Source organism: Marinobacter manganoxydans MnI7-9 (genome assembly GCF_000235625.1).
In the GTDB taxonomy this organism is placed as follows: domain Bacteria; phylum Pseudomonadota; class Gammaproteobacteria; order Pseudomonadales; family Oleiphilaceae; genus Marinobacter; species Marinobacter manganoxydans.
Window position 1 is genome coordinate 114,627 of the sequence record NZ_AGTR01000085.1, and the last position, 56,139, is coordinate 170,765.

General features: G+C 58.7%; 54 protein-coding genes, 1 tRNA gene and 1 riboswitch (2 of these 56 running past the window's edge). Of the genes, 33 read left to right on the plus strand and 22 right to left on the minus strand.

Annotated elements, in window-relative coordinates:
- On the minus strand, positions 1-31 hold the 5' portion of the coding sequence (ybaK, locus tag KYE_RS19120) for a Cys-tRNA(Pro) deacylase (protein WP_008176781.1). It extends 452 nt beyond the left edge of the window; only the first 31 of its 483 coding nucleotides appear in the window; its start codon is at positions 29-31; its stop codon lies beyond the left edge, outside the window.
- Positions 32-253: 222 nt separating this feature from the next.
- On the opposite strand from ybaK, the gene KYE_RS19125 reads away from it, so the two are divergent.
- Together KYE_RS19125 and KYE_RS19130 are read left to right on the plus strand one after the other, a co-directional pair.
- A complete protein-coding gene (locus KYE_RS19125) occupies positions 254-1,441 on the plus strand; it encodes a GGDEF domain-containing protein (protein WP_008176783.1) in 1,188 nt (395 codons plus the stop codon).
- A 124-nt stretch (positions 1,442-1,565) separates the two neighbouring features.
- Complete coding sequence (locus tag KYE_RS19130) at positions 1,566-2,852, plus strand: EstA family serine hydrolase (RefSeq protein ID WP_008176784.1); 1,287 nt, start codon at positions 1,566-1,568, stop codon at positions 2,850-2,852.
- Between the two features lie 10 nt (positions 2,853-2,862).
- Here KYE_RS19130 and KYE_RS19135 read toward each other — a convergent pair whose 3' ends face one another.
- Positions 2,863-3,207, minus strand: a complete 345-nt coding sequence (locus tag KYE_RS19135; protein WP_008176786.1) for a hypothetical protein — start codon at positions 3,205-3,207, stop codon at positions 2,863-2,865.
- A gap of 196 nt (positions 3,208-3,403) precedes the next feature.
- Here KYE_RS19135 and KYE_RS19140 point away from each other — a divergent pair, with 196 nt between their 5' ends.
- On the plus strand, positions 3,404-3,655 hold the full coding sequence (locus KYE_RS19140) for a hypothetical protein (RefSeq protein WP_008176788.1): 252 nt from the start codon (positions 3,404-3,406) through the stop codon (positions 3,653-3,655).
- Here the strand turns inward: KYE_RS19140 and KYE_RS19145 are convergent.
- Positions 3,652-4,722 (minus strand): hypothetical protein, encoded by a 1,071-nt coding sequence (locus KYE_RS19145; protein ID WP_008176790.1) that lies wholly within the window; start codon positions 4,720-4,722, stop codon positions 3,652-3,654. The two genes, KYE_RS19140 and KYE_RS19145, sit on opposite strands and share 4 nt — an antisense overlap.
- Positions 4,723-4,924: 202 nt before the next feature.
- Between KYE_RS19145 and KYE_RS19150 the strand changes: the two genes are divergently transcribed.
- From KYE_RS19150 to KYE_RS19160, 3 genes are read left to right on the plus strand one after another with little or no spacing between them, the layout of a single operon-like run.
- On the plus strand, positions 4,925-8,383 hold the full coding sequence (locus tag KYE_RS19150; protein ID WP_254775496.1) for a response regulator: 3,459 nt from the start codon (positions 4,925-4,927) through the stop codon (positions 8,381-8,383).
- A 32-nt stretch (positions 8,384-8,415) separates the two neighbouring features.
- The gene (locus tag KYE_RS19155) at positions 8,416-8,973 is read left to right on the plus strand and encodes a hypothetical protein (RefSeq protein WP_008176794.1); all 558 of its coding nucleotides are present in this window, start codon (positions 8,416-8,418) and stop codon (positions 8,971-8,973) included.
- Between the two features lie 14 nt (positions 8,974-8,987).
- A complete protein-coding gene (locus tag KYE_RS19160; RefSeq protein ID WP_008176796.1) occupies positions 8,988-9,401 on the plus strand; it encodes a response regulator in 414 nt (137 codons plus the stop codon).
- Between the two features lie 25 nt (positions 9,402-9,426).
- On the opposite strand, the gene KYE_RS19165 is transcribed toward KYE_RS19160, so the two are convergent.
- Entirely contained in the window at positions 9,427-9,699 is a 273-nt protein-coding gene (locus KYE_RS19165) for a hypothetical protein (protein ID WP_008176798.1), read from the minus strand.
- 546 nt (positions 9,700-10,245) lie between these two features.
- Between KYE_RS19165 and KYE_RS19170 the strand changes: the two genes are divergently transcribed.
- Positions 10,246-10,485 (plus strand): hypothetical protein, encoded by a 240-nt coding sequence (locus tag KYE_RS19170; protein WP_008176800.1) that lies wholly within the window; start codon positions 10,246-10,248, stop codon positions 10,483-10,485.
- A gap of 15 nt (positions 10,486-10,500) precedes the next feature.
- Here KYE_RS19170 and KYE_RS19175 read toward each other — a convergent pair whose 3' ends face one another.
- Positions 10,501-11,034 (minus strand): hypothetical protein, encoded by a 534-nt coding sequence (locus KYE_RS19175; RefSeq protein WP_039882176.1) that lies wholly within the window; start codon positions 11,032-11,034, stop codon positions 10,501-10,503.
- Positions 11,035-11,219: 185 nt separating this feature from the next.
- On the opposite strand from KYE_RS19175, the gene queC reads away from it, so the two are divergent.
- Both queC and queE read left to right on the plus strand, forming a co-directional pair.
- Positions 11,220-11,885, plus strand: a complete 666-nt coding sequence (gene queC, locus KYE_RS19180; protein ID WP_008176806.1) for a 7-cyano-7-deazaguanine synthase QueC — start codon at positions 11,220-11,222, stop codon at positions 11,883-11,885.
- Positions 11,885-12,541: a 7-carboxy-7-deazaguanine synthase gene (gene queE / locus KYE_RS19185; protein ID WP_008176809.1), complete on the plus strand. Its 657-nt coding sequence runs from the start codon at positions 11,885-11,887 to the stop codon at positions 12,539-12,541. The genes queC and queE overlap by 1 nt, the downstream gene beginning before the upstream one ends.
- Here queE and KYE_RS19190 read toward each other — a convergent pair whose 3' ends face one another.
- From KYE_RS19190 to KYE_RS19205, 4 genes are all read right to left on the minus strand, one after another.
- Complete coding sequence (locus KYE_RS19190; RefSeq protein ID WP_008176811.1) at positions 12,542-13,609, minus strand: AraC family transcriptional regulator; 1,068 nt, start codon at positions 13,607-13,609, stop codon at positions 12,542-12,544.
- Positions 13,610-13,765: 156 nt separating this feature from the next.
- The gene (locus KYE_RS19195) at positions 13,766-14,653 is read right to left on the minus strand and encodes an alpha/beta fold hydrolase (protein ID WP_008176813.1); all 888 of its coding nucleotides are present in this window, start codon (positions 14,651-14,653) and stop codon (positions 13,766-13,768) included.
- A gap of 128 nt (positions 14,654-14,781) precedes the next feature.
- Positions 14,782-16,401 (minus strand): ExeM/NucH family extracellular endonuclease, encoded by a 1,620-nt coding sequence (locus KYE_RS19200; protein ID WP_008176815.1) that lies wholly within the window; start codon positions 16,399-16,401, stop codon positions 14,782-14,784.
- A 150-nt stretch (positions 16,402-16,551) separates the two neighbouring features.
- A complete protein-coding gene (locus tag KYE_RS19205; protein WP_175497395.1) occupies positions 16,552-17,454 on the minus strand; it encodes a helix-turn-helix transcriptional regulator in 903 nt (300 codons plus the stop codon).
- Positions 17,455-17,725: 271 nt separating this feature from the next.
- On the opposite strand from KYE_RS19205, the gene KYE_RS19210 reads away from it, so the two are divergent.
- The 7 genes from KYE_RS19210 (at position 17,726) to KYE_RS19240 (ending at position 25,340) form a co-directional block, all read left to right on the plus strand.
- Positions 17,726-19,009 (plus strand): MFS transporter, encoded by a 1,284-nt coding sequence (locus tag KYE_RS19210; protein ID WP_008176819.1) that lies wholly within the window; start codon positions 17,726-17,728, stop codon positions 19,007-19,009.
- A 162-nt stretch (positions 19,010-19,171) separates the two neighbouring features.
- Positions 19,172-19,597 (plus strand): MarR family transcriptional regulator, encoded by a 426-nt coding sequence (locus KYE_RS19215; RefSeq protein ID WP_008176821.1) that lies wholly within the window; start codon positions 19,172-19,174, stop codon positions 19,595-19,597.
- 3 nt (positions 19,598-19,600) lie between these two features.
- Positions 19,601-20,992 (plus strand): DHA2 family efflux MFS transporter permease subunit, encoded by a 1,392-nt coding sequence (locus tag KYE_RS19220; protein ID WP_008176822.1) that lies wholly within the window; start codon positions 19,601-19,603, stop codon positions 20,990-20,992.
- A 46-nt stretch (positions 20,993-21,038) separates the two neighbouring features.
- Positions 21,039-21,225, plus strand: a riboswitch (yybP-ykoY riboswitch).
- 5 nt (positions 21,226-21,230) lie between these two features.
- Positions 21,231-21,800: a TMEM165/GDT1 family protein gene (locus KYE_RS19225; protein WP_008176825.1), complete on the plus strand. Its 570-nt coding sequence runs from the start codon at positions 21,231-21,233 to the stop codon at positions 21,798-21,800.
- A 52-nt stretch (positions 21,801-21,852) separates the two neighbouring features.
- Positions 21,853-22,899, plus strand: coding sequence for a L,D-transpeptidase family protein (locus KYE_RS19230; RefSeq protein ID WP_008176827.1), 1,047 nt, complete (start codon positions 21,853-21,855; stop codon positions 22,897-22,899).
- Between the two features lie 112 nt (positions 22,900-23,011).
- A complete protein-coding gene (locus tag KYE_RS19235) occupies positions 23,012-24,499 on the plus strand; it encodes an NfeD family protein (protein WP_008176830.1) in 1,488 nt (495 codons plus the stop codon).
- Between the two features lie 37 nt (positions 24,500-24,536).
- Positions 24,537-25,340: a slipin family protein gene (locus KYE_RS19240; protein WP_008176832.1), complete on the plus strand. Its 804-nt coding sequence runs from the start codon at positions 24,537-24,539 to the stop codon at positions 25,338-25,340.
- Positions 25,341-25,382: 42 nt separating this feature from the next.
- On the opposite strand, the gene KYE_RS19245 is transcribed toward KYE_RS19240, so the two are convergent.
- The 3 genes from KYE_RS19245 to KYE_RS19255 all read right to left on the minus strand — a co-directional run bounded on the left by KYE_RS19245 (position 25,383) and on the right by KYE_RS19255 (position 28,267).
- On the minus strand, positions 25,383-25,664 hold the full coding sequence (locus KYE_RS19245; RefSeq protein WP_008176834.1) for an Lpp/OprI family alanine-zipper lipoprotein: 282 nt from the start codon (positions 25,662-25,664) through the stop codon (positions 25,383-25,385).
- A 207-nt stretch (positions 25,665-25,871) separates the two neighbouring features.
- Complete coding sequence (locus KYE_RS19250) at positions 25,872-26,435, minus strand: L,D-transpeptidase family protein (protein ID WP_008176836.1); 564 nt, start codon at positions 26,433-26,435, stop codon at positions 25,872-25,874.
- Positions 26,436-26,542: 107 nt separating this feature from the next.
- A complete protein-coding gene (locus tag KYE_RS19255) occupies positions 26,543-28,267 on the minus strand; it encodes a potassium/proton antiporter (RefSeq protein ID WP_008176837.1) in 1,725 nt (574 codons plus the stop codon).
- A gap of 70 nt (positions 28,268-28,337) precedes the next feature.
- Between KYE_RS19255 and KYE_RS19260 the strand changes: the two genes are divergently transcribed.
- Positions 28,338-28,411 (plus strand) — tRNA-Gly (locus KYE_RS19260).
- 24 nt (positions 28,412-28,435) lie between these two features.
- Here the strand turns inward: KYE_RS19260 and KYE_RS19265 are convergent.
- Positions 28,436-29,746 (minus strand): NAD(P)/FAD-dependent oxidoreductase, encoded by a 1,311-nt coding sequence (locus tag KYE_RS19265; RefSeq protein ID WP_008176838.1) that lies wholly within the window; start codon positions 29,744-29,746, stop codon positions 28,436-28,438.
- Between the two features lie 246 nt (positions 29,747-29,992).
- Entirely contained in the window at positions 29,993-30,598 is a 606-nt protein-coding gene (locus KYE_RS19270; RefSeq protein ID WP_008176841.1) for a TetR/AcrR family transcriptional regulator, read from the minus strand.
- A gap of 117 nt (positions 30,599-30,715) precedes the next feature.
- Between KYE_RS19270 and KYE_RS19275 the strand changes: the two genes are divergently transcribed.
- Positions 30,716-31,270 (plus strand): carboxymuconolactone decarboxylase family protein, encoded by a 555-nt coding sequence (locus KYE_RS19275; RefSeq protein ID WP_008176843.1) that lies wholly within the window; start codon positions 30,716-30,718, stop codon positions 31,268-31,270.
- A gap of 25 nt (positions 31,271-31,295) precedes the next feature.
- On the opposite strand, the gene KYE_RS19280 is transcribed toward KYE_RS19275, so the two are convergent.
- Positions 31,296-33,404, minus strand: coding sequence for a NosR/NirI family protein (locus KYE_RS19280; protein WP_008176846.1), 2,109 nt, complete (start codon positions 33,402-33,404; stop codon positions 31,296-31,298).
- Between the two features lie 109 nt (positions 33,405-33,513).
- Here KYE_RS19280 and yghU point away from each other — a divergent pair, with 109 nt between their 5' ends.
- Positions 33,514-34,386, plus strand: coding sequence for a glutathione-dependent disulfide-bond oxidoreductase (gene yghU / locus KYE_RS19285; RefSeq protein WP_008176848.1), 873 nt, complete (start codon positions 33,514-33,516; stop codon positions 34,384-34,386).
- Complete coding sequence (locus KYE_RS19290) at positions 34,383-34,943, plus strand: TIGR00730 family Rossman fold protein (RefSeq protein WP_008176850.1); 561 nt, start codon at positions 34,383-34,385, stop codon at positions 34,941-34,943. The genes yghU and KYE_RS19290 overlap by 4 nt, the downstream gene beginning before the upstream one ends.
- 6 nt (positions 34,944-34,949) lie before the next feature.
- Here the strand turns inward: KYE_RS19290 and KYE_RS19295 are convergent, their stop codons facing one another.
- Positions 34,950-35,693 carry a spermidine synthase gene (locus KYE_RS19295; protein ID WP_008176853.1) on the minus strand — a complete coding sequence of 248 codons (744 nt, stop codon included), beginning with the start codon at positions 35,691-35,693 and terminating at the stop codon, positions 34,950-34,952.
- Positions 35,694-35,699: 6 nt separating this feature from the next.
- The gene (locus KYE_RS19300; RefSeq protein ID WP_008176856.1) at positions 35,700-36,032 is read right to left on the minus strand and encodes an ankyrin repeat domain-containing protein; all 333 of its coding nucleotides are present in this window, start codon (positions 36,030-36,032) and stop codon (positions 35,700-35,702) included.
- Positions 36,033-36,146: 114 nt separating this feature from the next.
- Here KYE_RS19300 and KYE_RS19305 point away from each other — a divergent pair, with 114 nt between their 5' ends.
- The 3 genes from KYE_RS19305 (at position 36,147) to KYE_RS19315 (ending at position 39,659) form a co-directional block, all read left to right on the plus strand.
- The gene (locus tag KYE_RS19305) at positions 36,147-36,770 is read left to right on the plus strand and encodes a YbhB/YbcL family Raf kinase inhibitor-like protein (RefSeq protein ID WP_008176858.1); all 624 of its coding nucleotides are present in this window, start codon (positions 36,147-36,149) and stop codon (positions 36,768-36,770) included.
- A gap of 177 nt (positions 36,771-36,947) precedes the next feature.
- Entirely contained in the window at positions 36,948-37,799 is an 852-nt protein-coding gene (locus tag KYE_RS19310) for a UDP-2,3-diacylglucosamine diphosphatase (RefSeq protein WP_008176860.1), read from the plus strand.
- 147 nt (positions 37,800-37,946) lie between these two features.
- Entirely contained in the window at positions 37,947-39,659 is a 1,713-nt protein-coding gene (locus KYE_RS19315) for an ABC transporter permease (RefSeq protein ID WP_008176862.1), read from the plus strand.
- Between the two features lie 7 nt (positions 39,660-39,666).
- Here KYE_RS19315 and KYE_RS19320 read toward each other — a convergent pair whose 3' ends face one another.
- Complete coding sequence (locus KYE_RS19320; RefSeq protein WP_008176865.1) at positions 39,667-40,782, minus strand: ABC transporter ATP-binding protein; 1,116 nt, start codon at positions 40,780-40,782, stop codon at positions 39,667-39,669.
- 193 nt (positions 40,783-40,975) lie between these two features.
- On the opposite strand from KYE_RS19320, the gene KYE_RS19325 reads away from it, so the two are divergent.
- Together KYE_RS19325 and KYE_RS19330 are read left to right on the plus strand one after the other, a co-directional pair.
- A complete protein-coding gene (locus KYE_RS19325; protein ID WP_008176867.1) occupies positions 40,976-41,998 on the plus strand; it encodes a Fe(3+) ABC transporter substrate-binding protein in 1,023 nt (340 codons plus the stop codon).
- Positions 41,999-42,141: 143 nt separating this feature from the next.
- The gene (locus tag KYE_RS19330; RefSeq protein WP_008176869.1) at positions 42,142-42,834 is read left to right on the plus strand and encodes a TVP38/TMEM64 family protein; all 693 of its coding nucleotides are present in this window, start codon (positions 42,142-42,144) and stop codon (positions 42,832-42,834) included.
- A 16-nt stretch (positions 42,835-42,850) separates the two neighbouring features.
- Here the strand turns inward: KYE_RS19330 and KYE_RS19335 are convergent, their stop codons facing one another.
- From KYE_RS19335 to KYE_RS19350, 4 genes are read right to left on the minus strand one after another with little or no spacing between them, the layout of a single operon-like run.
- Positions 42,851-44,023 (minus strand): ADP-ribosylglycohydrolase family protein, encoded by a 1,173-nt coding sequence (locus KYE_RS19335; protein WP_008176872.1) that lies wholly within the window; start codon positions 44,021-44,023, stop codon positions 42,851-42,853.
- Positions 44,024-44,065: 42 nt separating this feature from the next.
- Positions 44,066-44,377: an EthD family reductase gene (locus KYE_RS19340; RefSeq protein WP_008176874.1), complete on the minus strand. Its 312-nt coding sequence runs from the start codon at positions 44,375-44,377 to the stop codon at positions 44,066-44,068.
- Entirely contained in the window at positions 44,374-44,640 is a 267-nt protein-coding gene (locus KYE_RS19345; protein WP_008176876.1) for a zf-HC2 domain-containing protein, read from the minus strand. Before KYE_RS19345 ends, KYE_RS19340 begins: the two co-directional genes overlap by 4 nt.
- Positions 44,634-45,251, minus strand: a complete 618-nt coding sequence (locus tag KYE_RS19350) for an RNA polymerase sigma factor (RefSeq protein ID WP_008176878.1) — start codon at positions 45,249-45,251, stop codon at positions 44,634-44,636. The genes KYE_RS19345 and KYE_RS19350 overlap by 7 nt, the downstream gene beginning before the upstream one ends.
- Before the next feature lie 254 nt (positions 45,252-45,505).
- Between KYE_RS19350 and KYE_RS19355 the strand changes: the two genes are divergently transcribed.
- From KYE_RS19355 to KYE_RS19390, 8 genes are all read left to right on the plus strand, one after another.
- Positions 45,506-47,695, plus strand: coding sequence for an FAD-dependent oxidoreductase (locus KYE_RS19355; protein WP_008176880.1), 2,190 nt, complete (start codon positions 45,506-45,508; stop codon positions 47,693-47,695).
- Complete coding sequence (locus KYE_RS19360) at positions 47,682-48,653, plus strand: radical SAM protein (protein ID WP_008176882.1); 972 nt, start codon at positions 47,682-47,684, stop codon at positions 48,651-48,653. Before KYE_RS19355 ends, KYE_RS19360 begins: the two co-directional genes overlap by 14 nt.
- 387 nt (positions 48,654-49,040) lie before the next feature.
- Complete coding sequence (locus tag KYE_RS19365) at positions 49,041-50,444, plus strand: sodium:solute symporter family transporter (RefSeq protein WP_008176884.1); 1,404 nt, start codon at positions 49,041-49,043, stop codon at positions 50,442-50,444.
- A gap of 4 nt (positions 50,445-50,448) precedes the next feature.
- Positions 50,449-51,399: a hypothetical protein gene (locus KYE_RS19370; protein ID WP_008176885.1), complete on the plus strand. Its 951-nt coding sequence runs from the start codon at positions 50,449-50,451 to the stop codon at positions 51,397-51,399.
- Positions 51,400-51,547: 148 nt separating this feature from the next.
- Positions 51,548-52,063: a diaminobutyrate acetyltransferase gene (ectA, locus tag KYE_RS19375; RefSeq protein WP_008176886.1), complete on the plus strand. Its 516-nt coding sequence runs from the start codon at positions 51,548-51,550 to the stop codon at positions 52,061-52,063.
- Positions 52,064-52,270: 207 nt separating this feature from the next.
- Entirely contained in the window at positions 52,271-53,539 is a 1,269-nt protein-coding gene (gene ectB / locus KYE_RS19380; RefSeq protein ID WP_008176887.1) for a diaminobutyrate--2-oxoglutarate transaminase, read from the plus strand.
- 50 nt (positions 53,540-53,589) lie between these two features.
- Entirely contained in the window at positions 53,590-55,032 is a 1,443-nt protein-coding gene (locus KYE_RS19385; protein WP_039882177.1) for an aspartate kinase, read from the plus strand.
- A gap of 138 nt (positions 55,033-55,170) precedes the next feature.
- A protein-coding gene (locus tag KYE_RS19390) for an RNA polymerase sigma factor RpoD/SigA (protein WP_008176892.1) crosses the window boundary here: on the plus strand, positions 55,171-56,139 show its 5' portion. 30 nt of this gene lie beyond the right edge of the window; only the first 969 of its 999 coding nucleotides appear in the window; it begins with the start codon at positions 55,171-55,173; its stop codon lies beyond the right edge, outside the window.

Here is a 56,139-nt window from a genome sequence, read left to right on the forward strand (position 1 = left end):
CTTTGCGCGCAGCGTTGATGCCAGGCGTCATGCTGGGCTCCTGAAAGACGGCAGAAACCGGGAATTAAAGCAGCTAAGCGGCATCACAACAACTGTCTGGCGTGGAGGCAAAACCCGATTCCCGGGTGGATTTTACCGGGCATGACATTTGACGCTCGACTTAAAGCGCCGTTATGACTATTTTTCGTACATTATAATTATTCAAACATCGATGGCGGTGTTCATGGAGCCTTCGTCGTCGAAATCTCAGGGAATGAAAAGCTTGAACGAAAACCGCACACCCCTGCGGCGCGCTGGCTGGGTTGCCGTGGTCTATCTGATCGCCGGCTTTGCCTGGATTGCGTTTTCCGACACTCTCGCGGAAGCATGGTTTCCCGATCCGAAAACCCTCTCCGTCATCCAGACCTGGAAAGGCTCTTTCTTTGTGCTGATAACCGGGGTGATTCTCTTTTCCGTGTTGCTCCGCCAACTCACCAAGGATCGGGCCCTGCTCAACCTCCAGCACCGACAACGGCAAGCACTCCGTGAGCGCGAGCGGCAGCTCCAGATCCTGATGGACAATCTCCCGGGCATGGCCTATCGCTGCCTGTATGATCCCGACTGGACGATGAAATTTGTCTCCCAGGGGTGTACCAAGTTGACTGGTTATGAACCGGACGAGTTGGTCAATAACCGCGTCACCAGCTATGCGGCGCTGGTCAGCGACGCTTCTAATCAGCAACTGTTCGAGCAAGTCAGAGTGGCCCTGGAAAAAGAAGAATCGTTTTCCCTGGAATACGAGGTCACCCGAAAAGACGGCAGTCGTATCTGGGTCTGGGAGCGGGGACGAGGCGTTCAGGAGGACGATGGCTCGCTCCACCTTGAAGGCATCATTCTGGACATTTCTGACCGCAAAGTGCTGGAGACAGAGCTTGAGCAAATGGCCACTCGGGATCCCCTGACCGGTCTTCTGAACAGGCGGGAAATGTCCCGGGTGCTGGATGAGGAGCTTCAGAGAGCCCGACGTTACCAGCGACCCATGGCGGTGCTCTGGGTGGATTTCGACCATTTCAAGGATGTGAATGACACCTACGGCTATGCTGCAGGTGACTCGGTTCTCAGAGCTATCAGCCGCCTGTTGCTGGGCAGCGTCCGCAGCGTCGATTCCATCGGTCGGTTTGGCGGAGAGGAGTTCGTGATTGTTTTGCCTGAAATGGATCTGGAGGAGGCCCAGGAAACGGCCGAGCGTTTGCGGCGCAAAGTGGCGGAAGAGCCGCAGCCGTTGGGGAATGGCGAGGCGGTGCCCCTGACCATCAGCGTGGGCGTTGCGGTCTACCCGGATCACGGGCAGACTGCTTCGACACTCTGCGCCGCCGCCGACAAAGCCATGTATCTGGCAAAGGACAGGGGCCGCAACTGTGTCGCCATGGCGCACCTGCACGACCAGGTCCATAATCAGTAGTGAGACTCGTATCCCGGCAGGTGGAGGAGGTGACGTCCGCTTTGCCGCGGCCCGGCCAATGTGGCCCGGGCCGGTTCTGTTGAACATAGAAAAACAACAATCGTACTGAAAAAGGTTTGAGCCGATGAACCGACTTGCCCGCCGTGCCCTCCATAGCAGTCAGATTCCCGAGGATCTCGAATCCGTCACCTTTCGGGATGATGCCGGTGAAAATCCGGCAGCTGCCGGTGTCAGTCAGGAAACGGTTGATGCCCTGTGGCGCAGCGTCCAGAGCCTTTACCGGACCGGCGTGCACCCGGGTATCCAGATTTCCATCCGCCACAAGGGTGAGCAGGTTCTGCACCGGGCGATTGGCCATGCCAGTGGCAATGGCCCCCATGACCCGCGCGACGCCGCCAAGGTTCCGATGACGACTGATACCCCAATCTGCTACTTCTCCGCCTCCAAGGCGGTGACGGCATTGCTTATGCACATGCTGGCGGAACAGGGCCTGGTCAACCTGATGGATCCCGTCTCCTACTACTGCCCGGAGTTCGGGGTTAACGGGAAAAGGACCATCACCGTTCACCAGATTCTTTCTCACCGCGGGGGCATTCCTGCCATTCCACGGGAAACGCCGATTGATGTGCTGTGGGATAACGATGAAATCTGGCGTCTGCTCTGTGCTGCACGACCGGTGGAAGTGGACGGCGCCAAGGTGGCCTATCACGCCATCACCGGCGGTTTTGTCCTGCAGCGGGTATTGGAACGCGTCACGGGCGACACCATTGAAAAATACCTCGACAAGCATTTGCGTCGGCCCATGGGTATGAAATGGTTTACCTATGGCATTGCCCCGGAGCATCTCGATGAGCTGGCCTGCAATTACGCCACCGGACCAACGCCCCGTTTCCCCGTTTCCTGGATTGTTAACCGCGCGCTGGGTGGCGATATCCGGACCGTCGAGCGGGTTACCAATGACCCGAGGTTCCAGGAAGCGGTGATTCCTGCGGGCAATCTGTGCGGCACCGCCGAGGAAATGGGCCGCTTCTTCCAGATGATGCTGAATGGCGGGCTCTGGAACGGCCGTCGTATCTGCAGCGAAATCACAATCCGCCGGGCCATTCAACAGTTCGGTTCGCTACAGATAGACCGCACCATGATGATACCCATGCGCTTCAGTGCCGGCATGATGCTGGGTGGCAATCCGGTGGGCCTCTGGGGTCAGAACAGCCGGTTTGCTTTCGGTCACGTCGGTCTGATCAACAAGCTGTGTTGGGCGGATGCGGCCCGTGATATTTCGGTCAGTCTGCTGAACACCGGCATCCCGATCGTCGGTCATCACCTGCCGGCACTGGCAAAGTTCGTCTATACCGTGGGCAATCGTTTTCCGCTCATACCCGAGCACCGGCGACCGCTGATCGCCGCCTGAGGCAAAGGGTTCAGAGCGTCCTGAGCTGGGCTTCGAGTATGCCCAGCACGGAGGACAGAATGTCCCTGAAATCCGTCAGGGTCTGGGTGCGCTGGATGACGTCTTCCCGGTTTTCATCAAGTCGCTCAAGCTTGGGCACAACCCGGCGTATGCCTTCTGTAATTACCTCATAGGGGTAGTGGTGGTCCTGGATACTGAGCTTGTTTATCTCGGCCACTTCCTGGCTGAAGATGCTGATGATGTCGTACAGCATGTCCTTGTGGTGAATGCTGCTGGCTTCCCAGTAGGCATCGTCCAGCAGTTCCAGTAGCGACAGATATTCACGGAGGGTATCCGCCACGGATGTCTGGGTCATGGGAGCTCCTGTCGGTGGGCAATGTCGTCTCTACAGGGAACTATAGCAGGGGTTCTGTCGTCTGGATGACAGGTGGTCCGGCAGAGCTGAAAATAAAAATGAAACTCTATTCATTTTAATTGCACTATGTCGGACAGTTGTGCAGACTTGCGTGATGGGAAAAGGATCTATCACGACTCATTGGACGAGAAGCCGAATGGACAAGCCCACCCCCCCCAGTAACCAGCCCGCCTCCCGCGAGGTCAAGCTGGACCATCACGACAGCGTTCGCAATCATGTGCACCAGCAGGTGCGCTCTGAAGTTGAACGGCTGGAGCGCCGAATAGAAACCCTGCGTCTTGTCAAAGCACCCCACGCGGCCATCATGATCTCCACCTATGAACGCATGATCGACCGCAAGAAAGGCTTCCTGCAGAACTGGGACCTCAGGGATGGCGGCGCCGGCTAGCGGCCGGCGACAGGCACTGTTGTCCAGCTGGTAATCGCGTCGGCATCTTCCTGGTAGGTGCAATTGGCCGGATTCGGAATGGTGTCCTGCCCGTCGGTTGAGTCAGGGTCGTCAATGCGCGCTGGCTCGCCGTTCGAGGCAAAAATCCTCACCAGATCCATGTTGTAATCCAGCTCGACTCTCAGGCAGTCCGGGCTGTTGTCTCCCAGGCCATAACCTGGATAGCGATCGAGTGTGATCACCTCGGATTCGTCATTCTTTATAAACAGCGTGTCGGTGTTTTCGTCAATGAAATCCTGGCGCAGTTCAATGCTGCCATGGTTCCGACTCAGGTAGTCCGCGGTTGCAAACTCGGTGGGGCTGTAGCCCAGTGTCATGAAACTGTTGGCATCAAACCGGCTGCCTGCCAGCACGCTGACCAGTTCCGGCTGGGCCGCCTGCTCCTCTTCTTCAACACTGCGGCTGACATACTGGATCGTGCGATATACCTTGTTGTCGAGGTCCGAGCCTTCCGGGCCATCCGGCAGGTAACGCCAGTCGAGCGTCGGGTAGATCCAGAGCTGGTCGTTCAGCGGCAGATTGGCAATCACCGCCGACTGGTCTGTGAACCGGATCTGCGCGCCGTTGCCCCGGCTGTTGTAGGTGCCTGCGACACCATCTGCAATCCTCTGGCTGATGTATCGTTTGCCTTCCTGGAAATTGGTGACTTCGCCGGAGGCCAGCACCTGGTTCATCAGGTCCAGCGGGTTGCGCACGCTGTCATAGCTGGTGCCGGCGTCCGTTGGCGTGGCGCGGATGAAAACCTCGATGTGGCTGCGTATTTCCCCGGTGGTTTGCAGGTCGTCGGAATCGTCTGCTGCCGGCTGGATGCCCCGGTAAAAGTCCCAGAAACGGGTATTGCCGAGGTTGTCCGGTGCCACCTCCGTGTTTTCCAGGTTGAAGCTCGAGAACGTCAGATCCACATTGGTCGCCGGATTGAACGCGGAAGGTCCGGTATCCTCAAGTCCGCAGCCACTCAGGACAAGTGTGGTCATGGAAACAGCGGCGAAAATGCAGGAATGTCTCATTTCAGATGGCCCCGGGATGCGAAAAACGGTGTAAACGGCTAAAGTGAGTCACCGGGACGGTATAGCCCCGGCGTGGCTACTGACAGTAAAACAAAAAACCGGTATCTACCCTCGCGGAGATCACATTTTGCGGCAACGGCTTGAATTGGCGCTTCCAGCGGTGACGTCTTTGGTAGCGGTCCTGCTGTTCCTGGTCACGGCCATGATGCCGGCGTCGGCCAGTGCGGCCGGGCCCTGCCATGATGGCGAGATTGTACTGGACGGCGGTATCGAGAGTATCCGTGATCTGGGTGGCTGCATCTGGTATCTCGAGGACCCGGGGCAGGAACTGACCCTCGATGAGGTTCGCGCTCTCGAATCGGGTGCCTTTACCCGCCACGAAGGCGGCGTGTTGAACTTCGGCTACACGGAATCCGCATACTGGGTGCGCCTGGATCTCCGCTCCGCGGGCAATCCGGACCAGAACGGATGGATCCTTGAGCTTGCCCTGCCTCTGGTGGATGAAGTCACCCTGTTCATGGTCCGCGACGGGGATCTGGTCGATCAGCGACAGGCGGGTTATGAGGACAACTGGGTGGAACGGGACCTGGCTGTCCCCAACCCGACATTCCGCCTTTCACTGGCACCGGATTCCCTGAGCCACGTCTACTTGCGGGTGGTCAACACCAATACTTTCCGTCTGCCGATCAGCCTCTGGCATCCGGACAGCTACATCGAAAAAGTCTCGGTGGATGAGCTGGTGCGGGGCATCCTGCTTGGTTCGGTGCTGGCCATTCTTGCCTACAACCTGTTCGTCGCGGTCTCGGTTCGCGAGCGGAGCAACATCTATTACGTGCTCTACCTGGTCTTTGCGGCCATCTTTATCTTCACCGAACAGGTTCACGGTATCCAGCTTCTCGACAGCCGGCCCGCTCTGTTCGACAAGCAGTTCCTGCACTTCCAGATCATTCTGACCTGGTTCTGGGGCCTGCTGATGGCAAGGTCGCTGCTTGAAACCCGGGAACGGTCGGCCGATCTTGATCAGGTCATCCGCCTGTGCCTGTATTCGGTGGTTGCCACTTTCGTGCTGTCGCTGTTCCTGCCCTACCACGTGGCCATGGAATGGATTGTGGTTGGCTCCATTCTGCTGAGCCTGATTTTGATCGTGGTCAGTTACCTGTCCTGGCGCTATTACAATCCGGCGGCCCGTTCCTATTTTTTCGCCTGGACACTGGCGCTGGTGGGCTTCGGTATCTATGCCCTGACGGTGATGGGCATACTGCCATTGAACACCTTCACCGCTTACTCACCCCAGTTTGGTCTGACCGCGCAGATTATCCTGTTTTCTTTTGCCCTCGCAGACAGGATCAAGCAGGTCCAGGGCGAGGCCCTGGGCTGGAGCCAGCGGGCGTTGTCGAACCTTCAGCGTTACCAGTCGCTGTTCGATAACGCCATCGAGGGCGTGTTCCAGATGTCGCCGGACCGGCGATTTGTCACGGCCAATCCCGCCATGGCGCGCCTGCTGGGCTATAACAGCAGCCGCGAGTTGCTCAAGCGGAACCCGGACGTACTGGAAACCTGCATCGCCGACGAGCGGTTGCGGCGGCTGGTGATCGAGCAGCTGGAGGCCCGGGGCACGGTCAAGGGCATTGAGGCCCGATACCTTACCCGGGACGGTGACGAGCGCTGGGCGACCATCTCACTGCATACGGTGTATGACACCGAGGGTGAGCCGACCCATCTGGAAGGCACCTGCATCGACGCCACCGAAAGTCACAATCGCTTGAGGATCGAGAGGGAGCGCGAGCAGGAGCGTCTCGAGAAGGAGCTTGCCCGCAATTCCGCGGAGGCGAAAAGCCAGTTCCTGGCCAATATGAGCCATGAGATCCGCACACCGCTGGCAGCCATCATCGGTTACGGAGAAACGCTGCTTGATCCGGATCTCAGTGAACCGGAGAAAAGAAGCAGTGCCGAGACGGTGGTGCGCAGCGGCCGACATCTGCTGGACCTGGTCAACGACATCCTCGACCACTCGAAAATCGACGCCAACAAACTGGATGTGGACATCGTATCGGTCAATCTGCCGGAACTTCTTGACGAGATTCGCGCCTTCTTCGCGCCAAGAGCCCGGGAAAAAGGACTGGATTTCAGCATCATCTGCGAATACCCGTTGCCGGAGCAGGTGCGCACTGACCCCACCCGACTGCGCCAGATCATTATCAACCTGTGTGGTAATGCCCTTAAATTTACCGATAAGGGGTCCATTTCCCTGGTGGTCCGTTGTGATCGCGATCAGGAATTGCTCGTGGCCCGGGTCGTGGATACCGGCATTGGCATGAAGCCGGAGCAATTGGGGCGGCTGTTCGATCCCTTTGCCCAGGGCAGCGCCGCCATTTCCAGGCAATATGGTGGCACCGGCCTCGGGCTCAGCATTTCCCGGCGTCTGGCGGAAATGCTTGGCGGCAGTATCCGGGTGAACAGCACCTATGGCGAGGGCAGCGAGTTTGAGCTTTCGATCCGGACCGGGCCACTGGATGAGGTGCATTTCCTGCGCGACGCCTCGGAGCTGAGCCAGCGCCGCCGGACCATCCCCATGGTTGTCGCGCCGCGATTGTCAGGGCGTATCCTGTGTGCCGAGGACAACGAGGTGAACCGGCGGCTTGTTTCCCTGTTGGTGTCTCGAACCGGAGCCGAGCTTGTCCATGTGAGCAACGGAGCGGAAGCCCTGGAAATGGCGATTCGCGAACCCTTTGATCTGATCCTGATGGACATACAGATGCCGGTGATGAACGGCCGTGACGCCACGGCGGCACTTCGCGAAGCCGGGGTGAATACGCCGGTCATCGCGCTCACCGCCAATGTGATGTCCGAGGACATTGCCGATTATCGCCTGGCCGGCTGCAATGAACACCTGGCGAAGCCCATCGACAAGCAGCGCTTCTATGAAACACTGGGACGATACCTTTCGGTGACGCCGGCCTCCGCTAATGAACGAACCTCACGCTATCAGGGCAAGGTGCTGGTTGCCGAAGACAACACCGAAAACCGGCAGCTGGTAGAGCGTATGCTGCGCCGGGAAGGTCTGGACGTCGTGGCAGTGACCGGCGGCGAGGACGCGGTTCGGACTGCATTGTCCGATACGGTTCATCTGGTGCTGATGGACCGTCACATGCCGGGAATGGATGGTGTTGATGCCACCAGGTTGCTGCGCCAGGCCGGGTTCCGCCGGCCGGTGATTGCCTTTACAGCCGGCGATCAGCAGGAAACCGATGCATTGCTTGAGGCCGGTTGTGACGGCGTGCTGAACAAGCCCATTGATCAGTCCCACCTGACGGCCCTGCTGGATCGGCTGCTGGGCACGGGCCCCGTTTTCGCCGCGGATACCGGCGAAGACGCTGAAATTGCCCACCTGGTGGCACAGTTTCTTGATGGGCTTGCCGCGCGGCGGACCCGAATGGATGCCGCGCTGGCGGACGCAGATCGTGAAGCAATGAAAACCGAAGCCCACCAGATCAAGGGCACGGCGGGTGCCATGGGCTATCCGCTGATGACCCGACAGGCGGGTATACTGGAAGAGCTGCTGAAAGTCACTGAGCCGGACTGGGAACGTGTTCGCAGCGAACTGAAGGAACTCGGTGAAATGATAGACCGTGCCCTCGCCGCTGCGAAAACGCCAGGCTGACGTGTGTGAGTATGACCAACAGGAAGAACCCGATGAGTGAGCTGCCGGAACGCCGAGAACACCATTCCCTGAGCATGATGTATGGTACCTATGCCGACATCCTGTTTGTGTTGTTTCCCTTTCTGATTATCGGTATGCAACGGTTGTGGGAAGGCCGGCTTTACGAAACCCTGCTGCGACCGGACCTGAGCATCGCCGCCGCTATCCTTGCCGGTCTGGCTATCGGCAAGTTCGTGCTCGGTCTCGTGACCAACCGGGAGCTCGGGCGCTACAAGGAGCGCATTGTTTTCTTCATCGCCCTGACGCTTTTCGTGGTGCTGGGGCCGGCAATCATTCTGATCCTGAGTATACTGGGAAGCGCGGATGTACCCGGTTTTGTAACCTTTGTTCAGCCGATCCTTCTGATTATTGCGATATCCCTCTACACAACCGCTGTGAGCATCAGCAATATACTGACACGGTTTGGCATGGAGGACGGGACGACGGCCAATCCGGAGACCTCGCCACGCTCTGACTACAGTGACATGAGCGAGCCCCGACCAGCGCCGCTGGACCTGCCACGGCGCACAGGCAACGACCCGACAGTTTGAGAGGAGCAACCCACATGACGGATCTGAAAGTGCTGGTAGTGGAAGATGAGCCTGTGATGCGAGAGCGGCTCGTGGATATGCTCTACAACGCTGGCGCAACCAAAGTGATCGAGTGTATTGACGCAGCTTCCGCCAGGACGGCTTTCAAAGCCGGGGAATTTCACATCATCCTGCTGGATCTGGGGTTGCCGGACGGCGATGGGCACGAACTGATGCTGGAATTCAAGGACGCCCGTGAGGAACAGCACATTGTGCTGGTGACGGCGGACGATTCGATCGAGAGTATTCAGCGTGCGATCAGTGCCGGCGCTAACGGCTACGTGGTCAAGCCTTATTCCCAGGAAAAAATACACGATGTGGTCAACAATTACGCCATGGTTCACGGCGGCGATATGGCGATGATGCAGGGTCTGAACCGGCGCCACTGACCGGTTCAGACACGCGGCTTCTGAATCAGGCGACCTGCCGGGCAATCCAGGAATTGTAACGGGTCGCCAATGCTCTGACGTACCTTGCCTCGGCGTCGTTCATATTGCCCAGGACGCCCTTGAAGATCCAGCCCCGCTCATACACTCCCAGCACCCGCTGTTCGTCATCCAGATTGACGCGCTGATTAAGTTTTTCGCAGATGGCATCCAGCAGCGGCAGCTTCTCCGGACGCTTGATCGGGCCCTGGCGATTGTTCATGGGCTGGTTTGCTGCGCGAGTTGTCGGATGTCTTTTCATGATGTTCTCCTTGTCGTTTTGCGGCTGCAAAAACAAAACCCCGGTGCCTGAAGCGACCGGGGTTTCGCGGAGAAGCTGACCCGGTCGCTACATAGGCTCCCGGGACTGACCGAAAGCCGTTAGATGTCTTTCACCATCGCGCGGACAGACTGCCCTGCATGGCAACCTGCTGCTGTGTAAGCGCTGAACTGTGGAATCATTCTGGTCATACCGGCTCTTATGTTTCGGTTCGACTACCAGTGTATAGGCTAATGGGCCGTTTGCAATAGCCCGGCTTCTTCGGCAAACCCCTACAGACGGCCTCCAGGGGCGCTTGGCATAATTCTTTCCGTCACGTGTTTTACGTTGTGCAATCCCGACTGCCTGCCGCGCCAGGCAGTCGATGGATCTCTCCTTTCTACGCAGCCTCTATGGCTGCGTTTTTTTTGGGTAGTGGAATCTTCGTAGCCATTACTTCTTACAGATTTTGCGGCCTGTCCCGGCGATAATTCGCACACTAATATTCGATTAATCGCCATCAACAGACAGAGGTTGAAACCTAGCAAAATGTCCGACGAAGCCGGATCTGCCAGTAAAAAGTTCCGTTCCCACGCATTGATTGAACTCGCCCTGATTATTGCACTTGGTCTTTACCTGCTGGTCGCGCAGGAGCAGGTCGTGGGTGAGAATCTGGTGTTTACCGTGACCGGAGCCGCGCTCATGGCCCTGGTGACCTACTGGACGCTGAATACCCTTCGGGATGGTCTCGAGGTCATCGCACTGCGTGTCCGTCACGCCAGGCACTGATCAACCGGGAATGCGTCAGGCCTGCCGGGTTTGACCCGTTAACGGCGCCAGTTCGTCCTGATTCGGCGCAATCCGTTCCCAGGTCTTGTGGAGAATCAGGGCATCGTTTGCGGCCCGATGCACAGGCAGGCCAAGCTCTGTAATCACCTGTTGGCGAAGTGCTGACCATTCGCGCACCTGCCTCGTGTCCAACAGCGCTGAAATGGATTCAAGCTGAAACGTTGGCGTCATGCGGGCGGCCTTGAACAAACGGTGCAGCCAGAAACTGTCGAAGGTCCAGGCATCGCAAAACACCTGTTCCGGCAGCAGTTCGTTGAGGGCACTGGCGACTTCGCTCACCGCAATACCATCCGCTTCCAGGGTCTCGCGGGAAATGCCGTGAATCTGCTCAGCGCTTTGTGACCAGTCCTGCCACAGCACGTGGGGGCTGATCAGCCAGCTGTGGAGAGTGCCATCCGGCATGCAGATTCCCACCTCAATGGGGTAGCTCGCGATCAGATCAAGGCTTGATGCCTCGAAATCGATGAATGCCGGCTGGATAGTGGTCATGGAGTCAGTGTAGCTGATGAGTTGTTTTTCGCTGAGTTTACCCGCCCCGCAAGCGAGACGCGAACCCAACCTGTTCCTGCACTGTTACAATATGTCCATTCATTGTAAAAGCCCGATGACAGCAACAGGCCTCGGGCGCGACAGTAAACCAGCCAAATCCGAACCGCACCATACGGGGAGCCCGAATGACAGACACCGTAGTCGTTATCTATTCCGGAGGCATGGACTCCTACACCCTGCTGCATCTGGCCCGGGAGCGCGGCTACCAGGTTCATGCCCTGTCCTTCAACTACGGGCAGCGCCATGTCCGGGAGCTTGAGTGCGCGCGTTCGGTCTGTGAAGCGCTGGGTGTACCCCACAAGGTGATCGATATCCGCGCCATGAGTGAGGTGATGGCCGGCTCATCGCTGACCTCGGATATCGATGTGCCGGAAGGCCACTATGAAGAAGACAGCATGAAAGCGACCGTGGTGCCTAACCGAAACATGATTCTCCTGTCCCTGGCGACCGGTTACGCCGTGACCGCAGGTGCTGGCGCCGTCTGGTACGGAGCTCATGGTGGCGACCACGCTATCTACCCGGACTGTCGCCCGGAGTTTGTGGATAAAATGGACGCGGTCTGCCGCGTGGCCAACTACGAGCCGGTCGGCATTGAGGCGCCTTTCATGACCATGGACAAGGGTCAGATCCTGGCTGAAGGCCTGCGCCTGGGACTGGACTATGCACAGACCTGGACCTGCTACAACGGCCGGGAGCGGGCTTGTGGACGCTGCGGCTCCTGTGTTGAACGACTGGAAGCCTTCGCTGCCAATGGTGTCAAAGATCCCCTGGACTACGAGGCGGCAAGCTGATGTATCGGGTCAAGGAAGCCTTCTACACGTTGCAGGGTGAAGGTGCCCAGGCCGGGCGTGCTGCCGTGTTCTGTCGTTTCAGCAAGTGCAACCTTTGGACCGGTCGCGAGAAGGACCGCGCCACTGCCGTGTGCAATTTCTGTGATACCGATTTTGTCGGTACTGATGGCCAGAATGGTGGTCGCTTTGAAACCCCGGAGGAACTGGCCCGTCACATACGCAATCTTTGGCCGGAGGCACCCGGCAAGCCCTACGTGGTCTGCACCGGTGGCGAGCCCCTGCTGCAGCTGGATGCTCCCCTGATCGAGGCTCTGCACCGGGAAGGGTTCGAGGTAGGGGTAGAGACCAACGGTACCCTGCCCGCGCCCGAAGGCATCGACTGGCTCTGCGTCAGTCCGAAAGCCGATGCCCCGGTGGTGCTTGAGGCCTGTGACGAGCTGAAGCTGGTCTATCCCCAGCCCCTGGCGATGCCGGAGCGATTCCTGGGCATTCGCGCAAGCCATTATTTCCTGTCGCCGATGGCCTCTCCCTCGATACCGGAAACGGCTGTGGATGAGATCAAACAAAGCAATACCCGACGCGCCACCGATTATTGTCTCGCGCATCCGCAGTGGCGCCTGACCCTGCAAATGCACAAGATCATCGGCATCGACTGATTACCCCGTGGCCAGTGCCCGCCTGGCGGTAATCAGCCCGGGGCCGGGTTGCGAAATTCGGTAATGGCTGGGGCTGCTGCCGGTCCAGCGCTTGAAAGCCCGGGTGAAATTCGCCGCGTCGGCGTAACCGAGGGCATCGGCAATCTGGCTCAGATTCATGGTGGTACTGCGGAGCAGATCCTGTGCCCGTTCCAGGCGGACCTGATCTACCAGCTGCTGGAAACTGGCGTCTTCTTCCTGCAGCCGCCGCTTGAGCGTTCTCTCGGACACAAACAGGGTGGCCGCTACCCTGGCCAGTTTTGGCGGGAAGGGGTGGCTGGTCTCGATTACCCGTCGGACGCGACAGGCAAATCCGGCGTCTTCGGTCAGCTGCCGCAGCGCCTCCTCGCACTGGGCTTTGGACGAGGCCGCCAGTTGATCATCGGTGAAGCGCACGGGCAGGCTCAGACGGCCAACCGGAATCACCAGGGCATTCTCCGTAGCGCCGAATTCCACCGGCACCGGGATCTGTGAGCGGAAACGCTGGAAATAGGCCGGCTCCGTTCCCCGGCGAACAATCCGCAAACCGTCAATGACCGAGCCTGTCAACTGTGCCCCCATGGAAACGCAACCAAACAGCATGGCATCCATGATAAAGCCGTGCAGAGGCCCCAGGTCGATATCACAATGCACAACGTACCAGGCCAGGTTGCCGGTCTCCCGTTTGCAGACCCGAAGGTGAGGCACCCTTAGCGTCAGGTATCGGGTCATCAGCTCCATGGCATCGCCCAGGGTACGGCTACTCATGACGGCCGTACCCAGGGCGCCGTGCAGGGGCAGCTTCAGCTCCCTGGCGAGCATGATACCGAGCCCCGGTTCGCCGCTCTCGATAATGGCCCGGGTGACGAATTCGCTGGCCTGGGTCTGGCTCACCCGCCGATCGGTGGATTGCAGGCGGACCGGGTCAAGACCGACCCGGAGGAGGAGGTCCTGTTCGTCAACACCGATGGTGTTCAGCAGTTCGGCCAGAAGATGCAGGTAGATGGCCGGCATGCCCAGGTCCTGTGCCGTTGAAACGGAGGCGCGCATGGGATTTCCTCGTCTGATTCTGTTCTTGTTATGTCGCAGAACGCTTGGTTTCGACGATTATGGCGCCTCGCGGCTCGTTGCCCCATGACTTCGGTGACGGAATAAATGGCCTGAAAGGCCAATCATCGGCCGGTTGGCAGGAAGCATCCGGATCGATCACTGGCCATGACGGCGGACGAAGTGTTCCAGAGCTGCGGCAGATCGCCCGGGCGTTTCCAGCATCGGAAGATGTCCGACACCCCGGAACATGTGGATTTCTGCCTGAGGCGTGGCCGAGCTGAACCAGTCAACGCAGCGGGTCGGGGTAATCACGTCACGGTCGCCCCACTGAACCTGCAGTGGTGGTGTCTCGGGGCCCAGGTAGCGGGCCGGTGCCAGCGCGTCTGCCACCATGTCACTGAAGATATGCCGGAGGGCCTCGGTGCGGCCCAGGAGATCCGGTCCGAGAAGGCCGGCCATGGCAAGTCCGGAGACCGTGGGCTTGCCGGTGCCAACACTGTTGAACATGCGGTAGACGCCTTTCCAGTCCCGTGGAATCAGGATGCCATCCCGGTCAGGCTTCAGGGGGGCGTGAATGTCTGCCTCTTTATGTTCGGGGATGCCGGCGCTGTTGAGCAACGTCACCGAGCGGGGCGCCGGATCCAGTGTGTGGGCCAGTATTGCGGCAATCGCGCCACCCATGGAGCTGCCGGCCAGATGGATGTTGTCCGTGTTAACGCCCGCAAGCCACTGAGCCAGTCGACGGGCCTGGGTTTCGTAGCGGTAGCAGGCCTCCGGCCGGTAATCACTCTCCCCGAATCCCGGCAGATCCGGCGCCAGAAGATGCCAGCGTCTTGGCAGTCTTTGCAGCCACAGCCCCCAGTTTTCCTTCATGGCGGCAAAGCCATGAATCAGGACGATCGTCGGGCGGCCGACACCTGGCGATCCCCGTTCCAGGAAAACCATCTTGTGGCCATCGACCATGGTTTCATGGCGGCGGGCCTGGAGAAGTAATCGTTGTCCCGTGCGGGCAGCGGGCCAGAAGTTGGGGGCAGGAATTCTCATGGTTGTCAGCGATCACCGGTTTGGGGTCTGACCGCCAGTCTACCGGGACCAGAATCCGGAGCCTTGGCCACAGTGCCCGTGGACGTCGGCGAATGGGCAACAGAGTGCCCGTGATGGGGCGTCGAAAGTCAGAGACTCAGGTCGACAATCACCGGATTATGGTCGCTGGATCGCCAGGGTCCCCGGCCGGATGCCGGGTGATCGCTCCGGTAGTCGAGTACCCGGGGCTCATCGGCGTTCACCAGCCAGCTCCAGGCGCCCGTAACCCTTGGTTTTAAGGTCTCGGAGGCGAGTGCGAAATCCAGCGAGCCCTTCTGACCACGGTAACGGTAGGTGTAGTGACCACAGGTCTTTTCGGTGCAGGGATGGAAATGGTGCACCATGCTGGTAAACCCTGCCTGCTCCATCGTCGCGATGGGATGTTCGCGGGCATAGCTGTTGAGGTCACCGATTATCAGGGTGCCGACTGAATGGTGCCTGCGGGTATCGCTGCCGGACCAGGCCGCCAGTGTTTTTGCTTCGTTGGTCCGCCGGCTCGCGTAGCAGCCCTGGCCATCGGCCTGGTCCTGATTATCGCCACGGGCGCCCCGACAGGATTTCGATTTCAGGTGAGGAACAATGACCCGAACGGTAGCATCACCGTCCGTTCGGCCGAAATCCTGAGCCAGGGGAGGCCGGCCTCCCGATTCAAATGGCCCTTTGGCAAGCCGTTCTGGCGAGCCAACCGCGCTAATCCGGTCGCTGCGGTAGAGCAGGCCGGTCCGGATCTCGTCATCGCCGTCCTGGCCGGGCGTGCTGACGAACCGCCAGGTGCCGCCCAGGGCCTCTGCAAGTTCCGCTATGGAACTTGCCGGTCCATAGCCGTCGTTCTCAAGTTCGGTCAGCGCAAGAATGTCCGGATCGGGGGCCAGAAGTGTGTTCACCAGTTGTTGTTGCTGGCGCCGGAATTCCGCCGGTGTCCCGGCCCCACGACTCGTTGGAAACTCGCCGCCCCGGCCATCTCCGTTAAAGAAATTACCAAGGTTCAGAGCCATGATCCGCACCGAAGCCTCATGCCGCGGCCCGGGTGCGGTTTCTCTGGGATTGGTGGCGAGGAAAGCCGGCTCCTGAGAAGGCTGGAGCCGCCAGGCATCGAAGCGGAAATCCAGCACACCGATGAGCCCTCTAATCTGATCACCGGCCCTTACGGTTGCCGAGGACAGGCCGCCCGGGGGCCAGGGTGCCGGGCGGGGGTCTCTCCTGGACCGGTTGTCATCAAGCAGAACGCGGTTTGCCCCGTTCCGGGTGAATGCCCGGTGTGCTTCTTTGCCGGGGGGCAGGTATTCCGTAGGCTGGACCTGGTCTGAGGCCGCCAGCCCAAGCTCGCCGTAGCGAGCCAGGTTGTAGTTGTCCACCACCGTCAGGGGCTGGCGAAAGGTAACCCTCATGTTCTCCAGATGTTCCGGATCGACGGTCCAGGGCAGGGTGATGGCAATGGGCGCTGGAAGCGGCCCACGCCCGCACGCCCGGATGCTCCGAACCGACACCAGTTCGGTCAGCCCGTGGTATTCCTTCACCTTTCCGGTTACCCGCACTCGCATGCCGACATCGGCGATTTCACGATCGGTGTAAATAAACAGCGCTTCGGAAGTGGCGGGATTTCCGTCGGTCTGATGGTCGGCCTGCTGCAGGTAAAAACCACCAAAGCCGCCCTTTGCCCGGGAATCCTGGGTCAGGATGCCCTCGACGGTGACGGTAGCTCCTGCCATGGGTGAGGTCGGGCCAGTTCCCTGGACCCGGGAAATCGGCGTTGCGGGATCACCGCAGACCGATTCTGCCCTCCCTGCTGCGGGCAGAAACGACAGAATCAGAACGCCGAGAAAGACATACCGCCAGGTCCCAGAGCTCACACTGGCGGTTTAGCTGAGGCCGGCAACGGCTTTGAGGGCCTGTTCGCGTTTGCTGCCAAATCCCAACTGGTCGGGATTGGCCAACTCAAGCTGTTGCACCAGAGGATCCGGGTGCTGATTGTCGAAGGTAATACCGAGCCGTGACAGCACGTAGGGGGCAAGCGCGGCACGGGTAGCAACTTCCAGACGACCATGTTCCATGCCGTAGTCACGGGCAATGATCTCTTGCTGGGCTTGGGTCAGGCGCTGATCCGGGGTGACCACCAGGGTAACCTGCCGGTTCCAGTGCTCGTCCTGGTCCCGGGTGTGTCTGGCGCGCTGCCGGAGGGCCTCCGGCGAGGTCCGGAATCGGCTCAGGGCGAAATCCCGGAATTCCCGGTTTGAGTCGCACCATGCCCGCAAATGCCAGCTGTCGCCGGCACAAACCAGAGTATGCGGCTCAAGTATGCTTTCCACCGCTTCCGGTCGGCTCAGGGAGGCATAGCTGGCCCGCAGCTGTCTTCCCTGTCGTGTTGCCGTCACCACCGCACGCATGGTTTCGGGCGCGATGACCCGATTCGGACCCTGGACCACGGTGCTGTCCGGCAGGCCAATGTTCAGGGATTCAAACGTGGTGCTCAGGTTTTGCTGGCGGGCAAGCAGGTCCAGATATTCATTGACCACGCCTCGGGTGACCACCGGGCGAAATCTATCGGCAGGGACATAACCTTTCAGGTGACGGTCGTAAACCAGATTGCCCGGCGCCAGTTCGCGCAGATAGGTGTTGATATCCTTGGACGCCTGCTGACGACCGATCCCGAAACTGTGGCAGATGTGGTTGGTAGTCAGACGACCTTCCCACAGGGCAATCGTTTCGATAAGTCGATAGCGAAGCAGCAGATCCCAGCGGATGGGCCAGTCCGTTTTTTTCATAACCAGGCGCTCACGGTCCAATGAATAGCTCGTTTTCATGTTACCTGCTCCGGCACTCATGGTCTGTTACGGCGCATTAATGTAAAACCCTGTTAAACCGCTACACGGCGGCCTTTGCGGGTTTTTGTGATGCAGTTAACAGGTTTCGGGAAGTGCCTAGTGGCTTCACTTCCCGCTACTGATCTAATACGTCGCCGGCAAAGTCCGGGACTTGCTGCTATTTTGTCTTTCATTCAATCCAGAATACCCTGTAACGCCCGGAGCCGCTGTAATGACCCGAATGGTCACCTCCCTGTCTGCCCTGATTCTAAGCATTATTCTGCTGGTCAGTGGCAATGCATTCCTGATGACACTGCTGGGCATCCGTCTGAGTATCGAGGCGATATCGCCAGATATTATCGGCTGGATTCTGGTCTGCTATTCCATCGGTTTTGTGTTGGGTACGCTCTATGTTCACCGGATTATCGGCCGGGTTGGTCATATCCGGGCGTTCGCGGTGTTTGCCGCTGCTGCCGCTGTCACGTCGTTACTCTATCCGATGGCTGTTTCCGAGATTTTCTGGGCCGTTCTGCGGGTACTCTCCGGGTTCAGTATTGCCGGTGTGCTGGTGGTCATCGAGAGCTGGTTCTCCAGCCGTGCCACCAATGCCAACCGCGGTGCGTTGTTTGCGGTGTACCAGATTGTTTTTTATCTGTCCGCCGCCGGCGGCCAGCTCATTGTAAATATCGGTGACCCCGCCAATTTCATGCCTTTCTCGATTGCCGCGATTCTGTTGGCACTGGCGCTGATGCCGCTGGCACTGACCAAAATGGAAGCGCCCGTCATTGAGCAGGTTCAGCGCATCTCTATTTTCACTTTGGCACGGGAATCCTTTTCCGGTGTTGCCGGCGCCCTGATCTGTGGCGTCATGATCGGCGGCTTTTATGCGCTTGGGCCTGTGTACGCAACACTGGTCGGGCTGGACGTTGCACGGACATCCACGTTCATGGCCAGTGCCATTGTCGCGGCCATGATCCTTGCCTGGCCGCTGGGCCGGCTCTGCGACCGTTTCGACCGGCGCCGCGTGATGTTCTGGATCGCTCTGGTAGCGGCTTCAGCGGCAGGCGGTGTCGGAGTTCTCGGGGCCGAAAACGCGTGGCTTTTGACCCTTCTGGTTGGTGTGTTCACGGGGCTTTCAGCCGCTTTGTACCCCGTAGCCGTGGCCATCACCAATGACCGTATGGAAAGCACCCGTATTGTGGCGGCCAGTGCCACGCTGTTGCTGAGTTACGGCGTTGGCAGTGTCATCGGGCCGGTTGTCATGGCGGAGCTGATCAATCTCCTGGGGCCGAAAGGCCTGTTCTTCGGTAATGCCGGCTTCCTGCTGCTGCTGGCCTTGATTACCAGCTACCGGATCAGTCATACCGAGGACGTTGCCGTTGCAGATCAGGAGCACTTCGTACCTGCCATGCCGGAAGCGTCGCCGGTGCTTGCTGAAATCGATCCGCGGAACAGCGAGTTCCATGAGTCTCCTGAAGTCGAGGAAATGCACGAAGAGCAGCGTCAGGCGAGCTGACGCTGCTTTCGGTTTTCCCCAATTTTGTTTTTACTTCCGTATCTGTTTTTATCACAATGGTTAGCATACTATTGGTGACTTTCCGATAATGTGATTAATTGGCCGAAGGCGCGGCAGCGCCCGGCCCGGGCCAAGCCCTCTTTTGATATGGAGTGACGACAAATGAGAGACCAGTTTCCTTTTGCGGTAGCGCGGGTTACCCGGCGCTGGAGAAAAATGCTGGACGAGCGCCTGAAGGATCTGGGCGTCACCCAGGCGCGCTGGAGCACGATGGTGTACCTGGAAAAAGGCGGTGAGGGCCTCACACAGCGTGAGCTGGCAAGCCTGATGGCGATCGAGAATCCGACCCTGGTTCGACTGCTGGACAGTCTCGAGCAACAGAATTTGATTGAGCGCCGGCCCTGCCCGAACGATCGCCGTGCGCGGCGGCTGCATCTGACCAACGCCGGCCGGGCGTTTATGGATGACCTTTCCGAGCGAGCCGAGGTGCTGCGCGAGGAAATGCTGGAAGGCATCAGCGACAAAGAGATCGAGTGCACCGTAAAGGTGTTCCACAAGATCCTGGAAAACGCCGAAAAGCAGAAATAACCCTTGGCTGATAACTCAGTTGAGGGTCTGAAAGCCCGCTACGGGGATCGCTGGCGTTGGCTGGCGGTGGCCACGGTGATGATAGGCACCATGGCTACCGTACTCAGCGCCACCGTAGTCAACGTGGCGTTGCACGATATCATGGTGGAGTTCGGCATTCGCCAGGGCCAGGTTCACTGGCTGGCAACGGGCTTTATCGCCGCCATGACCACCACCATGCTGGCCTCCTCCTGGCTGCTGGATCACTTCGGGGTTCGCAAGACCCTTGCCGTAGCCATGTTTCTCTTTACCCTGATTTCCCTTGCCGGCGGTTTTGCCGAGACGCCGGGGCAGCTTATCGCCGCCCGGATCGGCCAGGGTGCCATGGCCGGCCTGATGCAGCCCATGGGCATGTATCTGGTGTTCCGGATTTTCCCCCGCGATCGCCGCGGCCAGGCCATGGGTATCTACGGTATGGGGGTGATTCTGGCCCCGGCCCTCGGTCCGGTGCTGGGAGGCTTTCTGGTTGATCAGCTGGACTGGCGCTACGTGATGTTTGCACCGGCTCCGGTTACGCTTCTGGGTGTGTTGATGGCCTGGCGTTTCCTGCCTTTGCCGGTCTCCCGGCCGGCGCCCTATCGGTTTGATCTGCCCGGTTTGTTACTGCTCGGCCTCACCATTGCCCTGTCCCTGGATACCCTCAACCGACTGCAGCAGGCGTCAGGACAGCAGACGTGGATTCTTGCTGAAGCATTGCTGGCCCTTTGCGGGCTGGTGTTCTTTGTGTTGCGTGAACGGCAGACTGCGCACCCGCTGGTGAACATCGGCTTGCTGCGCAAACCGGCATTCCTGTTCGCCTGCCTCGGGGCCATGGCGCTGGGGCTGGCGCTGTTCGGATCCACTTATCTTATTCCGTTGTTTGTCCAGACAGCCCTCGGGTTCAGTGCGACGGAGGCAGGGTTGCTGATGCTGCCTGCAGGGATTGTCCTGGGTATGACGTTCCCGCTGGCCGGTCGGCTGGCGGACAGGCATAGCGCCCGGGTTCTGGTTGTCTTCGGGATTGGTGTATTTGCCCTTTCAGCCGTACTGTTCGCGATGTCAGACCTCGAGCTGGCGTTCGGCTGGCTGGTTCTCTGGACCGTTTTGGGGCGCGTTGGCATCGGATTCATGCTTCCGGCTCTGTCGACCGGTGCCCTGAACCCGCTGGAGCCACAGGAGTTAGGTGCCGGCTCCAGTAGCCTGAACTTTATGCGACAGCTCGGGGGCGCCTTTGGTGTCAACCTGGTGGCCCTGACCATCGAGTTCGGCGAGCACAGTGCGGGCATGCCAACGATCAATGCGTTCCATTCCGCCTGGTGGCTGGTGGCGGCATTCGTAGCGGTTGCGGCGATCCCGGTTTGGCGAATGCGGGTCTAGGAAGACCTTTGGTTGCGGCCCCGCGCCGGATTCATTATTATGCCGGCATCTCTTCAGGGGAGTAGCCTCCGCATCGGAATGTCCGAGCGGATGATAGTCAACATACTTGGGGCCAAATCCCCATGGCTATCATGTTTCACCGCAACACCGGTGATATTGGCAAGACCTGAGGCGGTTTCACCTCCATTGGGCGGAAGGTGGGCTGCCTCATGTCTGGTTATCCGCCCTGGAGTTTTTCATGGACGCTTTTCTCGCCTCGACGGTTGCTGTTGCCATAGCGGAAATTGGTGACAAGACCCAGTTGCTGTCGCTTTTCCTGGTTGCCAGATACGCCACACGCCTGCCTATTATTCTCGGCATTTTTGTCGCAACGGTTCTCAACCACGCCTTATCTGCCTGGCTCGGTGCCTGGGTCGCTTCCTTTATTCCAGAAGCCTGGCTGCCCTGGATTCTGGCCGGCAGCTTTGTCGCCATCGCTCTGTGGCTACTGGTGCCCGACAAGGATGACAGCGCAGACTCGAAGTTTCTGGGCATGGGGGCGTTCATGGCCACCACCATCATGTTTTTCCTGGCGGAAATCGGCGACAAGACCCAGGTGGCAACGGTCGTTCTCGCCGCCCGCTTTACCGAAACCTTCTGGGTTATTCTGGGCACCACGGTGGGGATGCTGCTGGCCAACATACCGGTTATCATGGCAGGACGCTGGCTGATGGAACGGTTGCCCCTTGCCACAGCCCGGATTGGCGCAAGCGTTCTGTTCGTGGTGCTTGCCGTTGTAACAGTGTGGGCAACCTTTATGAACTCCTGAGGGTACTTGCTGTCACTGTACCCGGTTGCCTGATGCTTTCGGAATGTTTTCTATGTGGTTCAGATTCTTAATGGTTTTTGCTTTGGCACAGCTCCTGGCATTTCCGACCATCGGTTCGGAACAGCCTGTGGAGGCTGTCAGTAATTCGGATACCCCGGAGAAACCCGACAGAAGCCCTCGTGTGCCCACCTTCCCGATCCAGGGGGACCTGGCCGGAGAGCTTGGCGTATTCGAGACCCGTTACGAGGACACTTTTGCCGGCATTGGCAACCGTCTGGCCATGGGCTATCTGGAGTTGGTGAAGGCCAATCCCGGTGTCGACCCCTGGCTACCCGGAGAAGGCACTACGATTACCCTGCCGCGCCATTATGTGCTGCCCGACTCCCGGCGCGAGGGCATTGTCATCAATCTTGCGGAGTACCGCCTGTATTACTTCACCAATGGGGGAGTTCAGGTGTACCCGGTTGGAGTGGGAACGGCTGAAAATCCCTCTCCGCTGACCGATGCCGAAGTCACCATGCCGCTGGAATCTCCGGCCTGGTATCCGCCGGCCAGTATTCGCGCGGAGTACGAGGCATCAGGTGAGTACCTGCCCCGTATGATTCCTCCGGGCCCCGGGAATCCGCTTGGTACCCACGCCCTGTTGCTGAGCGAGAAAGGCTATCTGATCCACGGCACCAACAAGAAGTTTGGTGTGGGCATGCCGGTCAGCCATGGCTGTTTCCGGATGTACAACGAGGATATCTCCCGGTTTGTTTACCAGGTTGAGAAAGGTACACCGGTTCAGGTTGTCCACGATGCCGTCAAGATCGGTTTCTCGGATGGTGAGGTCTGGCTTGAGGTGCACCGCCCCCATGAAGACTACCCCCGAGAAGATCGCGACCGTTTATGGCAGCAGGTCTTCGCTGAAGTTGAAGCTTTCCGCAGCCAGCACCCAGGCGTTGAGGTCAAGCGTGGCGCCATTGAGCTGGCAGTGGACCAGGCCGATGGTCTGCCAACCATGATTGGTGAACGGGTTACCCAAATGGCCGCAGACAAGACCGTGGAAGAGAAGTCACCGGAATCGGCCAACGAGCCGGAGCAGCGGCTATACTTCTGACATAGAGTTCCGGGCAAGAGTGCCGCGCTGCGTGAGTGCCTGAGACAGAACCGCGGCCACTGTGCCATCGTATGTCCAGCAATCAGAATTTTTCCGGATCCGGGGAGGCGTCATGCAGGTAAACCATCCCATGCGATCACAGAACCCTGCCCGGCTTCGGTGCTGGGCCCTGGTGATGATGACCGGCGCCCTGCTGGCACTGGCTTCCCTCGCCCATCAGGTTTTTGCCCAGCAGAAGGCTTCCGAGACCGCTCTGGTGCTTACAGTTGAGGGCGCCATTGGCCCCGCGACCATGGACTATGTCACCCGGGGTATTCGCAGGGCCGAATCTGAGGGTGCCGGCCTGGTGATCATTGAAATGGACACCCCGGGCGGCCTGATGGATTCCATGCGGGATATCATCAAGGTGATTCTTGCCTCTGAAGTTCCCGTGGCTACCTATGTTTCCCCGCAGGGCGCCCGGGCCGCCAGCGCTGGCACGTTTATTCTCTATGGCAGTCACATTGCCGCCATGGCCCCTGCGACCAACCTGGGCTCTGCGACGCCGGTTCAGATGGGCGGCCTGCCGGGCAGCCCGGAACCGGAGAGCGATCCGGCCTCCGGCGAGCCGCAAACGGAGGAAGGCTCTGATTCCGAATCCGGGTCTTCGTCTGACGGCGAACAGCAAGCCAGCGACGATGACGGCAAACGGCGCGGTGGTACCGCCATGGAACGCAAGGTTCTGGAAGACGCGGTCAGTTATATTCGCGGGCTGGCGGAACGTCACGGCCGGAATGCCGAGTGGGCCGAGGAAGCCGTCCGTGAGGCGGTGAATCTCGGTGCCGATGAGGCCCTGGAAAAGAACGTCATCGACGTGGTCGCACCCAACATTCAGGACTTGCTGCAGCAAATGGATGGCCGGACCGTTCGCATGGCGTCGGGCGACATGACCCTGAATACGGCCAGTCTGGAAATCGTCCGGTCCCAGCCGGACTGGCGCACCCGCCTGCTGTCGGTGATCACCGATCCGAACGTTGCCTACTTCCTGATGATTATCGGCTTCTACGGCATCATCTTCGAACTGGCCAACCCCGGTGCCGTGGTGCCGGGCGTGATTGGCGCTATCTCGCTGATTCTCGCGCTCTTTGCCTTCCAGGTTCTGTCGGTGAATTATGCCGGCCTGGCATTGATCATCCTCGGGTTGGCGTTCATCGTGGGGGAGGCGTTTGTGCCCAGTTTCGGGATATTGGGGGTCGGCGGCATTGTCGCTTTTGTGACCGGTTCGATCATCCTGATGGATGGCAGTCACCGGGATATTTCGCTACCGACAATTGGCGGCACCGCCGTGGTGGCCGGTGGCTTTATCCTCTGGACGGTGACCCGCTTCATCGGCCTGCGTCGACGGCATCCGGTCAGTGGGGCCGAGCAGATCACCCATGAGGAAGCCGTGGCACTGGACGAGTTCTCGGGAGAGCATGGCCACTACCGTGGTCATGTCCGGCTTAGCGGTGAGCGTTGGAATGCCATCAGCGAAGCGCCTGTCAAGGAGGGTGACCGGGTTCAAGTGACAGCAATTGAAGGTTTGACGGTAACCGTCAGGGTCATCCAGGAAAGCGGTTGACCCGGCAGACAAAGTAACGGCAATACAAGGAGGCCGTATGATTGGCGATCTGATTCCCTATCTGGCACCAACGGTGGTGTTACTGCTCATTCTTGCTTCGGCCATCAAGATCCTGCCGGAGTACGAGCGTGGCGTTGTTTTCTTTCTCGGGCGGTTCCAGGGTGTCAAAGGCCCGGGGCTGATCATCGTCATTCCCGGCATTCAGCAGATCGTGCGGGTGGATCTGCGGGTAATCACCCTGGATGTTCCCAGCCAGGACGTCATCTCCCGCGATAACGTGACGGTACGGGTGAATGCCGTGCTTTACTTCCGTGTCGTGGATCCCGAGCGGGCGATTATCCGGGTGGAGGATTTCAATTCCGCGACCAGTCAACTGGCCCAGACCACGCTGCGGTCGGTGCTGGGCAAGCACGATCTCGACGAAATGCTGTCAGAGCGGGACAAGCTCAATTCGGATATCCAGGAAATCATCGATGCCCAGACCGAGGAATGGGGCATCAAGGTGGCCAACGTGGAAATCAAGCACGTGGATCTCAACGAGTCCATGATTCGTGCCATTGCCCGCCAGGCCGAGGCCGAGCGCGAGCGGCGTGCCAAGGTCATCCACGCCGAGGGCGAATTACAGGCGTCCAAGAAGCTGGTGGAAGCGGCGGATGTCATGTCTACCAACTCCGGTTCCATGCAGCTGCGTTACCTGCAGACCCTGGCGGATATGAGCAATACCAATTCATCCACCATTGTGTTTCCGCTGCCAATGGAGTTGATGACCACGTTCCTGAAGGAAAACAAACCCTTTACGCCTGATAAGCCCGATCCGGACAAACCCGAACCCGAGGCATAAAAAAAGGCCGGCATTGCCGGCCTTTTCTGTTACGTATCAGCCTTACTTCTGGCTGGCACGCTCGAGCATACGCTTGGCACGCTCGTTTGCTTCGTCAGCGGCTTTCTGGGCTGCCTTGGCAGCGGCCAGAGCTTCTTCTGCAGTCTGCTGGGCAGTACGTGCAGAGCTTGCAGCGCTGTTAGCGGTGTTCATTGCATTTTCAGCAGTGCGCTCAGCGGAGCTGGCGGTTGCATTCGCTTCGTCGAGGGCGCCTTGGTCAGTCGTGGCACAACCTGCAGTCAGAGCAGTGGCCAGTGCAATCCCGGCGATCGTCAGTTTACGCATTGTAAATCCCCTTATTGGTCGAGTTATTTCCTGTGATCCGAAAGTCAGTATAGACGACTTCCTGTCAACCTGTGCCCGATAGGCATAATAGGCATTGACTACCGGAGTCGTTAAACAGTGTAAAACACTGTAAGCCAAAATGTTAACTCAGGATAGGTAAATATTCTTAGCGTATGACAACAACTTAATTCTGCTGTCAGGCTTTTCTCAGGGGTGAATGCTGATCGGGGTCCCGTTCGACACCAGTTGCCAGATTTCGTCCATCTCTTCGTTGGTCACGGCAATACAGCCATCGGTCCAATCCAGACCGGTGTAGGCGAAGGCCATGTCGCCCACATCATTGGGAAGGCCATGGATCATGATGCTGCCACCGGGGTCCAGGCCCCAGGCGGATGCCAGTTCCCGATCCCGCTCACTGGGGTAGGAGATGTGGATGGATTTGTAGAAATCGCTCTCGGCATTGCGCCAGTCCAGGGTGTAATCGCCCTCCGGTGTGCGCTCGTCACCCTCGTACAGCTTGTGGCCTTCCGGATTGTCGCCCAGGGAAATGCGGTAGCTGCGAACCACGTCCTCGCCATCCATCAGGTACAGGCGGCGCTCTCCCTTGCGAACCACCACCCTACTGACGTTCTGAATGTCCGCGGGCTCATACATGGTGGCAACCGGCATCCGGGTGTCGGCCTTGGCCAGCAGCTCGGTTGCAAAGGCGGTTGGAGCGGCCGCCATGCAGAGCAGGGCGAGGCTGGATAATAGGGCGCGGAAAATGCTCATGTCCTTAACTTACCAATGATTAATCTTTGTACAGGCGATTTATACCATAGCCCGCAAGGGATCTGTTAAGGGGTTTTGTTAACTTTTTTGGCTATCTGGTTCGCTGATCAACCATTTTGTGAATTGTCCATCTTCAGTCCCACCTTGGTTACCTGGTCAGCACTGGTGGCCCGGGCCACCAGCGTTACCGGGCCAAGGGTAACCACGTCACCGACAACCGGGTGCCCCTTGGTGCGCCTCGCAAAGCATTCAGCCAGGGACAGTTCCGGGGGCAGATCGTCAAATTCAATGCCATAAACCTGCTCGACGTCACCCAGAAGGGCATCGCCGTTGAGCACAAAATCTCCGAAAAATGCCCGTTCAGCCAGGTACTTGGGCGCGTGGCGGCCGCTCAGAGCCTTGCCGAGCTCCGGCAGCACGCTCGGGGTTGCGAACATCGCCACCATGTCGCCACTGGAAACTTCCAGATCGGCTTTCGGCTGCAGGCAAACCCGGTTCCGGAAGACGCCAGCGACCGCGGTGTTCTCGGGAAACCGCAGCTGGCTCAGCCGCCGCGGCGTCTCCCAGATTTCGCCTCGCAGCGGGAACAGCATCAATTCGTGGTCGCCGGCGGCCGGCGCATCCAGGGGCAGCCTTCGATAGGGATCCTCTCCGGCAGGAACTTCCAGGCGAAGTTTCCGGGCCAGAGGTGTCATGGTGGTGCCCTGAACGAGGAGCGAGACCAGCACGATAAAGAAAGCCGCGTGGAAGACCAGTTGGGCTTCCGGCAAGTCGGCGATGATCGGGAACAGGGCCAGTACAATCGGCACCGCACCCCGGAGGCCGACCCAGCTGATGAAACCAAGCTCGCGGCGATTGAAGGCAAACGGCCAGAGGGTGAGCATGACCGTCAGCGGGCGGATAATGAAGATCAGCGAGAGGGCCAGGATCAGCCCGCCGCCGGCCAGCGGAATCAGATCGGAGGGCGTTACCAGCAGTCCGAGCATCAGGAACAGGCACAGTTGCGCCAGCCATGCCAGACCATCGTGCACCTGCAGGATCATCGGCATCATCCGGACATGGCGGTTACCGATCACCACGCCGGTCAGATAAATGGCCAGAAACCCGCTGCCGCCGAGGGCGTTTGTGGCAGAAAACACCGAGATGCCAGCAGCGGCGACCAGAAGGGGATACAGCGAAGGCGTCAGGCGGATCCGGTTGGCCAGCTCAACCACGGCGAAGCCGCCTATAATCCCGGCAACGGCGCCGACACCGAACTGCTGCACAAGCATGGTCAAGACCGCCCAGCCCGCGTGGTCGCCATCGTTGCCGATGAGCGTGACCAGCATCAGGGTCAGGAAAATCGCCATGGGGTCGTTACTGCCGGACTCGATCTCCAGGGTGGCACTGACCCGCTCGTTCAGGTGCAGGCCGCGGCCCTGAAGCAGGGAAAACACGGCGGCGGCATCGGTGGATGAGATGATGGCGCCGATCAGCAAGGCGGTCAGCCAGTGCAGATCGAACACCCACCAGGCGACAACCGCGGCGCCAGCGGCGGTCATTGCGACCCCGAGTGTAGCGAGCACCAGGGCGGGTTTCAGCCCCACGCGGAAGGTTTCCGCACGGGTGCGCATGCCGCCGTCCAGCAGGATCACGCCCAGCGCCAGATTGGCAATCAGGAACGCGAGCTCGAAATCGTCGAACTGGATGCCACCCGGGCCGTCCTCGCCCATCATCATGCCGACCACCAGAAAGATCAGCAGCACCGGCATGCCCACCCGGCTGGAAAGCGGGCTGAGCACAATACTGATGACCAGCATCAGGGCGCCAATCAGAGTCAGGGTGGGATCCATTGTTGCTCCAGACAGAATGCTTGCCCATTGCCGGGCGGACCGCTTATATTGCTTTCGCGGCCCTTTTTTTGCGGGTGTAGTTCAATGGTAGAACGGCAGCTTCCCAAGCTGCATACGAGGGTTCGATTCCCTTCACCCGCTCCACTTCATTGCCGCTCGACTGTATCTCTAGTGTAGTTTGAGTCGGGGTTGCATGGCACGGCTGATTTTATCCATCAGCCAGATAATCCCGGTGCGGAACATGCCGTGCAGGGCTACCTGATGCATCCGATAGAGGGACAGGTAGAACATGCGGGCCACCTTGCCCTCGATGTACATGCTGCGGCCGGACAGGTTGCCCATCAGATTGCCGACGGTGGTGTAGCGGCTGAAATTGATCAGCGAGCCGTGGTCGTTGTAGACGAAGGGCACCGCCTCGCCATTGTCCAGGCGGTTGCAGAGGGTCTTGAACAGGGTGTCTGCCTGCTGGTGCGCAGCCTGGGCCCGGGGGGGAACCGGCAGGTCGGAATCCGGTTGCGGACAGGCAGCGCAGTCGCCGAAGGCGAAGATATTGGCATCCTGGGTGGTTTGCAGGGTCTGTTCCACCACCAGTTGATTGCTCCGGTTCACCTCCAGACCTTCCAGCTCGGCCAGGAAGGCCGGGGCCTTGATGCCCGCTGCCCAGATGGTCATTTCCGAGGGTAATTCGGTGCCGTCTTTCATCACGACCGTACTGGGCCGTACCTCACTCACCGGCTGGCCGGTCAGTACTTTCACCCGCTGGTGTTCCAGCTCCCTGGTGGCCGCCGCAGACAGCCGGCCAGGCAGGGCGGGAAGAATGCGGTCAGCGGCCTCGATCACGGAAATGGAAACGTCCGAGGGCTGAAGGTGGTTCATGCCGTACACCGGCAGCTCGCGGGACGCCAGTCGCAATTCTGCTGCCAGTTCCACACCGGTGGCACCCGCGCCGATGATGCTGATATTCAGGGTATGCTCAGCCCCCTGCAACGCCTCGTGATTCTTGCGCAGAAAGGCGTTGAGCATCAGGTTGTGGAAGCGCCGGGCCTGTTTGAGGCTGTCCAGGAACAGGCAGTTGTCCTGGGCGCCGGGCGTGCCAAAGTCGTTGGCGGTGCTGCCCACGGCAATCACCAGTGTGTCGTAGGGGATATGGCGTTCGGGAACGACCTCTGTACCGTCGACATCGTGGAACGGGGCTATGACCACTTTCTTGCTATCGCGGTCCAGTCCGCTCATGCGGCCGAGCTGGAATTCGTAATGGTGTTTGCGGGCATGGGCGCGGTAGTTGATCTCGTTCGCGCTGGCATCCAGGGAACCGGAGGCAACTTCGTGCAGCAGGGGTTTCCAGACGTGGGTCAGACCGGAATCCACCAGCGTGATTCTGGCTTTTCCCTTTCTACCCAGTTTGTTCCCGAGGCTGGTAACAAGTTCGAGACCGCCGGCGCCACCGCCGACCACAACAATGTGATGAAGGTTATCCATACCAATCAGACCTGTAAGTGAAGAGAGCCAAGCACTCTTCAGGCGAGAATGCTTGGCTGTCCTCACTCGGAACCAGACGAGCAGCCGGAATTCGATCGGGAAACAGGGCGGGGCCTGAGCCGGGCAATAATGTTAACGCGCCCGGACCTGTGGGTACAATTCTACGGAAGTGCTGTTTCCTTCCGGCCTGGCGCTCGCGAACCTGTGGGTGGCGCGCTCGCCGGAGCCGCAGAAGGAACAGCGGGTCTAATGCTGGGTGCGATACCCGTCCAGGATGGCGGCCATATCGTCACCAAGGTCTTTCATGGCTTGCGGATCCAGATTGCGTTCACCCATGGATCTCAGGCCCATGATCTGCGCCTGCAGGAGCCGGGCAAGTCGACGGCTGTCTACGGATTGCGCCAGCTCCCCTTTCACCCGAGCCTGCTCTACCAGGTCTGCAAGAGATCCCTCGATCGCGGCTAGAATGCTGTTAGCCTGGTCCGCCAGGGCCGAATGCGTATTGCTGGATTCCAGCAGCGTTTTCACGATCATGCAGGCTCGTGAGGGTGCCGCGCTTCCGTCTCCGCAACTGCAGGCGATGCCGCGTAGATAGTCCTGAAGGCCGTCAACAATGGAATCAAAACCCTTGAGGTGAACGGCCAACTCCCGGCCGCCCTGTTCCGCATAGGCGGCCAGTGCTTCTGAAAACAGACCGTCCTTGCTGCCAAACGTGGCGTAGATGCTGCCCGGCCGCATATCGAGGGCCTGCTCGATCTGCTTCATGGAGCTGCCGTGATAGCCCTTCTCCCAGAACAGGCCAACGGCCTTTTCCAGAGCGGTTTTTCGGTCATAGCGTGCGTGTCTGGCCATAACAACAATTCACCATCGTAGTGATTTGAATGACCGCTCAATTATATATTGAATGATCGCTCAATAACAGTTAGCCTGAAGTATTAATTGAGCAAACATTCAATAAAGGAGTTGGCAATGACAGATTTCCCCCTTCACGACAAAGACACTGCACCGGAGAAATCCAGACCATTGCTGGACAACTCGCTCAAGGCGTTCGGCATGATTCCTGGCCTGCACGCGGTCATGGCGGAGGCGCCGGGCATCCTCGAGGGTTACCAGCAACTGCATCAACTGGTGCTGGACAGCAGCTTTGATAATGATGAAAAGACCGTCGTCTGGCAGACCATCAACGTGGAAAACGCCTGTCATTACTGCGTCCCGGCCCATACCGGCATTGCCAAAATGATGGACGTGTCTGACGACATTACCAATGCACTGAGGGACGAAACGCCGCTGCCGAGCGACAAGCTCGAGGCGCTGAGAACCTTCACTCTCGCAGTCATGCGCAAACACGGCAATGTCAGCAAAGAGGATCTGGACGCGTTTTATAAAGCGGGCTACCAGCACCGCCAGGTACTGGAAGTGATTCTGGTGTTGTCCCAGAAAGTCATGAGTAACTACGTCAACCACATTGCGGAGACGCCCGTTGATGAGCCGTTCAAGAAGTTTGAATGGCAAAAGAAGCAGTAAGCCGGGCTTACGGCAACGGGACAGGTCAGCCCGCGTCCGTTGCCAGTATGTTCGCCTGTCTTGATCGTTTTTTGGTCTCGAGCCGCTTGTCGACGCACCGGGTGTCGTCCTCAAGAATAACGACGCATTCCAGGCACTGAATGCATTCGTCGTAATCGATCCGGCCATCCTTGCGAATGGCATTGATACCGCACTCATTCTTGCAGTGCTGGCAGGGGTTGCCACAGAGCTCAACCCGGTCCAGCCAGCTGAACAAGCGTAACCGGCCGAGCGCCGCGAGGCCGGCGCCCAGCGGGCACAGGTAGCGGCAGTAGAATTTGTGGATGAACATGCCGATCACAAGCAGGCCGACGGCGTAGAGAACGAAGGGCCAGGAGCGAACGAAAAACAGGGTTATGCTGGTTTTGAATGGTTCCACCTCCGCCATTTTTTCGGCGACGGTCAGGGAGTAGAAAGCGGTGCCCACCAGAGCCAGCAGGATCGGATATTTGAGCAGAATCAGGCGCCGGTGCCAGTGCTCGGGCACTTTGATCTGGCGGAACTTCAGTTTCTCGCCAAGCCAGGCGGCCATTTCCTGCAGGGCGCCAAACGGGCAGAGCCAGCCGCAGAAAAGGCCACGGCCCCAGATGAACAGGGTTATGAATGTGTACACCCAGAGAATAAAGATGATCGGATCCAGCAGGAACACATTGAGAGAGAAACCGTCCCAGATCGCCAGGAACAGGGTGTAGATGTTAACCACCGAAAGCTGGCCCTGGGCGTAGAAGCCGATAAAGAACAGGGTGAAAAACAGGAATCCCCAGCGGAACCGGTGTACCAGCTTCGGGTTGCGGCTCAGGGCCTTCTGGCGGGCGAAGAACACGGTCAGAACGGTCAGGCCGATTACCAGCAGGGAAATCTGCCACCAGCGTTCTTTCCAGAGCCCGATCCAGACCGGTTGACGGGTGTCCTCAGGGTTGGGAGCAACCTCGACGGCTTCAAACAGTTCTTCGTTGAACCGAACCGGGATATCCAGGGATGTGCGGTCCACCATCAGGTGGTTACGGGCCAGTTCAACGTTGAGCTTGAGGTTGGCCTCCGCCCCCGGGTTAAAGCCGGCGTTGCCGCCCACCCGAAACAGATTGCCAGCCTCGAACGAGGGCATGCCGGCGGCGCGGAACTCGAGATTCTGGTCGAGCAGGTTGAGATCGCGCATTTCCACGGCCAGGTTGTTCTGGGAAAGGCCGACACGGTCGGGAGAACTGCCAGGCACGAACTCGCGGGAAACATGGGGAAAGGCGCCCCGGGACATGACAGCCAGAACCTGCGCGCCGTCGTCGAGTCGTTCCATGAGGCGCTGGTAGCCGTCGTCTCCTAGCAGGTTGCGCCCCACCATGGGCGAATTGATGTAGGCGAAGAACAGTTCGGTAAAGGGCTCGCCCTCTGCCGGCTCAATGTTCATGGGGTAGTCAGACAGAGGTCGGCCCAGTTCAGCCTCAATGGACTCACTGCCAATTTGCCAGTGTCCGATGTAACCGCGGTCGACCAGCTGCTGCCAGGACATCGGCTGGTAGAAATCCGGCTTCGCCCGTGTGGGGGCGCTCTGGGCAAAGCCCTCGAGTTTTTGGCGGGCCACTTTCAGGGCCGAGGACAGCACGGTGTCGTTGATGATCAGCACAGAGACCGTGGCCTTGCTGACACCGTCAAAGTGCACCACGTTGCCGTCGCTGGTTCGTCCGGAACGGCTGGAGTTGGAGGTGCTGACAATAATCTGCTCTTGTAACGAATGCCCTTCGTATTGGTCTACGAATTCGAACAGGGGCTCTTCGCCGAGGCCATGCAGAAACACCGGCTCGTGGTGATTCAGCACCTTGATGCCGGTAAAGCGCCCTTTGGTATCCAGTCCGATCAGCATGCTGATCGGTTTGCCGGCAAAGCCCTGGAGGCGGCTGTGGTCTATGGTTTCGTAGGCATAGCCGAGCAGTTCCTGGAGTTGATACACCGGATACACCGGGAAATCCGGCAGCTTGTCTTCAATGACCGTTGCCGAGGGAAACAGCTCCTGGATCAGCGCCCGCTTGCTGTCTGACAGCTCGGCCTGAACCTGGGGCATTACAAACAGACAGGCAAGAAGGAGCACAATGCGCCCTGCCATGGGGTACTCCTGTGGTTCTTTTTGTTTGATCTTCCATGCTAGAGTTTTCGGCCCCGGGCTCAATGCGACCTCGGAGCCAGCTGAATGCTACTTTGTGAGGAGAAATGCCATGACCGACGCTACCTACACGCCACCCAAAGTCTGGAAATGGGACTCCGAGAGTGGGGGCCGGTTTGCCAGTATCAACCGCCCGATCGCCGGTCCGACCCATGACAAGGAGCTGCCGGTTGGCAAGCACCCGTTGCAGCTTTATTCGCTGGCGACGCCCAATGGCGTCAAGGTCACCGTGATGCTGGAGGAGCTACTGGAGCTCGGTATTGAAGGGGCCGAATACGATGCCTGGCTTATCAAGATTACCGACGGCGACCAGTTTGGCAGCGGCTTTGTGGAGGTGAACCCCAACTCCAAGATTCCTGCCATGATGGATCACAGTGTCAGCCCCTCCATCCGCCTGTTCGAGTCCGGGTCGATCCTCCTCTACCTGGCGGAAAAATTCGGGGCTTTCCTGCCCAAGGACACCGCAGGGCGTGCCGAAACGATGAACTGGCTGTTCTGGCAGATGGGCAGTGCGCCCATGCTCGGTGGCGGCTTCGGCCATTTTTACGCCTACGCGCCGGAATACTACGAGTACCCGATCAACCGCTACACCATGGAAGTCAAACGTCAGCTGGATGTGCTCGACCGTCAGCTGGCAGACAACCGGTACATTGCCGGCGATGAATACACCATTGCCGATATGGCCATCTGGCCCTGGTACGGCGCCCTGGTGAAAAACAAGGTGTATGACGCGGCCGAGTTCCTGGAAGCCCACACTTATACCAACGTCATTCGCTGGGCGGATGAGATTGCCCAGCGCCCGGCGGTCAGGCGTGGCCGCATGGTCAACCGGGCCTGGGGTGAGCCGAGCAGCCAGCTGCACGAGCGTCACGACGCCAGTGATTTCGAGACCCAAACCCAGGACAAGATTGGTGGCGGTGAATGAAGGTCGCGGTTTATTGCGGCTCCCGGTCCGGAAATGATCCGCTTTACGCGGACAAGGCCCGGGAGTTGGGTGATTACTTCGGTCGTAATGGCATTGAGCTGGTGTTCGGTGGCGGCCACGTGGGTCTGATGGGTGTTGTGGCGGATGCGGTCCTGGCCGCGGGCGGCCGGGTCCACGGGGTCATCCCGGAGCATCTGCGGGACCGGGAGCTGGCCCACTCCGGCCTGACCGAGCTGCATGTGGTCAAAAACATGCACGAGCGCAAGGCCCTGATGGCGGATCTGGCCGACGGCTTTGTCGCATTGCCGGGTGGTATTGGCACGCTGGAAGAGCTGTTCGAAGCCTGGACCTGGGGCCAGTTGGGGCTGCACCAGAAGCCTTGTGCCATCTACAACGTCAACGGGTTTTTTGACCCGTTGCTGGCGATGGCGCAAACCATGGAGCGGGCGGGTTTTCTCAAGCAGCAATATATCGACATGCTGATCCAGACCGATCAGCCCGCGACCCTTCACCGAGCCTTTGAGGGTTATCAGAGCCCCGAAGAAAAATGGTTGTGAGCGACCTCACTCCATCCGGCTGACCTTCGCCATCAGCCGGCGCCAGTCAATCGGCAGCCGGCTTTCAAGTTCCGCCAACACCGGATCTTTGGGATGCACCGACTGGAAGTGCTGTTTGCTGGCATAAACCACGGTGTTGTTACTTTTGCTTCGAAAGCCAAGAAGCACCGCAAAGTGCCTCTTGAGCCGCCGGAAGTAAGCCCCCTGGACATCCGGAGTCCGGTGGTAATTCAGCACCAGCCAGCCGTCCTCCGTGAGCACCCGGGCGCACTCATCCACAAACTGTTTCTGGGCCTGTGCAGGGCTCATCCGGTCTGCGTTGTACAGATCGGCCAGAATCATATCCGTGCTCGCCTCCGGCAGCTTTTCCAGGGCATCCCGGGCATCGGCAATGGTTACCTCAAGGCGCTCACTGCCGGGCAGATCAAAAAATTCCCGGGCAGTGTCCAGTACCGCCTGGCGCAGTTCGACGGCGTGTATCCGACACTCGGGATAAAGATGGTGAAAGGCGCCGGCCATCACGCCGCCGCCCAGGCCCAGAATGGTGACGTGGCGAGGGTTGGCAAAGACCGCCGGCAGCATCATGGCCCGGTTGTACTCATGAACTGGCAGATAGGGAAATCGGCGATCAATCTTGCTTTGCTCGAACACCGAATTGAAGGTAAGCACCCGGTGTTTGCGGTAATCGACCACCAGAATGCTGCCCAGGGCATCCCGGGTGTGGTGGATAATCTCGCCTTTGTTGAACATGCCGGCTTACCGGCCGGATTCTTCGAACAGGCGCTTTACGCTGTCGGTTTTTGCCAGCGACAGAGCGGTATTGCCGTTGCTGTCCTTCGCTTCGCGATCGGCGCCTTTTTCCAGCAGAAGACGTACCGTTTCCGGGTGGCCGTGCTTGCTGGCCAGGATCAGCAGGGTCTCGCCCTCGCTGGTGCGCATGTTCACCGGGACACCGGCATCAAGCATCACGCTCAGAGGTCCGGCACCGCCGTTGCGGGCCAGTTCGAAAATACCCTGGGCGAAGGCAACCGCATCCTCGTCTTTCTGGTTCGCGGGTTGTTGCGGCTTGCCGGGCTTCTGTTGGCTCATCGGGGCTCCGTGGTCAGTTCAATCGATTTTGTGTTAAAAACGTATTATCACAGAATGAGACTGTCCCAGACACAGTCAATGAGCCCAAGGCTAAAAACGACAGGAGGCAACGCCGTGAAACTACAGGTTGAAGGCATCGAAGAAGGCCAGCCGATTCCCGAGAAGTTCGCATTCGGGGTATACAGCGAAGATGACCACATGAGCTTCGGTCCCAACCGGAACCCCGAAGTTGTCTGGGACGGTGCGCCCGAGGGCACGAAAAGCTTCGTGGTGATGATGTTTGATCCGGACGTGCCCAGCGTTGCGGATGATGTAAACCAGGAAGGCAAGACGGTTTCCAGGGACATCCCGAGGGTCGATTTTTTCCACTGGCTGCTGGTTGATGTGCCTGCCGGCACCACCCGGATTCCGGAAGGCGAAGACAGCGATGGCGTGATTCCCAAGGGCAAGGAGCCGGGGCCCGGCCCCATCGGTATCCGCGGCGTGAACAATTACACCCAGTTCCTGGCGGGCAATCCCGACATGAACGGCACCTACGCCGGGTACGATGGTCCCTGTCCGCCCTGGAACGATGAGATTATCCATCACTACCACTTCGAGGTGCATGCACTGGATGTGGATACCCTTGCCCTGGATGGCGAGTTCGATGGTAACGATGTGCGCGAAGCCATGGCAGGTCACGTACTGGCCAGCGCCCGGGTGACGGGTACCTACACCCTGAATCCGGACCTGCGCTAACGGATTCAGACACCGAGCAGTGATATTCCGGTAACCCAATCGGTTACCGGATAGCCATCGTTCCCTCCCCCTGATTCCTTTCTGAACGTCACAGAAGTGTCTTGTTGTTGTCATGTCCCCGTCACCCGGTCTTGCCAAGGTGTCAGCATCCGGAATGGTTGAAAGACGGGAGGCAAGATGCGGAGCTACCGGAGCGTTTTCATTTCCGATGTGCACCTGGGCACGGCTGACTGCCAGGCCGAGTATCTGCTGGATTTCCTGAACCAGGTCCGCTGCGAAACTCTGTATCTGGTGGGCGATATCATCGACCTGATTGCGATGCAGCGACGGGTTCACTTCCCGGATTCCCATCAGGCCGTCATTCACAAACTCATTGAGCTGGCGGCCAGTGGAACGCGGGTGGTCTATGTGCCCGGTAACCACGACGATTTCCTGCGCCGGTTCTGCGGCCAGACCATTGCCGGAATTGAACTGCAGTACAAAGCTGTGCATACCACGGCTGATGGTCGACGCTTCATGGTCTGCCACGGCGACCAGTTTGATCAGGTGGTGCGATGCAGCCCACTGATGCTTCTGGTCGGTGACCGTGCCCACGGTATCCTGCTCCGCCTGAACCGCTGGTTCAACGCCTGGCGCCGGCTCAAGGGCAAGCCTTACTGGTCGCTCGCAGCCTGGGTAAAGAGCAGAATCGGCAAGGCGCGCACGTTCATCCGGCGGTTTGAACTGGCGGCGCTGACGGTCGCGGAAAAGGGCAACTACGACGGTTTCATCTGCGGCCACATCCACTCCGCCGGCTTCCTGCGCAGCGAAGATGGTCTTTACTGCAATGACGGCGATTGGGTAGAACACTGCACGGCGCTGGTGGAGCAGGAGAACGGCACACTGGAGCTGCTGCATTGGTCGGAAAACCCCAATGTTCTGGCCAGAGAGCCTGACGCCCCGCATCCGGATGTGTGTGGAGACGCCCGGCTGGTGATTGATGCCCTGCCCACAGCGTTCGTGGAGCAGGTCAACCGGCTCGTCAGCTGAGCAGAGGTGTGCGGCGACCTCGGTCGCCCACCCTGGCACTCGCTAAGGCCGATCGAGGCTTCAATATCCCTCCTTCAGGGTGGCTATTTTTCATAACGCCATCGTATCCCTTATACTCCGTGTCCCTACCAGCCCTTCATAGGCTTTATGGCTGAACATACGACATCACAGACAAGCGGTTTTGCTGGCGCTGGCCCCGGAACCGGCGCCGCCAGTCATCGCGCGCGTCGTTTCAATGCCTGGACGGTCAGCACCCTCGTGATCGCCCTGCTGGTTGCGATGCCAGTGCTGGTTATCCTTGCCCATGTGTTTTTCCCGTCCGGTGAAGTCTGGCAACACCTTGTCAGCACGGTTCTTGGAAGATACCTCAGTAACACCGTGGTGCTCAGTGTCTCTGTGGCTGTAGGAACCACCCTGATTGGCACTGCCTGCGCCTGGCTGGTGGTTATGTGCCGGTTTCCCGGCAGGCGGCTGTTCGAGTGGGCCCTTCTGCTGCCGCTGGCGGTGCCAACCTACGTTATTGCTTATGCTTACACGGATTTCCTGCAGTTTGCGGGGCCACTACAAAGCGCCTTGCGCGACTGGTTCGGCTGGGAGTTTGGCGACTATTACTTTCCGGATATCCGGTCCCTGGGCGGTGCTGCCCTGCTGATTACCATGGTGCTCTACCCCTACGTGTACCTGCTTGCCCGGGCGTCGTTCATGGAGCAGTCGGTAAGTGCACTTGATGTTGGCCGCACTCTGGGCCTGGGGCCATGGCGTATGTTCAAACGCATTGCTCTGCCGCTGTCCCGTCCTGCGATCATCGGCGGCGTTTCGCTGGTCCTGATGGAAACACTGAACGAGTTCGGGGCAGTCCAGTTCTTTGGCGTCGATACCTTCACCACCGGAATCTACCGGACCTGGTTTGGCCTGGGTGAGCCGGTTGCAGCGGCTCAGCTCGCAGCCTGCCTGCTGGTGTTCGTGGTTCTTGTTGTTGTTCTGGAACGCGTTTCCCGCGGTGGCAAGCAATACCATACCTCGGCACGGTACCAGGCATTGCCCGAGTATTCGCTGAATTCAGGCCAGGCTGCGCTCGCCTTTGCAGTGTGTTTCCTGCCTGTTCTTATTGGTTTTATTGTTCCGGCCCTGATTCTGCTGGAAATGGCGATTACGACCGGCGACAGCCTTTTCGGGACGCGTTTTCTGGAATTCGCGTTCAACAGCCTGATACTCGCCTCAAGCGCGGCGCTGGTTGCCGTAACGCTTGCGGTAATGCTGAGTTACGGCGCACGGCTGAATCCCAGCTCCTGGGTCAGGAGTGCGAACCGGATTGCGGCCATGGGCTATGCCATCCCCGGGTCTGTCATTGCCGTGGGTATCATGATTCCGCTGGCCTGGCTGGATCAGAAGCTCAATCTCTTTCTTCGTGACAACTTTGGTTTCATGGTGGGTCTGGTACTCAGTGGCAGCGCTTTTGTCCTGATCTACGCCTACACGGTGAGATTCCTGGCCGTCTCCTTCAATACGGTTGAGGCCAGTCTGGGGAAGGTTACGCCCTCAATGGACGCAGCTGCGCGAACCCTCGGTCAAACCGCCGGTGGTACCTTGCGCAAGGTTCATACGCCGATCATGCGCAGTAGCCTGCTGGCGGCCGGTATACTGGTGTTTGTGGACGTGATGAAGGAGTTGCCGGCGACCATCATACTCCGGCCGTTCAACTTCGATACCCTGGCGGTCCGTGCCTACAGCCTGGCCTCTGACGAGCGATTGGCCGAGTCGGCCATGTCCTCCCTCGCCATTGTTGTGGTCGGGATCATTCCCGTGGTCATTCTGAGCCTGGCGATGCGTCGGTCCCGCCCGGGAAGTAAAACGGGGTAGCCACGGTTTACTCGGCGAACAGAAAAACCTGCGACATATCCAGCTCAAGCGAGACAGCCTGTCCCTCTTCCGGCAGAAACACCCCGGGCACTTTTGCATGCAGGTGCATTTCCTGCCCGTCCGGCCCGTGAGCACAAATATGCAACAGACTGGTCGGGCCGAGCAGTCGGGACATCAGAACATGGCTGGTGCGGTCATCACCGGCCTGTCCTTCAAGTTGCCTGACTTTGACCGCCTCCGGACGGATCAGAATTCTAGCGCTGCTGCCGTCCTCAAAACCTTTAGCTTCCAGGTGGCCCAATGGCGTTGTCACCACGCCGTTGTGGACAACGCCGCGATGTTCGTTCACCTGCCCGAAAAAGTTGACCACGAACGGCTCGGCAGGATTGCAGTAAAGGTCTGTAGGAGTTCCCGTTTGCACGATCTCTCCGTCTCGCATCAGTGCGATCCGATCTGCCATGAACATGGCTTCCTCCGGGTCATGAGTAACCAGAAGAGTGGCCGTGTTCAGCTCTTTCAGCACATGCAGTGTATCGTCCCGAATCTGGTCGCGCAGCCGGGCGTCGAGGCTGGAGAATGGTTCGTCCAGCAGCATGACCCGTGGCGACGGAGCAAGGGCCCTGGCCAGGGCTACCCGCTGCTGCTGACCACCTGAGAGGGTATGTGGGTAAACATTGGCGGCATCGGCCATGCCCAGGCGCCCCAACAGTTCGAGTGCGCGCGTACGTTGCTGCTTTTTCGGCATGGAGCTGATGCCGAAGCAGACGTTCTCCAGCACCGTCAGATGGGGGAAGAGTGCAGATTCCTGGAATGCCAGGCCCACATTCCGCTTTTCCGGGGGTACCTGCACGCCACCGGGTGCCGAAACCAGGGAGCTGCCGAGAAAGACTTTGCCGCGGGACGGCGTCTGGAGGCCTGCAGCGATACGCAGCAGCGTTGTTTTGCCGCAGCCAGAAGGGCCGAGGAGGCAGACAACCTCGCCTGCTTCCAGATGCAGGTTGATGTCTTTGACAACGCTATCGCCATGGAATTGGCAATGCACGCGGTCAAGCATCAATGACGGGCCCGACAGGCCGTTCTCGAGTTGGTCGCTGTAGGTTGGGCTTTCCTGATAAATGCTCATGGTGCCGATCCAGCCTCCCGGTTCAAACTCCAGTGGAGGTGCAATTGTAAGCTTGTTGCGTCTGATTGTGTATTGAATACGTAAAAGCGACTGATTCCTATTTATTGACTTCTATGCCCGGGTTCGTTTAAATCGCATCTAAATACTAATCGTTTTCACCTGCAATAGTAATTAGCAACCAAGGAGAGATCCCGTGGTATCTCATAAAGCGAAGTTGGCAGCCGCTGCCCTGGCAACAACACTGGCAGCAACGAGTGTCTCCGCGAGTGAAGTCAACCTGTACTCTGCGCGGCACTACGATTCGGACCAGGCAATTTATAACGCCTTCACCGAGGAGACCGGCATCAAGGTCAACCTGATTGAGGGGAAGTCCGATGCGTTGATCCAGCGAATCCAGCGAGAAGGTGTCGCCAGCCCGGCCGATATCCTGATTACCGTTGACGCGGGTAACCTCTGGCGAGCCGACCAGGAAGGCATCTTCCAGCCGGTGGATTCGGAAGTTCTGAACAGCCGTCTGCCGGATTCCCTGCGTCATCCGGAAGGGCATTGGTTCGGCTTCAGTCAGCGTCTGCGCGTGATCTACTACGATCGTTCAGACTTTGATCCTTCCCGGATCAGTCAGTACGAGGACCTGGCCAAGCCGGAATTCAAGGGCGAGATCTGCATCCGGTCCTCCAGCAACATCTACAACCAGTCATTGCTGGCCAGCCTCGTTGAGTACCACGGCGAAGAAGGCGCTGAGGAGTGGGCGCAGGGCGTAGTCAATAACATGGCCCGTGATCCCCAGGGTGGCGACACCGATCAGATCCGTGCTGTGGCTGCCGGTGAATGCAACCTGGCGGTTGGCAACCATTACTACTACGCGCGCCTGCTGAACTCTGATGATGTTGCAGACCGTGAAGTGGCCCGGGAGGTTGGCATTATCTTCCCGAACCAGGATGGCCGTGGTGTTCACGCCAACATCGGTGGTGCGGGTGTGGTGGCTACCGCGCCTAACCGCGACAACGCTGTCCGGTTCCTGGAGTTCCTGTCCTCCGATACCGCCCAGCAGATCTTCGCTGAGAGCAATCACGAGTTCCCGGCGGTAGACGGTGTACTGAAGAATCCGGTGCTGGATTCCTGGGGCAACCTGAACATTGATGACATCAATGTGAGCGTACTGGGCACCAACAATCCGGAAGCGGTGAAGATCTTCGACCGTGTGGGCTGGCGTTAATCGAAGTATCACGAAATTGATCGCAGATTACGCTTGAGAGAGCGTGCCCAAGGGCCGGATGTTGGTAAGACATCCGGCCCTTTTTATTTTATCGAGGCACCGGCTGTGCTTCCTGTTACCTGATGAGCGGGTAGAATAGCCGGATGACCCGATCGCCGCTGGTTTTCCGTCTCTCCTTTCTTGCCATTGTCGCGTTTTTGATGGCCATGATCTGGCTTCTGCTGCGGCAACTGGGCATGCCTGCCAGCTTTGCACCAACGGTGCTGTCCGACTGGTTTGCCAGTCAGGGGACTCTTGGGCCGGTATTACTGATGCTCCTGATGGTTCTTGCTGTCGTGGTCGGGCCAATACCCACGTTGCCGATCAGTGCGGCGTCCGGCCTGGTTTACGGAATGTTCAACGGAACGGCAATCGCGGTAGCCGGTGCACTGGCGGGTTCGCTGATTGCCTTTTATCTGGCGCGAGTGCTTGGTCGCGATGCTGTTCAGCAGAAGCTCGAAAACAACCCGGTATTCTCGGCCAGAGGGTCACAGCGGTTCCTGTTTATTGCAGTCCTCCTCACCCGGTTAATCCCGGTGTTCTCCTTCGCCCTGATCAGCTATGCCGCCGGAGTGACGGCGATACACCTTTGGCGTTACGCCTTGGCAACGGTTATTGGAATGTTACCCATGACCTTTGTGTTTGCCGGGTTGGGGCATACCCTCGAGCTTAACCCCACCCTGACCGTTATAGCGGCAGCTACGGTATTGCTGGTCATGAGCACGTTGCCCCTTTACCTGCGGCATCGCCCACATTCCCGTCTGGCTCGCTGGCTGCAGCTGGATGGAAGGGTCTGATGCCCGCTGCAGATTCTCAATTTCCCACAAGCGACTCGATATCCTGATAGACGGTCGCAGCATCCGTTACCCTGGCGAGCCAGCTCAGAGGAATGCCGTTCTCACCGCCAACACCGTGCATGGCGGCCATGGCCGGGCCAATCAGCCAGGCTCGACCGCAGGAGTCACCACCACAATGAATGTTGGCGCGGATGGCTTCGGTGTAGCTCCGGGCCGTGTTCAGAATGTGAAAGCTGACCGGCATGGCTTCCTGCAGGTAACAGGTGCGGCCAAACGTGTCACCGGCAGCAACGCCGTTCAGTTCCGAGCTCTCAAGTGCCCGTTTGAGGGACGCCTGATCGGGTGCTTCGTCGATGGCCGAATTCATTGCCTTGGCAAGAGGCTCGCCCCTGAATAGCCCGTCCAGAAGCACCGCTGCACACTTTGCCCAGGCAACGGCCTCGTCGTTGTGATTGGTAACCCGCACGGCTGCTTCAACAACGTCCAGGAGGTTTGTGCTTCCGCTATGGGCGGCAACGAGTGGCGGCAGCTTGGACACCGCAGGCAACTGCATGTCGTCGGCGCCACTCGCCGGTACCAGATTGCGGTCGATGGTTTCCGCCAGATGAACGCCGGCGTCCTGAATGGCCTTTTCCTTGTACGTCAGGCTGATGGCCTCCCGCACCGGCTGCGCAAGCGCGCTGCCGCTCAGACGGCGGGTGTAGGGCATGACCTTCTGCACCAGAATCCGCTTCTGTTTGTCGGAAAGATCATCCGGCATGCCGGACTGCGCCTCCTCGACCGCCTTGCGCTCGATCGCATTGAAATTCTCCAGCGTGATCCGTGTCGGGTTATCGATGAATCCCCGCCACTGGCCACCGGGCCCAAAGAACGAACGAAACCGGCGCTGGTAATCGCGGATGTCCAGATTGCCGTTGGTGGCCAGTAAGCTGTCGGTCAGCACGCCGGTGGCTGCGCCGTAGTGACTCACATCGCCAACCTGTTTCCCCTCGTGAGCGAAGTAACCGAATCCCTTTGTGTAGTACTCGGCTCGTGGAGGCAGGAATTCGGGCGACTGTCCACCCACCTCCAGAATGCGCTCGCTGTTGTAGAGCCAGTGCAAACCCAGGCTGGCTGCGTCTGCGACCCAGCCGCCTGCCAGAGCAGCGGTGATGGCGCCTTTTCTTTCGGGAGGGAGATTGCTGACCATGGGAGATCCTTGATGTCCGGTTTGTGAGTCCGACCTGAAGGATTATTCGATAACGTCGCTGATCTGGACCGTTGGCTGAACGTTGGTGAAGTTCGGGATGTCGCCAAGAATTTCCTTGGCATGGGGGCCGAAGGCGGTCTGGAAATCGGCAACAGAGTCAAAATACATGTGGCCCATGGCAATGTAAGTGGGGCCCTCTCCCGGGGCGCCGCCGGCCAACCCGGATTCGATGGCTGTGCGCTTGCAGGCATCGCCCAGCCTGTCGCGGACCAACGCCATGTGCGTGTCTCGGTAGTAGGCAAGGTCAAAGGTGCTTTCTGCGGTTTTCGGATACATCACACTGACTTTGATCATTTCGGGCCTCGGTTTGTGGAATCGCGGGGACCCTCTTTTAGCGCCTCGGCCACCCGTTCGTCAATCTTGCGGATAAGCTCCTCGTCTGCCTCGCCAGAGGAATGTGCTTTTAACATGTCGGTGCTTGCCCGCAGATTGCCGATAAAGGTCCGGCAGTCCTTGCACATCATCAGGTGCATTTTGACTGACATGTTCTGGAGAACAGGCAGCTCGCCATCAATATAGTCGCTGGCAATTACCGCGAGATCCCTGCACATCAGCATTCGCCGGTCTCCTGGAAATTCTCCACCATCAGAAAGATCTTTTGCCTCGCTCGATGCAAAAGAACACGAAGATTAGAGGCACTGACGTCAAGAATGTTACAGACGTCATCGGATTTATGCTGGTGGGCTTCGTAGAGCATCAGCGCCGAGCGCTGGGTTTCCGGAAGGGAGGAGAGGTGTTTGTCGAGGCAATCGCTGAGGGCGCCGTTCTCCATCAGGGTGTCGGCGGATTCATGGAATTGAAGTTTGGGTGGCAACTCCCAGCGTCCTTTGGCGTTAAAACGATGGGCCAGTTCTGGCTCCAGGATGTCCGAAAAGTCTGTTGGGACTTCCCTGTTGGCCGATCGAAGCTGATTCTTGCAACGGTTGGCAACAACCCGGTGCAACCAGGTTTTTAAACCTGAACGACCTTCAAAGCCATGGATCGCATCAATAACTTTAACCCAGCAATCCTGAACGGCTTCTTCTGCACTGGAATGATCCAGATAGAACCGGGCGACTGCTAACATGCCGGGGGTGTAGGCACGTACTGCTTCCTGAAAAGAGTCATTATCACCCGTTTTCAAGCCCTGAATCAGTTCTATCTCCTTTTCCCGACTTGAGTCAGTCATGACCGTTCCCTTTTATGAGCAATTGTTCAAGAATAGCAGTAAGTTTGGAAATCGGTCGATAAGTTCCCGGCGTATTCGGTAGGCGGTGTAATCAAATTGTTAGATATTCATGAGCAATCGTTGACACAATGCGTTGCCGAACGACGTACAACAACGGTAAGCCGGTAACGAACACTGAGCCCAAGGTTTGATGTAACACTTCCGGGATTGGGGTGTCTCTTCGTTATCACGTTCAAGGTAGAAAGGATTATTTCATGACACTCAAGAAATGGATTCTGGTCGCGTTGATTGCGGCTGTGGTTGTCGGGTTTATTGCCAGTGGTGGTAGCGAGCTTCTGACTCTCGAGAACCTGAAGCAAAACCAACAGTCCCTCGGTAACTGGATCGATCATAATCTGTTGGTTGCGGTGCTGGGCTTCGTTGTTGTTTATGTCGTGGTAACAGCGCTTTCTCTGCCAGGCGCTACCATCATGACTCTGGCTGGTGGTGCGTTTTTCGGCAATCTCTACGGTCTGGCAGCCGTCTCCGTTGCTTCAACTATCGGTGCGTCGCTTGCTTTCCTGGTGGCGCGGTTCCTGATGCGAGACACGCTTCGAAAACGGTATGGCGAAACCGTGGCGAAGATGGATCGCGGCATTGAAAAAGACGGCGCCTTCTACCTTGCAACCCTGCGGCTTGTGCCGGTATTTCCCTTCTTCCTGATCAACCTGGCCATGGGCCTGACGGCCATGAAGCTGCGCACCTATGCGCTGGTAAGCTGGATCGCCATGTTGCCCGGCACCTTTGTTTATGTGAATGCGGGTACCCAGTTGGGCCAGATCCAGTCCACCGGCGACATCGTCTCGGCCGATCTACTGCTCTCCTTCGCGCTGCTGGGTCTGTTCCCGCTGATTGCCAAATTTGTGGTGGGCTTTATCCGCCGCCGCAAAGTGTACGCCGGCTGGCAGAAGCCCGAACATTTCGATTACAACCTTCTGGTCATAGGCGGTGGCTCTGCCGGTCTGGTCTCGGCCTACATTGCCGCAGCCGTGAAAGCCAAGGTGGCTCTTATAGAGAAGCACAAGATGGGTGGCGACTGCCTGAATACCGGCTGCGTGCCCTCCAAAGCGCTTATCCGCAGCGCCAAGGCGGCGGACACCCTGCGCCATGCCAACCGGTACGGGCTGGAATCGGTGCCCGTTAAAGGCTCGTTCAAGAACATCATGAACCGGGTCAAGGATGTCATCGCGAAAGTGGAGCCCCACGATTCGCCGGAGCGATACCGCAAGCTGGGTGTGGACTGCATTGCCGGCGAAGCCAGCTTCGTGTCGCCCTGGGAGCTAGAGGTCCGGCACAATGACGGCCGCACCGAACGCCTGACCGCCCGCAGCATTGTGGTGGCCACCGGCGGCAAGCCGGCGGTACCACCGATTCCCGGCCTGAAGGACATGGAGCCGCTAACCTCGGATAACCTGTGGGAACTGCAGGAGCAGCCCGAGCGCTTGCTGGTGTTGGGCGGTGGCCCGATCGGTTCGGAGCTGGCCCATGCCTTTGCCCGACTGGGCAGCAAGGTGACCCAGGTGGAGATGGGCGAGCGCTTGCTGGCCAAGGAAGATGAGGATGTCTCTGAACTGGTTCTGAAGCAGTTCCAGGCAGACGGCGTGGATGTCCGCCTGAAACATGCTGCTGCCGAGTTCCGTATGGAGGAAGGAGAGAAAGTTGCCTACTGCGAGCACGAGGGTGAGCGGGTGCGCATTCCTTTCGACCAGGTTCTGGTTGCTGTTGGCCGTGCAGCCAACACCGCCGGCCTGAACCTGGAGCGGATTGGTGTGGATACCCTGCCGAACGGAACCGTACCGGTAGAGGAAGACATGAGCCTGAGGTACCCGAACGTATTTGCCTGCGGCGATGTGGCTGGTCCATACCAGTTCACCCACGCGGCGGCCCATCAGGCCTGGTACGCGGCGGTCAACGGTCTGTTCGGGCAGTTCAAGCGCTTCAAGGTAGACTACCGCGTAATGCCCTGGGTGACCTTTACCTCGCCGGAAGTGGCGCGGGTGGGACTCAGTGAAGCCGAGGCAACCGCGCAGGGCGTGGCCTACGAAGTGACCCGCTACGGGCTGGATGATCTGGATCGTGCCATTGCCGAGAGTGAGGATCATGGTTTTATCAAGGTGCTGACCCCGCCGGGCAAGGACAAGATCCTGGGCGCCGTGGTGGTTGGCAGCCACGCCGGGGAAATCCTGGCCGAATTCACCCTGGCCATGAAGCATGGCCTGGGCCTGAACAAGATCCTGGGCACCATTCACCCGTACCCGACCTGGAACGAGTCGGCGAAATACGCTGCCGGCGAATGGAAGCGCGCTCATGCCCCTGAAGGCATTCTGAAGCTGCTGGAGAAACTGCACGGCTGGCGCCGTGGGAAAAACACGAATACACCGAGGAGCATCTATGCCCCTGACTGAAGCCAGACCGGCCCGGAAAAATCGAATTCCGGCCGTTGAAGTCCTGGAACCCCGGGCCCGTGATAGCTGGACCCACACTCGCAACGGCGACCCCCGGGGTTACATCGATGCAGACAAGCTCAAAGAGCTCTGGATCCACACCGGCACCGCCTGCAATCTGGCGTGTCCGTTTTGCCTGGAAGGTTCGCACCCCGGCGATGGCCGCATTCCGGGCATGAAGCTCAGTGACGTGAAGCCGTTTATCCACGAAGCCATCGACATGGGGGTGGAGCAGTTTTCCTTCACCGGTGGTGAGCCCTTCGTGATCCGGGACTTCGTCAATATTCTGAATTACGCCAGCCAGCACCGGCCCTGCTTCGTGCTGACCAACGCCACCGAGCCGCTGCACAAGCGACAGCATCAGGTGCTGCCTTTGCTGGATAACCCCTACCCGATTCATTTCCGGGTCAGCCTGGACTTCCCGGACAGGGCCCGTCACGACAAGGACCGCGGTGACGGCAGCTTTGATGAGGCCTTGCAGGGCATCCGCTGGCTGGTCGATCAGGGCTTCAAGGTGTCCATTGCCCGCCAGACCGATCCGGAGGAAATTCCGGCAGATGTCGAAGCCGCGTTCCGTGACATCTTCCGGGAGTGGGGCATTCCGGAGAACCTGGCATTCACCGCATTTCCGGATCTGGGTACGCCAGGCTCGGAAGACGGCAGCCCGGAGATTACCGAGACCTGCATGGAGAAGTATCCGACCAAGGAGGCTCGCTCTCATTTCATGTGCACCTATACCCGGATGCTGGTGAAGAAGGGCGATGAGGTTCGGGTGTATGCCTGCACTTTGGTGGACGATGACCCGCAGTATGACCTGGGGGGGACGCTGACCGAGAGTATGGATGAGCGCATTATGTTGCGGCATCACCGGTGTTTTTCCTGTTACCGCTTTGGGGCTAGTTGTTCGGCGCCGGCTTGATTCTGGTGTAGGGCCGCTCAGGACTGATTGCTGGTCATTGGCGGCCTGGGAGGTGACGTTATTTTCCCTTGGGAAAAACAACTCGCTTCGCTCAGACATCTTTTTCCTGGCGGGAAAATAACCTCACCACCCAGACCGCGGGTACGGCTTTGCTATTCGGTTGTTGGCTATCTCCTTCGCCGGGGAAACCAGAACGGAAGTTGAACAAGGGGCAGGCCGGTAGGGATTTCAAAAAATGTGGAGCGCCATGGACGGCGCGACCAAGCCCCCCATGGATGGGTTCACGGGCGTTTTTTTGAAATCCCTACCGGCCTGTCCCGAAAGGCACCCAAACCAGAAACCCGGGAAAAACCCCGGATTAAACGACAAAGAACAAGGTAAGAAAACATGAACTTCACAGAGGCCTCCCTGTTCTGGGGATTCCTGCTGGTCTACGGCGTGGTGATGTATTGGCTGTCGCCCAGGAGCAAGAACGCGAATTCTTTTTATAAAGGCGCCGATGACCAGGGTAACCCGGTGGGGCAGTGGTCGCTTACGGCCAGTATTCTTATCAGCTGGATCTTTGCCAAGTCGGTGACCAATGCGGCGAACCTGGGTGCGGCTTATGGCGTGGTGGGCGGTCTGGCCTATGCCAGTTACTGGCTGTCGATTCCTGTGGCGGGGTATGTGATTTACCTGATCCGAACCCAGACCGGGGCGCGGAGTCTGCAGGATTTTCTGACCTCCCGCTTTGGCCGGCTGGCCAGTCTGGCGTTTGCGGCGGCGATTCTGATCCGGCTTTATAACGAAGTCTGGAGTAATACGGCGGTGGTGGGCGGTTATTTCGGGTTGCCCGGTGAGTGGGAGTATTACGCGGCGGCGATGCTGTTTACGGTGTTTACTCTGGCCTACAGCCTGAAGGGTGGGCTGCGGTCTTCGATTTTCACCGATGTGATTCAGGCTTTCGTGTTTGTGTTCTTTGTGGGAGCGGTGCTGTTCCTGATCATTCCGGCCAACGATACCAGCGCCTTGCTGACCAATGGTGAGTTCCGGCTCAACGCCGGTTTTGACCTGCTGTTGGTGGCTTTGCTGCAGCTGTTCAGTTATCCGTTCCACGATCCGGTGCTGACCGACCGGGGCTTTGTGAACAAGGAAAAGACCATGCTGAAGAGCTTTGTGGTGGCCGGGCTACTGGGCTTCGTGGCGGTGTTTATCTTCAGTCTGGTGGGTGTTCACGCCCGTCTTAACGGCATTGAGGCCATGGGCAACGCGCCTGCTGCCGTGGGCCAGTCTCTGGGCCTGGCAGCGTTGTTCTTCATGAGCGTGGTCATGATGACGTCGGCGGGGTCCACCCTGGATTCCACTTTCACGTCGCTGGCCAAGTCGCTGGCGGTAGATCTGCCCAGGCTGGCGCAACGTGCCTCTGACAAGCTGCCGAGCATGCGGGTGGGTGCGGTCGTGATGGTGATCTTTGCCTTCCTGGGCAACCTGCCGATGTTCGCCGGCACCGATATCCTCAAGGCCACGACCATCTCCGGGACGATGGTCATGGGGCTGGCGCCGGTGTTCCTGTTCTACGGTTTCACCAAGTGGTCGCCGTGGAGTTTCCATCTGAGTTTCTGGACCGGCCTGGGGCTCGGGGTCTTGCTTGCGGTTGGGCTGATTCCAGCAAGCTGGGCCATTGGCGATGGCAAATACGCCATGTTGCTGGGCGTGAACGCCTATGGCTTCCTGATCTGCACGGCTGGCTTCTTTACGCCTTTAGTGCTTCGTCGTCTTGCCGGACGGTCACTGGCGGCGGGGGAGGCCTGAGCCGATGAGCGAAGGCCGCAGCTGTCCGTTGGCGTACCGGTACTCTGCCGAATCGCTTTGCGAGGATCCCCGCACGGTTTCCGAGGACGTGCTGTATATCATTGGAGGGCTTTACGGGAATCCCTGGGCCCTCGATGAAATCGAGCAGATGGCGCTGGCGGAGGAGCGTCAGGGGCACCGGGTGAAGCTGGTGTTCAATGGTGACTTCAACTGGTTCAACGCCAGCGATCGCCTGTTCCGAACCATCAATAACCGGGTGTTGGATCACACGGTCAGTCTCGGGAATGTGGATTTCGAGCTGGCGAATCCCAGTGCCGGTGCCGGATGCGGTTGCGCCTACCCGGATTTTGTCGATCAGGGCGTAGTGGAGCGGTCGAACCTTATCATGGAGCGGCTTCAGGGGATTGCCGGGGAACATCCGGATATCCAGCGTCGCTTGTCCTTGCTGCCGCGGTATCGATGCCTGATCTTTGGAGGCCTAAAGGTTTTGGTGGTGCACGGGGATCTGGAGTCCCTGGCCGGATGGGGGTTGGCTCACGAAGCTTTTGTCGAGGGTAACGATGGCAAGCTCTCGCAATGGTTCCTGGCGTCGGGGGCCGATGTCATTGCCTCAACCCACACGTGCCTGCCGGTGCTCTGGTCGGGGTTGGTGGGTGAGCAGAATCGGGTGGTAGTGAACAATGGCTCCGCAGGCATGGGGAATCTGCAATCAGACCCGCGTGGGCTGATCACCCGGATTGGTCTGTCCAGCCCCGTCATTGAGCCGGTTGCCGGAATTGAGCGGCATGGGCTGCATGTGTCTCTGCTGCCTGTATCCTATGCACTTGAGGCCTGGTTGCCGGAGTTTGACCGGTTGTGGCCGGTCGGCTCGCCTGCCGCTGTGTCCTATCGGAACCGAATTCTGAAAGGCACCTCACTGAGTGCCGATGATGTGATTTTTCCTTCACTAATTTAACCATTTTGTCACTGGCGAATGCTTCAATCCGGTCTATTCTGAAAGAGTGAGCTGGAGCCTTGCCGTAGGCGGGTTTGAGCTGTACTTGAAATATATTTTGTGGTCTATATAATTCAACACTAACTTTTTGCCACGAATTGATCTCGTTATGACATCAGAAGGATCGAATACCACCGCCATCACGCTTCGCACACCGGTGAAAGATGATGGCTTCAGGCTCCACCAGCTGGTGGCAGAGTGCCCGCCGCTGGACCCCAACTCGATTTACTGCAACCTGTTGCAGTGCAGCCACTTTGCCGAAACCGGCGTGGCCGCGGAGAAGGACGGCGATCTGGTCGGCTTTATCTCCGGATACATCCCTCCCCAACAGCCCGAAACCATGTTTGTCTGGCAGGTGGCCGTGCATGAGAAAGGTCGTGGACAGGGCCTGGCCAAGCGGATGCTGAAAGAAATCGTTGGCCGTGATGCGTGCAAGAACGTCACCCATATGGAGACAACCATCACCGAGGACAACGAGGCCTCATGGGCGCTGTTCCGTTCATTCGCCCGTGATATGGGAGCCGAGCTCACCTACCACGAGCATTTCGAGAAAGAGACCCACTTTGGCGGCAAGCACGATTCCGAATTCTTGCTGCGCATAGGGCCTTTCACGAAGCCAGCCTGAGGGCCGCGGTCCTGGATCAGCCCTGCAACAAGATTGCGGCGCTGTGAACGACTGTAAAGCTGTGATTTGAATTAGCCGGCGGACCACTGAGGTAGGTCTGTCACAGGGCTTTAATCAACGCACGGTAGGCCTATCGCTACCCCATCAGCAGTTTTTGATAAGCCACCGCGCATCTACCTCGAACCTGACATGCTAAGAGGCAAGACGATGGAAATTTTCAAGTCGACTGAATCCGAAGTACGTGTATACAGCCGTGCGTTTCCGGTTATCTTCAACCGTGCCAAGAACGCGCACCTGTACACTGAAGATGGCAAGGAATACCTGGATTTTCTCGCCGGCGCCGGGTCCCTGAACTACGGCCACAACAACGACACCCTGAAGAAGGCTTTGCTTGAGTACATCGAGGCAGACGGCGTGAGCCAGGGCCTTGATATGTTTACCACGGCCAAGCACGACTTCATGGAATCCTACAAGAAGCACATCCTGGATCCCCGTGGTCTGGACTACAAAATGCAGTTCACCGGTCCCACCGGCACCAACTGTGTGGAAGCGGCCCTGAAGCTGGCCCGTAAGGTGAAAGGCCGCAGCGGCATTATTTCCTTTACCAACGGTTTCCACGGCGTGACCATGGGCGCGGTTGCCACTACGGGTAACAAGCATCACCGCGGCGGTGTTGGCACGCCCCTGGGCAATGTCGACTTCATGTTCTATGACGGCTACCTGGGCGACGATGTCGATACCCTGGCGATCATGGATAAACTGCTGAGCGATGGTTCCTCCGGTTTTGAACTGCCAGCGGCGGTAATCGTCGAAGCGGTTCAGGGCGAAGGCGGTCTGAACGCCTGTCGCGCGGAATGGCTGAAAGGTCTGTCGGAGCTGTGCAAGAAGCACGATATTCTGCTGATCCTGGATGATATCCAGGCGGGCAATGGCCGCACCGGCGAGTTCTTCAGCTTTGAATTTGCCGGTATCAAGCCGGACATCGTAACGGTTTCCAAGTCCCTCAGCGGCTATGGCCTGCCGATGGCCCTGGTACTGTTCAAGCCGGAGCTGGACGTGTGGGATCCGGGCGAGCACAACGGTACCTTCCGCGGCAACAACATGGCGTTTATCACTGCCCGCGCTGCTGTCGAGAACTACTGGAAAGACGATGCCTTTGCCAATGAGGTGAAGGCCAAGACCAAGGTGCTGGGCGATGCCCTTCAGTCGATTTGCGACAAGTACCCCGGTCAGTTCAAAATGAAGGGGCGCGGTTTGATGCGTGGTATTGAAGCAAAACACGCAGACATCACAGGCCCGATCACCAAACGTGCCTTCGAGCACGGCCTGATCATCGAGACCAGTGGTCCGAATGATGAAGTCATCAAGTGCCTGATGCCGCTTACAACCAGCGAGGAAGACCTCAAGAAAGGGGCTGCTCTGCTGGCAAAAAGTGTGGACGAAATCATGCAGGAAGGGCTCAGCGAGGCGTCGTAAGACGCCTGCACCTCCGGACATTCATGCTGCAGGATAGCAAAGGCAAGATTATGACCAGCCAACTACATACCGTTGAGAAAATCGGCGGCACCTCGATGAGTAACTACGAGGCCGTTCGTGACAACATCATTATCGGTAATCGCAAGAAGGACAATCTGTACCAGCGCATTTTCGTGGTCTCTGCCTATGGCGGCGTGACCAATGAACTGCTGGAACACAAGAAGACCGGTGAGCCAGGCGTCTATGCCCTGTTTGCGGATGCAGAGTCTGACTGGGCCTGGGGTGACGATCTCACCAAGCTGGTCAAGTTCCTGACCGACATCAACGGCGAGCTGTTCGAAGACCCGATGCTGAAGCAGCAGGCGGATCAGTTTATCACCGACCGGATTGAAGGTGTTCGGGGCTGCCTCATCGACCTGCAGCGCCTGTGCTCCTATGGCCAGTTCCAGCTGGAAGAACATCTGCTGACGGTGCGTGAAATGCTGGCCGGTATTGGTGAGGCCCACAGTGCCTTCAATACCGCCCTGAAGCTCCAGCAGGAAGGCATCAATGCCCGCTTTGTGGATTTGACCGGCTGGCGCGATAACGAGTTGCTGCCGCTGGACGAAAAGCTCAAGCAGGCCTTCGATGCGGTGGACCTCACCCGTGAGCTGCCGATCGTGACCGGTTATGCCCAGTGCAAGGAAGGTCTGATGCGTACCTTCGACCGGGGTTACAGCGAGATGACCTTCAGCCGGGTAGCAGTAATCACCGAGGCCCGGGAGGCGATTATCCACAAGGAATACCACCTGAGCTCTGCCGACCCCAACATTGTTGGCGCAGACAAGGTGGTGCCACTGGGCCGGACCAACTATGACGTGGCCGACCAGCTGGCCAATCTGGGCATGGAAGCGATCCATCCCCGTGCCGGTAAAGGCATGCGCCAGAACGAGATTCCGCTGCGTGTGATGAACACCTTTGAGCCGGAGCACACCGGTACGCTGATCACCGGCGATTACGTCAGTGAGAAGCCTCAGGTGGAGATCATCGCGGGCGCCAAAGGCGTTTTTGCCGTGGAAGTGTTCGATCAGGACATGCAGGGCGAGCCGGGCTCCGATCGCCGTATTCTGGATGTATTGAGCCGTTTCAAGGTTCGGTTCATGTCCAAGGACACCAACGCCAACACCATTACCCACTATGTGGGCAGCACGCTGAAACACGTCAAGCGGGTGGTCAAAGCGCTGAAGGAAGAGTTCCCCAATGCCGAAATCAACACCCGGAAGGTGGCGGTTGTTTCGGCCATCGGCAGCGATATGAAGGTTCCGGGTATTCTGGCCCGTTCCGTGAAGGCGCTGGCCGATGAGGAAATCAGTATTCTTGCGCTGCACCAGTGCATGCGTCAGGTGGACATCCAGTTTGTGGTGGATGAGGACGACTATGAGAAAGCCATCGTTGCTCTGCATGGCGTTCTGATCGAGCCTCACAACCATGAGTATGCGATCGTCGCAGCCTGAGTTTCTGTAACTTCCCCGCACGATACCCACAGCCGACCGTCCGTGTCGCCTGTGGGTTTTTACTGACCCTGCCCCGGTAAATCCATCAGCTACAGCACGTCGTATTCTTTGGTGTAAATTCTGACCGGTACCTAAGCCATGCGAACGACCGAAAGGCTGGGACCGTCTCCGACAACGCCCAACGATGGTGAAAGGGATTCCCTGGTCGGGCTGTACTTCAGGGATGCGTCCCGGTATGAACTGCTGACAGATGAGGCCGAACGCCGCCTCTCCCGCAAACTGACACTGTGCTACCGAATTATCAGTACCGAACTGGCCCTGCCGGAGGAGACTCCGCAGACGTTCCGGGAAGTGATTGGTAGCCTCGGAGACGCCTGTGCGTTTTCATCTCGATGTCGCCGGGCCTTTCATCTGGCGACGGCTTGTCGTCGCAAGCTGATACAGAGCAATCTGCGTCTGGCGGTGCATATTGCCCGCCGTTACGGGCAGCACGGCATCCCTATGTCTGACCTCATCCAGGACGCCAACGTCGGTCTGATCAAGGCGGTAGAGCGTTTTGATCCCACCAAGGGCTTCCGATTCTCGACTTATGCCTACTGGTGGATAAGCGAGGAAGTCAAACGCTGCCTGCAGCGGGGGACGCGGCTGGTGCACACACCGGAAAATGTGGTGGATGAAATTCGACAGCTGCACAAGGTGTCGCTGCGAATGCATCAGAGCCTTGGGCGGACGCCTTCCCAATCGGAGCTTGCCCGCGAAATGGAGGCAAGCCCGTCGAGGATCGGCGAGTTAAGGGCGCTGGCGACCCGGGAGATATCAACCGATGTTCCCCTTGTTGAGGACGGGTCCGTCACCCTCGGAGACAGCCTGGACGCCGGCGACCAGATGGCGCCGGATCACCCGATGTCGGACAGGGACCGGCAGCGCACCCTGAAGTCGATGCTCAGCGAGCTGAATGATCGTGAGAAAGACATTCTGTCGCGTCGTTATGGTCTGGGACTGCCGGAACCGGAAACGCTGCAGGTGATTTCCGACGATCTTGGCATCAGCAGAGAGCGGGTGCGCCAGATCGAGAAAACTGCCCTGAAGAAGCTGCAGAGTCGTTAC

Coding starts and splice junctions, on each gene's coding strand:
- KYE_RS19125 (WP_008176783.1), top strand. CDS start 254: ATGAAAAGCTTGAACGAAAACCGCACACCCCTGCGGCGCGCTGGCTGG.
- KYE_RS19130 (WP_008176784.1), top strand. CDS start 1,566: ATGAACCGACTTGCCCGCCGTGCCCTCCATAGCAGTCAGATTCCCGAG.
- KYE_RS19135 (WP_008176786.1), bottom strand. CDS start 3,207: ATGACCCAGACATCCGTGGCGGATACCCTCCGTGAATATCTGTCGCTA.
- KYE_RS19140 (WP_008176788.1), top strand. CDS start 3,404: ATGGACAAGCCCACCCCCCCCAGTAACCAGCCCGCCTCCCGCGAGGTC.
- KYE_RS19145 (WP_008176790.1), bottom strand. CDS start 4,722: ATGAGACATTCCTGCATTTTCGCCGCTGTTTCCATGACCACACTTGTC.
- KYE_RS19150 (WP_254775496.1), top strand. CDS start 4,925: ATGATGCCGGCGTCGGCCAGTGCGGCCGGGCCCTGCCATGATGGCGAG.
- KYE_RS19155 (WP_008176794.1), top strand. CDS start 8,416: ATGAGTGAGCTGCCGGAACGCCGAGAACACCATTCCCTGAGCATGATG.
- KYE_RS19160 (WP_008176796.1), top strand. CDS start 8,988: ATGACGGATCTGAAAGTGCTGGTAGTGGAAGATGAGCCTGTGATGCGA.
- KYE_RS19165 (WP_008176798.1), bottom strand. CDS start 9,699: ATGAAAAGACATCCGACAACTCGCGCAGCAAACCAGCCCATGAACAAT.
- KYE_RS19170 (WP_008176800.1), top strand. CDS start 10,246: ATGTCCGACGAAGCCGGATCTGCCAGTAAAAAGTTCCGTTCCCACGCA.
- KYE_RS19175 (WP_039882176.1), bottom strand. CDS start 11,034: ATGACCACTATCCAGCCGGCATTCATCGATTTCGAGGCATCAAGCCTT.
- queC (WP_008176806.1), top strand. CDS start 11,220: ATGACAGACACCGTAGTCGTTATCTATTCCGGAGGCATGGACTCCTAC.
- queE (WP_008176809.1), top strand. CDS start 11,885: ATGTATCGGGTCAAGGAAGCCTTCTACACGTTGCAGGGTGAAGGTGCC.
- KYE_RS19190 (WP_008176811.1), bottom strand. CDS start 13,609: ATGCGCGCCTCCGTTTCAACGGCACAGGACCTGGGCATGCCGGCCATC.
- KYE_RS19195 (WP_008176813.1), bottom strand. CDS start 14,653: ATGAGAATTCCTGCCCCCAACTTCTGGCCCGCTGCCCGCACGGGACAA.
- KYE_RS19200 (WP_008176815.1), bottom strand. CDS start 16,401: ATGGCAGGAGCTACCGTCACCGTCGAGGGCATCCTGACCCAGGATTCC.
- KYE_RS19205 (WP_175497395.1), bottom strand. CDS start 17,454: ATGAAAAAAACGGACTGGCCCATCCGCTGGGATCTGCTGCTTCGCTAT.
- KYE_RS19210 (WP_008176819.1), top strand. CDS start 17,726: ATGACCCGAATGGTCACCTCCCTGTCTGCCCTGATTCTAAGCATTATT.
- KYE_RS19215 (WP_008176821.1), top strand. CDS start 19,172: ATGAGAGACCAGTTTCCTTTTGCGGTAGCGCGGGTTACCCGGCGCTGG.
- KYE_RS19225 (WP_008176825.1), top strand. CDS start 21,231: ATGGACGCTTTTCTCGCCTCGACGGTTGCTGTTGCCATAGCGGAAATT.
- KYE_RS19230 (WP_008176827.1), top strand. CDS start 21,853: ATGTGGTTCAGATTCTTAATGGTTTTTGCTTTGGCACAGCTCCTGGCA.
- KYE_RS19235 (WP_008176830.1), top strand. CDS start 23,012: ATGCAGGTAAACCATCCCATGCGATCACAGAACCCTGCCCGGCTTCGG.
- KYE_RS19240 (WP_008176832.1), top strand. CDS start 24,537: ATGATTGGCGATCTGATTCCCTATCTGGCACCAACGGTGGTGTTACTG.
- KYE_RS19245 (WP_008176834.1), bottom strand. CDS start 25,664: ATGCGTAAACTGACGATCGCCGGGATTGCACTGGCCACTGCTCTGACT.
- KYE_RS19250 (WP_008176836.1), bottom strand. CDS start 26,435: ATGAGCATTTTCCGCGCCCTATTATCCAGCCTCGCCCTGCTCTGCATG.
- KYE_RS19255 (WP_008176837.1), bottom strand. CDS start 28,267: ATGGATCCCACCCTGACTCTGATTGGCGCCCTGATGCTGGTCATCAGT.
- KYE_RS19265 (WP_008176838.1), bottom strand. CDS start 29,746: ATGGATAACCTTCATCACATTGTTGTGGTCGGCGGTGGCGCCGGCGGT.
- KYE_RS19270 (WP_008176841.1), bottom strand. CDS start 30,598: ATGGCCAGACACGCACGCTATGACCGAAAAACCGCTCTGGAAAAGGCC.
- KYE_RS19275 (WP_008176843.1), top strand. CDS start 30,716: ATGACAGATTTCCCCCTTCACGACAAAGACACTGCACCGGAGAAATCC.
- KYE_RS19280 (WP_008176846.1), bottom strand. CDS start 33,404: ATGGCAGGGCGCATTGTGCTCCTTCTTGCCTGTCTGTTTGTAATGCCC.
- yghU (WP_008176848.1), top strand. CDS start 33,514: ATGACCGACGCTACCTACACGCCACCCAAAGTCTGGAAATGGGACTCC.
- KYE_RS19290 (WP_008176850.1), top strand. CDS start 34,383: ATGAAGGTCGCGGTTTATTGCGGCTCCCGGTCCGGAAATGATCCGCTT.
- KYE_RS19295 (WP_008176853.1), bottom strand. CDS start 35,693: ATGTTCAACAAAGGCGAGATTATCCACCACACCCGGGATGCCCTGGGC.
- KYE_RS19300 (WP_008176856.1), bottom strand. CDS start 36,032: ATGAGCCAACAGAAGCCCGGCAAGCCGCAACAACCCGCGAACCAGAAA.
- KYE_RS19310 (WP_008176860.1), top strand. CDS start 36,948: ATGCGGAGCTACCGGAGCGTTTTCATTTCCGATGTGCACCTGGGCACG.
- KYE_RS19315 (WP_008176862.1), top strand. CDS start 37,947: ATGGCTGAACATACGACATCACAGACAAGCGGTTTTGCTGGCGCTGGC.
- KYE_RS19320 (WP_008176865.1), bottom strand. CDS start 40,782: ATGAGCATTTATCAGGAAAGCCCAACCTACAGCGACCAACTCGAGAAC.
- KYE_RS19330 (WP_008176869.1), top strand. CDS start 42,142: ATGACCCGATCGCCGCTGGTTTTCCGTCTCTCCTTTCTTGCCATTGTC.
- KYE_RS19335 (WP_008176872.1), bottom strand. CDS start 44,023: ATGGTCAGCAATCTCCCTCCCGAAAGAAAAGGCGCCATCACCGCTGCT.
- KYE_RS19340 (WP_008176874.1), bottom strand. CDS start 44,377: ATGATCAAAGTCAGTGTGATGTATCCGAAAACCGCAGAAAGCACCTTT.
- KYE_RS19345 (WP_008176876.1), bottom strand. CDS start 44,640: ATGCTGATGTGCAGGGATCTCGCGGTAATTGCCAGCGACTATATTGAT.
- KYE_RS19350 (WP_008176878.1), bottom strand. CDS start 45,251: ATGACTGACTCAAGTCGGGAAAAGGAGATAGAACTGATTCAGGGCTTG.
- KYE_RS19355 (WP_008176880.1), top strand. CDS start 45,506: ATGACACTCAAGAAATGGATTCTGGTCGCGTTGATTGCGGCTGTGGTT.
- KYE_RS19360 (WP_008176882.1), top strand. CDS start 47,682: ATGCCCCTGACTGAAGCCAGACCGGCCCGGAAAAATCGAATTCCGGCC.
- KYE_RS19365 (WP_008176884.1), top strand. CDS start 49,041: ATGAACTTCACAGAGGCCTCCCTGTTCTGGGGATTCCTGCTGGTCTAC.
- KYE_RS19370 (WP_008176885.1), top strand. CDS start 50,449: ATGAGCGAAGGCCGCAGCTGTCCGTTGGCGTACCGGTACTCTGCCGAA.
- ectA (WP_008176886.1), top strand. CDS start 51,548: ATGACATCAGAAGGATCGAATACCACCGCCATCACGCTTCGCACACCG.
- ectB (WP_008176887.1), top strand. CDS start 52,271: ATGGAAATTTTCAAGTCGACTGAATCCGAAGTACGTGTATACAGCCGT.
- KYE_RS19385 (WP_039882177.1), top strand. CDS start 53,590: ATGACCAGCCAACTACATACCGTTGAGAAAATCGGCGGCACCTCGATG.